Source organism: Pseudoxanthomonas sangjuensis (assembly GCF_010211755.1).
Classification (GTDB): domain Bacteria; phylum Pseudomonadota; class Gammaproteobacteria; order Xanthomonadales; family Xanthomonadaceae; genus Pseudoxanthomonas_A; species Pseudoxanthomonas_A sangjuensis.
The window spans coordinates 55739-113409 of sequence record NZ_PDWR01000005.1; the positions used below are offsets into that span (position 1 = coordinate 55739).

A 57671-nucleotide genomic window follows, 5' to 3' on the forward strand; every position below is an offset into this window, starting at 1 on the left:
CATGGCGCTCGGACTGGCCGGGCTGTTCCTCGAAGCGCATCCCGACCCCGACCACGCCCGCTGCGACGGCCCCAGCGCGTTGCCGCTGGACAGGCTGGAACCGTTCCTGGCGCAGATCAAGGCGATCGACGAACTGGTGAAGGGTTTCGCGCCGCTGGACATCCGCTGAGGCGGGCATGCCGTGAATTCGGCTAGAATGCGCGTCCACGTTCCGTGCGCCCGTAGCTCAGCCGGATAGAGTAGTGGCTTCCGAAGCCATTGGTCGGGGGTTCGAATCCCTCCGGGCGCGCCATGTTCCGCACGCGGATCGCCGCGATCCGCGTCTCCGTCCCCGGCGACGTTCCCGGGGGACCGATGGCTCCGCGCGCCGGCGATGCCGCGGCGTTTGCGCCGGCCCGGCGCCGGTCCGGAAGGCTCCTCAACCCGGCCGCAGCGACACCACCGCCAGGGTCAGGCGCGACAGGCACACCGGCTTGCCGGCTTCGTTCTCGATGCGGATTTCCCACACCTGGGTGCTGCGGCCGACGTGCACCGCCTTCGCGGTGCCGGTGACCGTGCCCTCGCGCACCGCGCGCAGGTGGTTGGCGTTGATCTCCAGCCCGACCACCATCGCCTTCGCCGGATCCACGCACAAGCCGCCGGCCATGCTGCCGAGGGTTTCGGCCAGCAGCACCGAAGCGCCGCCATGCAGCAGGCCGTAGGGTTGTCTGGTGCGCGCGTCGACCGGCATCGTCGCGCGCAACCAGTCGGCGCCGGCGTCGGTGACGACGATGCCCAGGTTCTCCACCGCGGTGCCGCGGGCGAGGGCGTTGAGTGCGGCGATGTCGGCGGGTTGCAGGAAGGCCATCCGGAGACTCCATCATTCGAGGAATGCGATACCCGACCCGCGGACGCGCGGGCGCGGGCCCTGCACGCGCCTACAGGATCGGCACCAGTCCCGCGCCGAACGCCATCAGGATGCGCGCGAACAGCGATTTCGGACCGACGCTGACCTCGGGGAAATCGCCGACCGACTTGTAGCAGTGGAGGAATTTCGGGTCGTTGCTCGGCAGCGGTCGCGGGCAGTCGGGGCCGGGCACGAATTCGTAGCTGGTCGCGTAGCGCCACGGCCACAGGTCGAACACCGGCAGCGCCGAGGAGATCTTGTCGAGGCTGTAGTTCAGCCCCGACACCAGCGGCAACCGCTGCCGCGGCGCGATGGTCCACGAGTTCGCCGGCGCGATGTCGCGCTCGATGCTGCCCGCCAGGCGCGCGGCGAAGGCCGCGTCGTCGATGATGACCACGCTCTCGGTGTTGTAGCGGTCCGAGCGCGGGTCGAAGTTGTGCGTGCCGATCACCGCGATGCGGTCGTCGATGACCATCGACTTGGCGTGCAGGCCGATGCGCAGGCCGGCGCGCTTCAGCGGCAGCGGCCGGGTCGACGAGCCGGAACTGAGGAACGACGGGCGCGACTCGGCGCGGCGCAGCGGGCGGTCGACGCGGTTCGCCGCATCGACGCCGCTGCCGGAACCGGAGCCGAGGATCAGGCCGGGGTCCGCGTGCGGGACGTGCTCGTCTTCGATCGCCGCCATCAGCCCGGCATAGTCGATCGGCGCGTCTTCCGGGAACGGTTTGAGTTCGTGGATATGGAAGCCGAGCTCGCGCAGGTACCTGCGCTTGTACTTGTGCGAAACCGCGTAGACGATCGGGTTGTCGGTCGAGGCGAGGCTGTTGGTCGACACCGTCACCCGCGGCGGCGACGCGCGCCGGTGCAGTTCGCCGAACACCTCGCGGGCGCGGTCGGACATGATCAGGTACGGGGTCTGCAGCAGCACCTCGTGCTGCGCGCCGGCGATCAGCGTCTCCAGTTCCGACGCCGACCGCGCTTCCTCGTCGCGATCCCGGCGGCGGTGCTTCTGCGGCAGGTCGGCGATGTAGTCGACCGCGCCCACCGGCAGCGCGGGGGCGACCAGGCGCTCTTCGACGATGCCGGCATCGGCGGCGGCGGCGCGCATTTCCTCGACCCGCTCGGGGTGCAGGAAATCCGCCGCCGGCAGCGCCGGCACGCCGTCGCGCAGCAGCGTGCGGCCGACGTCGTTGAGCCGCTCGGCCGGGATGCTGCGGTCGGCGTTCCAGAACGCCTCGAAGCTGTCGGCCATCGCCAGCGCCACCGGCCCGGCGACCAGCACGTCGCGGTCGCGGAAGTCGAACTCCGCGTCCCAGTCGTAGTAGTCGTCCTGATAGTTGCGCCCGCCGGTGATGCCGACCGCGTCGTCGACCACCAGCAGCTTGGTGTGCATGCGCTGGTTGAAGCGGCGGAAGCAGCAGAGCACGCTGGCGGCGTAGTCGAGGTAATTGAGCTTGACCTTGCCGAAGGTCGGGTTGTAGATGCGCAGCGCGAAGTTTTCGTGGGCGCCGGCCAGCGCGGCCACCAGTTGCGGGTCGCCGATCGCCGACAGCTGGTCGATCAGCACCCGCACCCGTACCCCGCGCCGCGCCGCGGCGAGCAGTTCGTCGAGCACCAGCCGGCCGCTGTCGTCGTGGTCGAAGATGTAGGTCTGCAGGTCGATGGCGCGGCGCGCGCTGCGGATCAGGTTGATCCGCGCCAGCAGCGCGTCGCCGCCCTGGTCCAGGATCAGCGCATAGTGGTGCGGCGCCTGCGGCGTCGATTCGGCGGCGGCGCGCGCGCCGAGGTCGCGCAACGGCGACGGCTCGGCGCAGGCATCGGCGGCGCTGCAGTCGACCACCTGCGAACGCGCCTGCGCGGCGATCGCGGCGGCGTGGTCGCGCTGCGCGTCGGACAGGGTGGCGCAGCCGCTGCCGAGCAGGGCGAACGCGAGCAACCCGAACATGGGCAGCGTGAAACGGAACAATCCGGTCATGGCGCGGTATTTTCGCGCAGCCGCGCGCGCAGCACGAACACCACGCGGTCGTTGACCGCCAGTTGCCAGTTGTCCATGTCGTAGTCGGCGCGGCTGACCGCGCCGGTGGCGACCACGTCGCAGTCCAGCGCCGGGCGCGCGCACGCCGCCGCCTCGACGTCCAGCGACTTCGGCCGCTGGATGCCGCGGATCGCGAGCTTGCCGGCCAGCTTGCCGCCTTGTGCGAGCAGGGCCGGATCGTAGGGTTCGGAGACGAAGCTCACCGTCGGGTATTTCTCCGCGTCGAAGAAGCGCGGCCCGCGCGTCCATTCGGTATAGCGCGGGTGGCCGGCGATCTCGACGTCGGCGGTGAAGAAGCGCAGGCGCACCTGGTGGCGGCCGTCGGGCAGTTCGACTACATGGCCGTCGTAGTGCGGAAAGCGGCCTTCCAGCTTCTGCCCCCAGCGCGTGCGCAACTCGAAGCCGAAGCGCGAATGCGCCGGGTCGAATTCGAGGTTGCCGGCGCCGGCCCTGGCCGCGCCGCACGCCAGCATGGCGCAGGCCAGCGCCAGCCAACCCCGGCGGCGCGCACGCGTCCTGCGCGGAATCGCGCCGGTCACGGCCACCAGAAGGCGGACAGCAGGGCCACCCCCGGTTCGATCGCCGCGTCGGCCGGCAGCGACAGCACCGCGATGCCGCCCGGCGGCATGCCGCGGTAGTCGCCGGACTGTCCGCTGTACATCAGCGCGGCGAGCTGCTCGAAACCGGGGTTGTGCCCGACCATCAGCAGGCGCACGGCGTCGCGGTTGGCGTCGGCGAGGCCGGCCAGCGTGCCGGGCGTGGCTTCGTAGATGTCGTCGGTCATGCGCTGCTCGACGTAGCCGATCTTCTCCAGCACCGCCTCCAGCGTTTCGCGCGTGCGCCGCGACGGCGAGCACAGCACGCGGTCGGGGCGCAGGCCGTTCTCGGCCAGCCAGCGCCCGGCGGCCTCGGCCTCGGCCAGGCCGGTCGGCGACAACGGGCGGTCGGCGTCGGCCTGTCCCGGCCGGGCGGGTTCGGCGTGCGCGTGGCGCAGCAGGATCAGTTGACGCATGGCAGCACCACCCCCTGTTCGATTTGTGTCGCGGCTCAGGCCTTCCTGATCCACTTCAGCAGCGGATCCCAGTCGGCCTGATGGTCGCGCACCTGCGCTGACTTGTAGTCGAACAGGCTGCGCCCGAGCCCGGCCAGCACCACGTAGGCCTGGGTGTCGCGCAACTGCGCCAGCAGCGGATACGGCCAGCCCTGCAGCATTTCCACGGCCTGCTGCGACGCATTGGTCCACGGCTTGCTGCGGTTGATCACCAGCCCGACCGGCAGCTTGCGCTTGTGCACCCGCGGCACCTTGGCCAGCGTGTTCAGGAAGGCCACGGTGGCCTCGATGTCGATGCCGGAGGGAATGACCGGCACGACGATCGCGTCGGCATGTTCGATGAACGTGTCCAGGTCGTCGGCCATCGCACCGGCCGGGGCGTCGATCACGATGCGTTCGGCGTCCTTCGGCACCGCGTCGTGCCAGCCGCGCTTCTTGCTGCCGTCGATCGGCAGCACCGCGCTTTCCAGCTCGGCGCGGCGCTGCGCCCAGTGCATCGAGGAACCCTGCGGGTCCGCATCGACCAGCACCGTGCGCTTGCCGTCCAGCGCGAAATGCGCGGCCAGGTTGGTGGCCAGCGTCGTCTTGCCCGCACCGCCCTTGGAGCTGGCGACCAGAATCGTCTTCATGCGCTCACCTCTTCACCGGGGAAGGCGCAGGGTACACCGGGGTGGGGGGGCGTGGAACCTTGTTCCTCTCCCTTCGCGGGGGAGGGCGCCCGAGGGGCGGGAGGAAGGGCGCGAAGCGGGCCGGCCTTTCGCCTTTGCGGCTGTTCCACGGCCATGGAAAGGCCGAACCCGCCCCCTTCGCGCTGCGCGCGCCCTCCCTTTCCCGCAAAGGAAGAGGGGGAAATCCTGCACGCGCGACACGCCGTGGCCCGACCGCGCCGGATATAGTTGCCGCCCTGCGACCCCGGGGAAACCATGAGCGAACTGCTGGACCTGTCCGCGCTGATCCGCGCCAACACGCCACTGATCGTGGTCGAGACCCAGGATGAAGGCCGCGTGGTCGAGCTGTTCCGGCAGGCGCTGGCGCAGGTCTGGCGCGCGCTGTACCGCTGGTCGATCACCGAGGGCCTGCGCCGCATCGACATCGACCGCGAGGACGAGGCCGAGGGCCCGCCCGACGCCAGTTTCGCCCTGCAGGCGATCAAGCAGGCCGAGCAGCGCGGCATCTACCTGCTGCTCGATTTCCACCCCTACCTGGGCTACGCCAGCCACCAGCGCCTGCTGCGCGACATCGTCCAGCGCCGCCACAGCCAGCCGCACGTGCTGGTGCTGGTCGGCGCCAAGGTCGAGCTGCCGGCCGAGCTCGAGGCGCTGGCGGTGCGCTTCAACCCGCGCCTGCCCGACGCCAACGCGCTGAAGAAGATGCTGCAGGAGGAAGTGGTCGAGTACGCGCGCGAGCACGGCGGCCGCCGGGTCGAAATCGACGACGCCGCGGTGCGGCAGATCCTGCGCAACCTGCAGGGCCTGAGCCTGGTCGACGCGCGGCGCATCGCCCGCCAGCTGATCCATGCCGACGGCGCGCTGGGCCCGAACGACCTGCCGCAGCTGGCGAAGCTGAAGTTCGAACTGCTCAACCGCAGCGGCCACCTGCATTACGAGTACGACACGGCGCGGTTCGCCGACGTCGCCGGCGCCGCGCGGCTGAAGCGCTGGATCGAGCAGCGCCGCATCGTGTTCGTTTCCGGCAGCGCCCCGCCCGGCCTCGACCCGCCCAAGGGCGTGCTGCTGCTCGGCGTGCAGGGCTGCGGCAAGTCGATGCTGGCCAAGGCCACCGCGGCGGGCTTCGGCGTGCCGCTGCTGCGCCTGGATTTCGGTTCGCTGTACGACAAGTACCACGGCGAGACCGAGAAGAACCTGCGCGAGGCGCTGGCCTCGACCGAACAGCTGGCGCCGTGCGTGCTGTGGATCGACGAGATCGAGAAGGGCCTGGCCAGCGGCGGCGAGGACGGCGGCGTATCGCGGCGCGTGCTCGGCTACCTGCTGACCTGGATGGCCGAGCGCAAGAGCAGCGTCTTCATCGTCGCCACCGCCAACCAGGTGCACGAGTTGCCGGCGGAACTGCTGCGCAAGGGCCGCTTCGACGAGATCTTCTTCGTCGACCTGCCGACGCCGGACGCGCGCGTCGAACTGTTGCGCCTGCACCTGACGCGCCGGCAGATCGATCCGCGGGGCTTCAACCTGCCCGCGTTGGCCGCGGCCAGCAACGGCTTCTCGGGCGCGGAAATCGAGCAGGCCGTCGTCTCGAGCCTGTACGCCGCCTACGCCGAGAGCCGCGCGCTCGATACCGAACTGCTGATGCAGGAAATCCGCAATACGCGGCCGCTGTCGGTGCTGATGGCCGAACAGGTCGAAGCGCTGCGCGAATGGGCGCGCGAGCGCACGGTGCCGGCGGATTGATCGCGCCGTCCCTTCGGCACGGCCACGCCGCGCCCTGCCTTACTCCGGGTTGGACTTGCGGAACTCGGCCACGACTTCTTCCGGCGTCGGGTTCGCCTTGGCCCTGCCGTTGACGTAGACCACCGGGATCGGGCCGTTCATCACCGACATCACTTTCGTCGCTTCTTCCTGCGACGAGAGATTGCTGTAGTTGGCCGAATCGGCGTTGGCGTAGCCGATGCGGTGGTCGGAAAGATAGCCGGCCAGGCTGCGGGCGCGTTGCGCGGCATCGGAGGGGCAATTCTTCGGCGCGAAGATCACGATTCCGCTCGGCGACATTCCGTCCGGCATGGGGATGGCGACGAATCCGTTCGGGCTGGCCCTGTCCGGGCCGGTCCCGTTTCCGACCGCCCCGCCCAGCCGATCCATTGCCTTGCCGATCCCGATGCCGGATCCGCAGGACTTCCAGAAAGCGGTCAGCGCCATGACCAGAAACAGGACAGCGCCAATCTTGATCGCATTCATGCCGGCATCGTCTCCATGGGTTCCCCGGACGCGCAACCGCATCCCTTTTCCGTGCGTCGAACCGTGCGGCCACCAATGCCGGCGCTTCGTTCGCCTATCGTCGCTTCCCGATGCCGGGATTCGCAAGTTCGCGTCATCCCGCCCGCAGGCGCGATTCCATCCGGCGTGGATGCGATCCGATTGACCGCCCCTCCGGCGGCATTGCGTTAACCTAGGCGTACAGCGAAAGGTTGGCCGCGCGTTCGCGGCCGCTCGGGGGCTTTCCGCACGGCGACGGACTGGCCCTGCCTGCCCGCGCGCGGCGGCGACTCCTGGATTTCCCCTTCCCCCGGCAAGCCGCCGGCATGAAGCAGGAGTGCTCGCATGGGAACCGCCAGCGACCGCAATCCCGACCAGCGACCGCCGGACCCCGTCGCGGCGGCGCTGGCCGACGAATTCGAGAACGTGGTCAAGCCGCGCCGCGCCGCCGCCGGCATCGACGCGGACGATCGCGGCAGCTGGGCGCTGGCCTTGTCCGGCGGCGGCATCCGCAGCGCGACGTTCTGCCTGGGCCTGATCCGCGGGCTGGCCAAGAACAACATGCTGCGCGAATTCGACTACCTTTCGACGGTTTCCGGCGGCGGGTACATCGGCGCCAGCCTCGGCCGCCTGTACGGCGCGGCCAACGGCAGCGGCGAACGCGCCGGCGCGGCGGAAGTGGAAGGCGGCGTCGCCAGCGACCGCTCGATGTGGCTGTGGTGGCTGCGCAACAACGGCCGCTACCTCACCCCCGCCGGCGCCAAGGACCTGAGTTTCGCCACCGCGTCGATCGTGCGCGGGGTCATCGCCACCAACCTGGAGATCGGCATCCTGCTGCTGTTGCTGGCCGGGGTCGTGCTGCTGCCGCACGTGCTGGTCTACGCGGCGCCGCCGCAGCCGTCGCTGGCTTCGTGGTGGAGCCAGGATTTCGCGCAGCTGACCGACTCGGCCTGGTGGTGGCTGTTGCCGCTGCCGCTGTTCGCGTTCGTGCACCAGGTGATCGCCTACTGGTACACCCGCGAGTCGCACAGCGTGCGCAGCGTGCTGCTGATCGTGGCGGCGGCGTTCCTGTCGATGGCCGCGGCGCTGCAACTGTTCGAGAACGGCAGCGCCGCGCTCGACACGGGCATGCAGGCGGCGGAGCAGTTCCATCCGGCCCGGACCGTGGCCTCGTTCCTGGCCGGTTTCCTGCTGCTGGCGCCGGCCACCGCATGGGTGGCGTCGTGGATCGACTGGCTGCGCAAGACGCCGGTCGGCGAAGTGCGGCTGAAGCGGACCAAGCGCCAGGCCTACGCGATGTGGACGATGGCGGTGGTCGTCGCCATCGCGCTGCTCGACGCCACCAGCTGGTGGCTGACCCGGCTCCTGCTGTGGCAGGGCCCGGGGCCGCTGCCGCTGGGCCGGACCGCGCTGATCGGCCTGCTGCTGGTCGCCGGGCGTTTCGTCGTGCCCGAGATCCAGAAGCGGCTGGCGGCGACCAAGAAGCCGAACCTCAACGTCGAGAAGCTGCTGAACGTGTTCGGCCTGCTGATCGCCATCGCCACCCTGGTGTTCTGGACCACCGCCTTCAACATGTTCCTGTTCGCATGGACGCGCTGGGACACGCCGCTGCCGCCGGGGCCGGTCTGGACGTTCTCCCCGGCCGTGAACTGGGCGACCGTGGTCGGCACCTGCCTGCTGTACACGTTTTTCACCTGCCGCAGCTTCGAGTTGCTGAACCTGGCGTCGCTGCACAACTTCTACCGCGCCCGCATCGAACGCGCCTACGTCTCGTCCGGCAACGCCGGGACGGATGCCGCGCGCTTCCCGGATTCGGCGCTGGCCGAAGCCAGCGAGGCGCGGACGATGCGGGTGGCGCCGTTGATGGAGACGATCGCCGGCGACGACGTCGACCTGACGGCGTACCAGCCGCACCGCCACGGCGGGCCGATCCATCTGGTCAACTGCTGCATCAACCAGTCGGTGGACGACCGCACCGGCATCTACAACGCCGACCGCAAGGGCGTGGCGCTGACGGTCAGCGCGCTGGGCGCGGAGATCGGCGCGCACTTCGCCGCGCCCGGCGGGTTCGCGCAATCGCCGGGCAAGCTGTCGCGCTGGATCGCGATCTCCGGCGCCGCGACCAGCACCGGCATGGGTTCGCGCACCTCGCCGGGCTTCGCCACCCTGCTGTTCATGACCGGCGTGCGCCTGGGCTACTGGATCCGCTCGCTGGCGCCGCCGCGTTGCCCGCAGCGCAACCCGCCGGGATGGCTGCGCGCGTGGCTCGTCGCGCAGATGCCGAAGCCGCTGGCCATCGTCGCCGAATCCATCGCCCGCTTCCCGGGCCCGTTCGGCCCGGTCTGGTACGTTTCCGACGGCGGCCATTACGACAACACCGGCATCTACGCGCTGCTCAAGCGCAAGCCGCGGCTGATCGTCGCCGCCGATTGCGGCGCCGACCCGAAGTACCTGTTCGCCGACCTCGAGTCGCTGGTGCGCAAGGCCAAGATCGACTACGACGCGAGCATCGAGTTCGTCGAACCGCAGCGGGTGCAGGAGGAAGCGCCGAACGCGTTCAAGTGCCAGCTGGGGACGCCGGAGAGCATCACCCCGGAGGCGGGTACGCGCTGGCTGGTGCTCGGGCGCATCCGCTACGCCGACGGATCGCATGGCGCCCTGCTCCTGGTCAAGCCGCGGCGGCTGGACCGGATGCCGTTCGACATCGTCGCCTACGCCGACCGCAACCCGGATTTCCCGCAGCAGACCACCGGCGACCAGTTCTTCGACGAAGCGCAATGGGAGGCCTACCACCAGCTCGGGCTGACGCTCGGCCGCCGCATCGACCGGCACGCACTGGAGTCCGCGCTGTCGATCGTCGACGAAAAGCCGTTCACTTCGTCCAGTCTCGCCGCGGCGCAGGCCGGCAGCGAAGCGCCGGAACCCAAGGAGAGCCGCCGCAGCCGGGTCGGGCTGACGGTGCAGGCCTCGCTCGGCGCCGGCATCTCGCTGAGCCTGATCCTGGCGCTGTGGCAGGGCTTCGAGCAGTTCCGCGAAACGCGCCTGCTCGAACAGAAGGAATACGATGCACGCTACGGCGAACTCGCCGCGCAGATCGGCGAACGCGACAAGCTGCGCAAGCTGCGCGTGGAGGATTTCCGGCCGTTCGCCAAACTCTCGGAAAGCCGCGACGACGGCCGCTTCGAATACCTGCGCAAGCTGGTCAACGACGCCTGCGCCGCGCTGCCGGTCGACGCCGACCCCGCCGAAAGCCGGCATTGCTTCGACCTGCACGAGGAAATGGCGCTGGCACCACCGGTCCGCTACGACTACTGGTTCCTCGACCGGCCCCTCGACACGGCCGTCGACACGGCCGTGGCCGCGGCCACGCCGGCAGCCGATGCAGCGGCGCCAACCGGTGCGCCGGCATCGGAACCGGCAACGGCGCCACCGCCAGCCCCATCGGCGGCCATGCCGACGGCCGCGCCCGCGCCCGCAGCGCCGGCCCCGCAGGAACCGGCAGCCGCGCCGCAGGTTTCCCTGCCGCCAGTGGAAGCGATGGCCTGCGACGCCGTCGACGGCATCCGGCCGCGCGTCTACATCCACATCTACGACGAAGCCAGCCGCAAGCCCGCCGACGTGCTCGCCTACCGCTTGCAGGCGCGACTGGGCATCGAGCCGCAACCGGTCGAGAACGTGGTGCGTGCGGCCAACCGCACCAGCAAGGCGGCGCCCTTCGTGTGGACGACGCCGGCCCTGGTCAACCACGGCGGCGTCTCCGAGCCCTGCATCAAGGCGATCCGCGCCGCGACCGGCGGCGTGATGCGCAGCTCCAGGGTCGTGGTCAGGCCGCTGCCGTCGTCGTACAAGCCCAATCCGGGCATGGTCGAGGTGTGGCTGCCGCCGGCGAAGGAATAGAACCCCGGCCAAATCCCGTTCGCCCCGGGGCGTGGCACCGGAGGCGCGGAGTCGAACGACGGCATGGCCTGGAATCCAGGCGTTCCGACTTCGCGGAACCACGCTCGGCGCGAACGGTTCCCGGTTCCGGGATCGGTGCTAGACAAGCCCGCGCAGCAGCCACATCCACGCCGGCAGGGTGGCCAGCGACAGCAGGATGCCGTAGCCGACCAGCGCGGCGGCCAGGCGCGAGGCGAGGTGGTGGGCGATCGCCAGTGCGGCGGCGCTGATCATCGGCGGCATCGCCGATTCCAGCACGTTCGCCTGCAGCATCTGCCCGCGCATGCCGAACGCCAGCGACAGGCCCAGCGCCAGCGCCGGCAGCGCCACCAGTTTCAGCAGCAGGCCGGCCGCCAGCGGCTTCACTTCGTCGCGCGGCAGGCGCAGCCTGATCGACAGACCCACCGCCAGCATCACCAGCGGCAGCAGCGCGTCGGACAGCTTCTGCAGCATCGACGCGACCCACGCCGGCGGTTGCGCCGGCATCAGCGTCAGCCCGAACAGCAGCGCCCACAGCGGCGGGAACTTCAGCATCCGCAACCCGATCTGTTGCGCGGTCGGCGGCGCGTCGCCGCCGTACTTCGCCACCACGTACAGGCCGAAGCTCGACAGCAGCACGAAGGTGCCCAGCTGGTCGTACACCACCGCGTACGGCAGCGCGCGTTCGCCGAGCAGCGCGTGCACCATCGGGTAGCCGATGAAGCCGGTGTTGCCCAGGCCCACGCACAGCAGCAGCGCCGCGCGCTCGTCGCGGCGGAAGCCGGACCACCGGGCGCACGCCACGACCAGCGCCACCGTCGCCGCCACCAGCAGCCACGGCGTGGCGACCAGCCCGAGCAGCGAAGGGTCGATGCGCAGGCGCGGCACGTAGATCAGCACCGCCGCCGGCAGGCAGACGTACAGCACGACCAGGTTCAATGCCTCGGCCGACGTCGGCGGCAGCAGGCGCAGTCGCGCGAACAACATGCCCAGCGCGAGCATGGCGAGGATCAGGGCGAAAGCATCGAAAGCCATCGACGGGCGGCGTGGGGGGCGCGAATCCGGCCAGTCTAAGGCAACGCCGAACGAGGACGGCGCGCCCGCGGATCGAGCGCGTACGCGCCCGAGCGGCCGCGGGTCGAACGCCGGTCCCGGCGCCACTGGAAAGCCAAGGAGAGGGCTTCCCGGCGGCGTCCGATGGGTCGGTGTGCGACGCACGGTTACAATTACCGGCCGTTGCATCCCGCGCATACGCGCCAGCCATCCCCCGGGCCAGCCATGACCAGCACCGCCGAACTGACTTCGCCTTCGTCCGCCAACACGCCGCAGATCGGCGCGCTCGACCGCGATTACACGCTGGAGCACAAGTACACCCGCACCGACGGCCGCATCTACCTGAGCGGCGTGCAGGCGCTGGTGCGGCTACCGCTGATGCAGCAGTTGCGCGATGCGGCGGCGGGGCTCAACACCGCCGGCTTCATCAGCGGCTACCGCGGCTCGCCGCTGGGCGGCTTCGACCTGGAGCTGTGGCGCGCGAAGAAGCACCTGGAGGCGGCGAAGGTGCGCTTCCAGCCCGGCCTCAACGAGGACCTCGGCGCGACCATGGTCTGGGGCACGCAGCAGACCAACCTGTTCCCCGGCGCGAAGGTCGATGGCGTGTACGCGATGTGGTACGGCAAGGGCCCCGGCGTCGACCGCTGCGGCGACGTGTTCAAGCACGGCAACGCCGCCGGCACGTCCAGGCACGGCGGCGTGCTGGCGATGGCCGCCGACGACCACGCCTGCCGCAGCTCGACGCTGCCGCACGGCAGCGAAGACGAATTCGTCAGCGCGATGATGCCGGTGCTGAACCCGGCCGGCGTGCAGGACATCCTCGACCTGGGCCTGGTCGGCTGGGCGATGAGCCGCTACACCGGGCGCTGGATCGGCTTCAAGACCATCGCCGAGACGGTGGAATCGTCGGCCTCGGTCGACGTGAACCCGTTCGCGCGGCAGATCGTGCTGCCGCAGGACTTCGAGATGCCGGAAGGCGGCCTGAACATCCGCTGGCCGAACCCGCCGCTCGACCAGGAGATGCGCCTGCACCGCTACGCGGTCAAGGCCGCGCAGGCCTTCGCGCGGGCCAACGGCATCGACCGGGTGGTGCTGGACTCGCCGCGCGCGCGGCTGGGCATCGTCACCACCGGCAAGAGCTACCTAGACGTGCTGCAGGCGCTCGAATACCTCGGCCTCGACGCGCAGGCCTGCGCCGACATCGGCATCCGCGTGTACAAGGTCGGCATGACCTGGCCGCTGGAGCCGGTCGGCATCGCCGCGTTCGCGCGCGGCCTCGAGGACATCGTCGTCGTCGAGGAGAAGAAGGCCTTCATCGAGCAGCAGATGAAGGAACAGTTCTACAACTGGCCGGCGGACTGGGGCCCGCGCCCGAGCATCGTCGGCAAGTTCGACGAGGCCGGCGAGTGGATCCTGCCGTCGACCGGCGAGCTGACCCCGGCGACGATCGCCGGCGTGATCGGCAAGCGCATCCAGCGCTTCTTCAACACCGAATCCATCGAACAGCGGCTGCGCTGGATGGAAGAGAAGGAAGCGGAGATGGCGCTGCCGCGCGCCAGCTTCCCGCGCGTGCCGCACTACTGCTCGGGCTGCCCGCACAACACCTCGACCAAGGTCCCGGAAGGCAGCCGCGCGCTCGGCGGCATCGGCTGCCACTACATGGTCACCTGGATGGACCGGCGCACCGATACCTTCACCCACATGGGCGGCGAAGGCGTGACCTGGTCCGGGCAGGCGCCGTTCACCGCGACCGAGCACGTCTTCCAGAACCTCGGCGACGGCACCTATTTCCACAGCGGTTCGCTGGCGATCCGCCAGTCGATCGCCGCCGGCGTCAACATCACCTACAAGATCCTGTACAACGACGCGGTGGCGATGACCGGCGGCCAGCCGGTCGACGGCCAGCTCAACGTGCCCGACATCGCCCACCAGGTGCGCGCCGAGGGCGTCGAGACGATCGTCGTGGTCAGCGACGAGAGCGGCAAGTGGAGCGACAAGTCGATCTTCCCGGCCGGCGTGGAGTTCTTCGACCGCCGCCAGCTCGACGACGTGCAGAAGCGGCTGCGCGGGACCAAGGGCGTGTCGATCCTGATCTACGACCAGGTCTGCGCGACGGAAAAGCGCCGCCGGCGCAAGCGCGGCAAGATGGTCGACCCGAACAAGCGCGTGGTGATCAACTCGCTGGTCTGCGAAGGCTGCGGCGACTGCGGGGTGAAGAGCTTCTGCGTATCGGTGCTGCCGAAGGAAACCGAGTTCGGGCGCAAGCGCGAGATCGACCAGAGCAACTGCAACAAGGACTTCAGCTGCGTCGAGGGCTTCTGCCCCAGCTTCGTCACCGTGCACGGCGGCCAGTTGCGCAAGGGCAGGAAGTCGAACGCGGCGGCGAAGCTGGACAACCTGCCCGCGCCGCAGTTCCGCAGCGACCTGGCGCAGCCCTGGAACATCCTGATCACCGGCGTCGGCGGCACCGGCGTGGTCACCATCGGCGCGCTGCTGGGCATGGCCGGCCACCTGGAAGGCAAGGGTGCGACCGTGCTCGACCAGACCGGGCTGGCGCAGAAGGGCGGCGCGGTGACCACCCACATCCGCATCGCGCGCGCGCCGGAAGACATCCACGCGGTGCGCATCGCCGCCGGCGAGGCCGACCTGGTGCTGGGCTGCGACATGGTCGTGGTCAACGACTACTGGGCGCTGTCGAAGGTGCGCGGCGAACGCAGCAACGTGGTGCTGAACACCTACGAAGCGATGCCGGGCACCTTCACCACGCACCCGGACATGCAGTTCCCGGCCGCCGAAATCGTCGCCGGGGTGAAGCTGGCGCTGGGCGGGCGCGATCCGGTGCTGCTGGACGCCACGCAGTTGGCGACCGCACTGCTCGGCGACGCGATCGCGACCAACCTGTTCATGCTCGGCTACGCCTGGCAGCAGGGCTGGGTGCCGGTGTCGTTCGACGCGCTGATGCGCGCGATCGACCTCAACGGCGCCGCGGTGGACATGAACAAGACCGCGTTCGCCTGGGGCCGCCTGATGGCCATCGACCCGCAAGCGGTGCTCGAGGCCGCCGGCGTGGTCCACAACGCGCAAACCGAAAGCGAGCGCACGCCGCGCAACCTGCTGCCGCTGCCGCCCAGGCAGTGGGAAGGCACCGAGTGGGGCGCCAACTCCGCGCCGCGCGACCCGGCCGACGAATCGGAGCTGCGCGGCCTGCCCGACGGCGGCGCCGGCAACGTCGCCTTCCCGCCGCTGGACGACGCGCGCCTGTCGCGCTCGCTCGACGAGCTGATCGCGCGCCGCGTCGCGTTCCTGGCCGATTACCAGAACGCCGCCTACGCGAAGCGCTACGAAGACCTCGTCACGGCGGCGCGCGCCGCCGAGAACCTGAAGGCGCCGGGCTCGACCGCGCTGACCGAAGCGGTGGCGCGCAACTTCTTCAAGCTGATGGCGTACAAGGACGAATACGAAGTGGCGCGGCTGTATGCCGCCAGCGGCTTCCGCCAGCAACTGGCGCAGCAGTTCGAAGGCGACTACAGGCTGCGCTTCCACCTCGCCCCGCCGCTGCTGGCGAAGAAGGACGCGCACGGCCGGCTGCGGAAACGGGAATACGGGCCATGGGTGCTCACCGCGTTCGGCCTGCTGGCGAAGCTGAAGTTCCTGCGCGGCAGCGCGTTCGACCCGTTCGGCCACACCGCGGAACGCAAGGCCGAGCGCCAGCTGGTCGCCGACTACGAACGCACCGCACGTGAATTGCTGGCGAAGCTCGACGCCGGCAACCTCGGCCTCGCCGTCGAGATCGCCAGCATCCCCGAGCACATCCGCGGCTACGGTCACGTCAAGGAAGCGCACCTGGAGAAGGCCAGGGCGCGCGAAGCGGCGCTGCTGAAGCAGTGGAACGATCCGCTGCGGGTGGCACAGGCGGCGTAAGTCCGGCAGGCGCGTCGAGCGGGTACGGCTGCGTATCGCCGGCGACACCGGACGCCGCCTTCCGCGGGGAGAACCGCACCGATCGGCGACGCCTTGCGTCGCCTGGTCCGGCGCAGACGTCAAACCGCACGGCCCGGGCGCGACTCGGCTTCGGCACGGGATCCGGGCCGGGACAACCGTACCAGCGCCTGGAAGCACATACCCGTACCCGCGATCGAACAGGCGGGACGGGGGTGCCATGCGATTCGCTACCGACGGGAAGGTCTGGGATCGGCTGCTGCCGGCCTTCGTGTTGCCGTACGCCATCTGGACCCTCTACGTCCACCTGATCGTCTCCGCGCACGCCAGTTTCACGACCCTCCTGCAGGGGTTGCCGCTGGTCGCCGTGGTCGCTGTCGCGGCCACGGCCGGATGGTTCCGCCTGCACGATCCCGCCGCCGCGCGCGAACCCACCCCGGCCGTCCAGGGGAGCGCCGCACCGGCGACTCCGGGCCCGACCGGCATGGGCAACACCCGGGCCGTCCCGCTGGCTGTGCTCGCGGCGGCGATGCTCTGGGTCGGACTGCTTTCGGCGGGCATGCCGTACGCGGTGTTCTGGTGGGGTGGCCTGCTGGCGATGTGCGGGGCCTGGATCCGGCACCTGCGTGGCCGGCATTCCCGGCCGCAAGCCGGAAGCGCGGTGAAGTGCCCGGCGTGGCTGGTGCCGTGCGTCATCGCCGCCGCGGTTTGCGTGGTCCTGGTCGCGAATCGACCGGACGCGGACGATGCCTTGTACCTGAGCATCCCGGCGACGCTGCTGCGGCTTCCGCAGCAACCCGTGCTGTTGCACGACACCATGTACCGGTTGCCGGAAGGTTCGATCCTGCTGCCCTTCTACCGGCTCAGCAACTACAACGTGCTGATCGGCGCGGTCGCCCGGCTGACCGGCATCGACCATCTGCTGGTTGCCTATCTGGTGCTTCCCGCGCTGTTCGCCGCAATCGTCGTCTTCGCATGGATCTACCTCTTGCGGCGCATCGTGCCGGCGCGCTGGCCGGTGGTGCTGCCGATCCTGTTCCTTTGCGTCATGGCGTTCGGCGAAGCGCACCGCGCGTACGGCAATTTCGCGTTCGTGCGCCTGTTCCAGGGCAAGGCGATCCTGGCGGCCTGCATGGTGCCGGCCATCGCCGGCGCGGCGCTGGCCTATGCGCGCCACGGCGGCCTGCGCCATTGGCTGCTGCTGTGCGCGGCGCAAATCGCGGCGCTCGGGGTCGCGGCGAGCGCCTTGTTCGTGGCGCCGGCCACCGCGGCCCTGGGCCTGGCCGGCGGCTGGTCGCCGGATGCAAGGCGCAGCCTGCGCTTCGTGCTGGGATTGCTGCCGGCCGCATATCTTTTCGGCGCGGCCTGGCTGGTAGGCTCCGATACGCGCGAAGCGCAGGCCCTGGCGCTTCCCTCTGCCGTGGCGATGCCCAGCGTGCCCCATCTCCTCGAACGGACCTGGGGCGTCTGGAGCACGCGAGTCCTGCTGACGGCCCTACTTGCCGCGTGGGCCTTCGTGCGCGACCCGGTCCGGGCGCGCTACTTCTCCGCCGGCGCGTTCTTTTTCCTGCTCGTCGCGCTCAATCCCTACACGACGCCATTCGTGGCGGCGCACTCCGTCGGCGCCAAGACCTACTGGCGATTGACCTGGGCATTGCCCTTGCCGTTGTTCCTCGCGGTGATCATCGACGGCATGGGCGCCCGCGCGCTGGCGTTGAGGCCGAAGGCGCTGGCGGTGGGCGCATGCCTGGCCCTGTCGTTGCCGGCGATCGTGTTCGGCTCGCGGTTCGGCACGCTCCTGCGTGCGAATCACGTCACCCTGGGGTTCCCCGGCCCCAAGGTTCCGCCGATCGAATTCGGGGTGGCGCGGGAAGTGGCCGAACACGTCGACGAAAAGGGAACCGTGCTTGCCCCGCAAGATGTCGCCACGTGGTTGCCGGCCTTCGCCGTCCGCCCGAACGTCATCGGCGTTCGGCACATGTACCTGAGCCTGGCCTTCACGCCGCGGGAAACGGCGCAGCGCAGCAACATGATGCGATACGTCGAGGGCAAGTACCGGCCAGCCGATGCGGAGCGGTGGTTCGCGGAGTCGGTCCGGCGATATCGCCTCACCGCGGTCGTGTTCTCGCGCTCGGCTCCGTGGGCGAAAGAGATCGAAACGATCCTCGGCGAACAAGGGTGGCGGCCGCTTTCGTGCGGCGCCTACGAAATACAGGTGCGGGGCGAACCCGGCATCGCCGCGGCCGGGCCGGCCGGGTGCGGGACGCAAGCGATCCCTGCGCGGCCGTGAACGTCACCAAGCTCATCGCGCCGTCCGCTTGCGCGGATCGGCCGAGCGCGCGCCGGGCAACGCCGCGATGGCCGCAGCCGCATTCACCTGCCGGTTGCCGCCGGGGCCCATGCTGCTTCGCTCGAGGATCGCCCGGACCTCGCGGGCATCGAGCGCCGGCGCAAGCGACAGCAGCAGCGCGGCGATGCCGCTGACATGGGCGGCGGCCAGCGACGAACCGGAGGCGAAGCCGTAGCGGCCATCGGGCTGGGTCGTCAGGATGTCCGTCCCGGGCGCGTCCACCACGCCCGCCGGCGCTTTCCGCGCCTGCGCGGAGCGCACCACGATCACGCCCGGCGTCGCCGCCGGGAAGCCTGCGACCCGCCCATCCGGCGGCATCGCCGCCACGACGATGCGGTCCTGCCGCAGCAGGACCGCGAGCAGTTGTTCGAGCAGCAGGTCCGGCGGCCCGCCAAGGCTCATGTTGATGATGCGGGTGTCGGTATCGATGAGCGCGGCCAGGGCCTTGGCCAGGGTGAAGGTGTTGCAGCGCGCGCTGCCCGCGCCGGCCGGATGCCAGCACGCCTTGTAGGCGCTGAGCCTTGCCTGCGGCGCGATGCCGACAATGCCCACCTTGTTGCCGCCGGCGGCCGCGATCACCCCGGCGACTTCGGTGCCATGGAGATCGCGGCGGAAGGCCGCGGCATCGTCGTCGACCATGTTGTACGCGCCGCGGATGCGGTCCTTGAGGTCGGGGTGGGCGAGGTCGACGCCCGTGTCGACAAGCGCGACATCGACCCCCCTGCCCTGGCTGGATTGTTGCGCCAGCGGTGCATCGATTTCGGCGAAACCGCGCTGGAGCCGGACGTAGGGATCGTCGTAGCGCATTTCCCCGGGCTGCCCGGCATACACGTCGTATTCCTGCAGCCGTTCGGCGATCCGCACCCGCGCATCCGCGGACAACGCCTTGAGCAGGGCATCGCGGTCGGTGCCGGAAGCCGGCCTGAGCACGGCGCAATACAGGCCCAGCGGCTTGATCGGCCAACCGACGATCTCGCGAAGCCGGTATTGCCGCTTCAATTCGTCGAGCGTGGACATCGCACGCTGGCCATTCCGGTATTGGTCCGCGGTCCCGTAGCCCAGCACGTTCGACGCCGCATGCGGCGCCGGCGGCGACACCGGGTTGGCGACCGCGATCACGATGTCGCGCTGGCCGTCGATCGCCGCCATCCTGTCCGCCGGCTGCACGCCGCCGGCTCCGGCGCGACTGTCCGGGAATGCGTCCGCAGGCGCGTGCGCGCAGGCGCAGAGGGCCGCCGCGGCAGCGAGCAGGAACGGTATTACCGGTTTCATGGCGTGCCGGCCACGGGCTCGGCGAGGAGGATGCCGCGGGTCGAACGCAGCCGCTGGAGCAGTGCCTCGCGCCGGACGGCTTCCGTGGTCGGCACGACCAGGTAGCCGCCGACCTTGTTGGGGCCCTCCACCACCCGCAAGCCGCTGGCATCCAGCAGGGCGTTCCAGTCGGCCAGCTCCATCGCGGGGTCCGGCACCAGCCGGATGGAACCGGCGGGCGCCGGCGCCGCCTCGCGGCTCAGCGTGCGGTATGCGGGAGCCGACTCCAGCGACCACAGCTTCGCCCCCATCGCGCCCAGCCCGATCGCCTGCAGCACGATGGCGGCAACCAGCGCGCGTCCCGCCCAGCCGACCGGACGCGAAGGTTCCGGCGCCTTCGCAAGGTCGGGATTGTCGATCCGGGAAAGCAGGCGCTTCAGGCCGGCTTCCGCATCGATCGGCAAGTCGACCGGCAGCGACATCGCGCGTTGCAGGCGCTGTTGTTGCGCGAATTGCGCGCGGCACGCATCGCAGCGCGCGAGGTGGCCGTCCAGCCACTCGCTTTGCCGGGGCGTCAGGGCGCCCTGCAACGCGTCGGGCATCGCTTCCCAGGCGAGCATGCAATCCTGATTGGAATTCGGGGTAAAGCCCATGCTGTCTAACTCCCCTGCTCCCGCGTCTCGCCGCTCAGGGCGGGCACGACGTTGAGCAGCTTCATTCTTGCGTGGAACAGGCGCGCCTTCACCGTCCCGACCGGGCATTGGAGGATGGCGGCGACCTCGTTGAGGCTGTGGCCCACGCCGTAGACCAGTTCGACGACGACGCGCTGGTCCGCGCTGAGCAGTGCGAGCGCCTTGCCCAGCAGATCGCGCAATTCGCGGTCCTCGCCCGGATCCGTACCTTCACCCAATCCCGGAGGGAAGGCGTCGTCGGTCAAGTCGTCGGCCAATTCGACGCCCTGCCGGCGCAACGCCTTGAGTCCGCAGCGATAGGTGATTCCCATCAGCCAGGTGGAAACCCGGGCATCCCCGCGGAAGTCGCCCGCGTGCTGCCAGGCGATCCAGAAGCAGTCGTTGACGACCTCCTCGATGATGTCCGGGCGTCGCGTCAGCCGGGACAGGAACCGGCACAGCCTGCCGTGGTAGCTCCGGTACAGCGCGGCCAGCGCCGCATGGTCGCCCGCCGCCATGCGCTGGAGCAGCGCACGATCGATGGCATCGGCGGTGCGGGCATTCGCCTCGTTCATTGGCCCTGGTGGTCGATCCCGTTCGTGGTTCCCTGCATAGGTGCCCCGACGCCCCGGATTGGTTGCCTCAGAACGACCGGGTGAGGCTTGCGACCCAGTGCGGCGGAGCATGGGCGCCGTAGACCCGTCGCGCGCCGAGGCTGTTCATGTTGCGGTCGACCTGCAGCCGCCAGGGTCCGTCGCTCCACGCCAGCCCCAGGTTGCCGTAACCGTACGTCCGCAGCCGGCTGTATCCGTATCCATAACCGTAACCGTGTTCGTAGTAGGGGTGGTGCCCGGGACCATACGAGCCGACAGCCACCTCGGCGATCCCGGCGCCCGCGGAAAGGGAGACGTGCCGCGTCAAAGGCCAGCTGACGGCCACGTCGACGGCGCCGCGGAAATGCCGCTCCCCGTCGTCGCCGACGTGGATGGCCGAAAGGCCGAGGGTCACGCTGTCCCGGTAGGTGAAATAGAGGTTCGCCTCGGCGCGATCGGGCATCCGGTTGCGGCGATAGTCGTAGTACAGCAGGCCGGCCTGCGCCCGCCAGTCGTCCGAAAGCGCCCAGGAACGCGATACCCGCGCCAGGGCCATCACCGGCCGCCCCGGCGAGCGCGCTTCCACCCCGCCCGCAAGGCCGAGCGACCAGCCGCCGGGGGACGCCCAGGAGATCGCGCCCTGGAGGACCGGGGTGGCCGGCGTGATCGCCAGGCCACGGTCGACCAATTGCGAAGCCAGCGCGACCTCCCCGCCGATGCGCGAGGCCTGTGCCTGGAGCGGCGCAGGCCGGCAGGCCAGCGCGACCGCCGTGGCCAGCAGTACCGGACAGGAACGGAGCCGGGTTGGTGGGGACGCGCGCGAGTTCCGGATGAATCGGCGCCTAGGGGTTGTCATGTCCGCGCTCAAGCCATCCGCTTGGGCGCGAGCTTACCGGCCCCGCACGGGCCGTTCAAATACGCACGGCGCCGGCCCTTGCCGGGCGTTGGCTCAGTGCGCGTCGACGAAATCCGCCACCGCCTTGATGTCCGCCTCGCTCAGCGACTTGGCCACGCCTTGCATGATCTTCGCATTGCTGGTCTTGCCGCGGGCGCCGCTCTTGAAATCGTGGAGCGCCTTGGCGACATAGGTCCCGGACTGGCCCTGCAGGCGCGGAATCGTGGCCCAGGGCGGTCGCGGCTGCGTGGTGTTGACGTCGGCATCCGAACGCGGGCCCTTCCCGTTGGCGCCATGGCAACCCTGGCACGGGGGAATGCCGCGGGACGGATCGCCATCGCTGAAGAGCCGTCCACCCGGCGAGGCGGCAGCGGCGCCCGCGCCCGGCTTGGGAGGGAGCGACGCGTAATAGGCGGCGAGGTTGCGCATCTCGGCATCGCCCAGGGAAGCGACCAGCGGACCCATGACCGGATCGCTGCGCTCCCCGTCCTTGAACGTCTTCAGCTGCACGTAGAGATAGGTCGCCGATTGCCCGGCCAGATCCGGGAACGTCGGTGCGATGCCGAGTCCGTTGGCGCCATGACATGCGCTGCAGACATTCGACAGCGCCTTGCCGGCCTGGACGTCGCCGGAGATCGGCTGCTGCCGGCGCACATCGAGGAAGGCCCCGGGCGCTTTCGGCGCGTTGCCGTCGCCATCGGCCACGGCCGCCGCCGTGGCGGCAAGGGTGACCGCCAATCCCCCGGTGGCGAACGCGATCAGGTGCAGGGCTCGCTTCGAAAACCACATGATTCCACTCCTCACAGCCTCAGGGTGATGAATATACCCATCGCCATGGCGTCCCATTGCGATGCGGGCGCCAGCTCGGTGAACACGCGATTGCCGACGACCAGGTCGCCGGGCGTGTCGAAACCGGCAAGGTGCCAATCGGAGAACCGGCCGCGCTGGTACTTCCAGAAAAAGCGCAGGTCGGCGTTCGCGGACAGGGCCAGGTCGAGTTTCGCGGTCAGGTCGTGCACGCGATAGACGTTGGTGGGGAAACGGTCGCCGACGGCCGCTTCGTCCAGGATGCGGGCGTAGACGACGGAAAGCGCCGCCAGGCTCGCGTAGTCGTAACGATTGACGCCGCGCGAATAGGTGAAGTCGTAACCGAGGTCGAGGCGGACGCGCGGCGAGAACGCGCGATTGAAGTGGGCGCCCGCATTGACGTTGCGCTCGTCGTCGGTCTCGGACCAGAAATTGGCGAAGGGATAGAACCGCCCACCGAACTGCATGTCGGCCTGGTCCGGAGAGGAATAGGTCAGCGCCTCGTTGTCGTTGACGTTGCCATTCCTCAGCCGGCTGGCCTGGTAGCCGGCATACGCGCTCATGCTGGTGGCCGGCGACGGCGACCAGTCCCATGCGGCATCGGCGCCGAAGGTGTCGAACGACCGCCGTCCGATCGTCGCCCGGTAATCCTTGCGGTCGCCGTGCAGCGTCGCGCTGAACGTGGCCGTCTCCCCCACCGGCATGGTCAGGATCGCCTTGAGCCTGCCCGCCTGCAGGTCGCCGAGGTCGTACTTGCGCATCTGCGCGACGGTGAAGGCCGGGTTGCCCGTCGCGGGCGGCACGTAACCCGGCAACGACGGCGAACGGGCATCGGAATAGGGGTACGGATCGTAGGGGTCGCCGCTGCGCCTTTGCGCTTCGTAGCTTATCCGCAAGGTCGCGTCGTCGAAGACCGTGCCGTCCCAGTCCAGCTCGAGGCGCTGGTCGTCGACCCGGTCGCGTTCGCGCACGTGCGGCGTGCGGCGCTCGAACCGGTAGCGCAGGCCCAGCGCGCTTTCGCCGAGGTCGCGGTTTCCGCCGAGTTCGAACTCCAGGCGGTCGTAGCTGTAGGGGATGTTGGCGATCCGGGTGTAGACCGACTGGTAGGCGGGGTCCCCGGGCTTGAACAGGCCGGAGAAGGCCGGCGCCGGGATGATGAACGCCACCGCCCCGTTCTCCGCGACATAGCCGTACTGCCCGGTGAGCGGGTTGTACATCGTGTACCGGGTCTTGTTGTCTTCGTCGTACCGGCGCAGGTGCGCGTACAGCCCGAGCGCCTGGGTCGGGCGGAAATCCGCCCGCAGGTCGACGAGCAGGGTGTCGATCCGCGCCCTGGCCGTGCTGCGCGACAACGCCGCCGTGGTGTTCCAGTCCGCGCAGGCGATGCCGCTGCCGCCGATCATCGCGCCGTCGGGGCAGAACGCGGGGTCGAGCGGCGCCTGCAGCGCGTCGTCCTGGCGCATGCTGGCCCAGGACGCGACCAGCGACAGGTTGCCGTTCCAGAGCTTCAGCGGGTGCGACGCCTTCATCTGCGCGCTGTAGTAATCGTTGTCCGGCTCGAGCGCCCAGGTGCCGCCATCGATCATGGAGGCGGCGCCGGGCACCACGGCGAAAGGCACCCGGAAGTCCAGGCGATCCTTGTCGTTGCGGAAGAACGAGCCGTTCAGGCTGAAATCGAACAACCAGCCCATGGCGCCACTCTTGTTGCGCAGCCCCAGGCGGATGTCGGTGGTCGTGGAATCGACCGGGCGCACGGTTTCGTACTGGCCGCCGTAGCGGCCGGGCACGCTGGGCGTGCCCGCGCCGCCGGGTCCCGGCGCCACGAAGTAATAGCTCAGGTACATCGGCCCGCCCCACGCGCGCGTGCCCTCGCGGCGCTCGTTGGTCACGCCGGCATAGCCGATCCAGTGCCGGGCCGGCGCCGCGCCTTCCCAGCTGGCGCCGGTGCTGCGGCGGTTGATCGCCAGGGTCTGCCGCGGCCGTTCCTCCATCGCCTCGCGCACCGCTTGCGGCGTGCTGCCGGCGGCGATGCCCGGCGGCAGCGTCAGCTGCGTGGTTCCCACGCCGTCCCACAGGGGATACGCGGTGGTGCTCAGGGCGTGCGGCGTCGCGCGATGGAAGAACTCGAACCGGCCCGCGCCGTAGCGGCCCGCGCGCACGCGGAAATACTGGTCGTCCTGGCTGATCCGGCTGCCGCGCAGCTCCACGAAGCCGCCGGTCTTGCGGTTCGTGGCGGAAAAGGCCGCCAGGCCCAGCACCGGCCCGTTTCCCCAGTCCGCGTACCTGCGGAAGAAGGCGTTGTCGGCATCGCCGCCGGTGGACAGGTAGCCGAACTGGACCAGGCCGAAATGGCTCCAGTCCGCCTGGTCTTCCCCGTCGGCGCTCTCGTCGCCGGGATATTCGTAGGGGTACGGGTAGAGCGCGCCGCTGGGCGTGCGCAATTGGCCCGGATGCAGCCACGACATGCCCCGCGGATCCGGGACGATGAACGGCTCCCAGCCGGTCGGGTCCAGGCCGTTGCCGAACTGCAGGTTGCCGACGCGTTGCGAATCGCTGACGTCGGCCTGCGCCATGGCCTCCGCGCAGACGGCCATGCCGAGCGCGGCGGCGATCAGTGTTGCCAGCAGGTTTCGTTTCGGCATGACGGTGCCCCTGCGATAAGGACAGGTCACTTGACCAGGGTGGAACCCGCGGGATGGTTGGACCCGTGGATGTTGGCGTGGCAGTTGAGGCACCCGCGCGCCATCACGCGCTCGTCGGGGGCGATTCCGCTGCGCAGGCCCTGCCGCGTCAGCAGGTCGTTGGGATGCCCGCTGTTGGTGTGGCACTGCCGGCACAGCATCGGCACCGGGAGTACCGTCAGGTTCGCGTGGTTGGACCCGTGCGGGGTGTGGCAATTCAGGCAGCTTTCCCGCACCGGCGCGTGCTCGAACAGGAACGGCCCGCGCTTGTCGGCATGGCAGGTGAAGCAGGTTTCGTTGGCCGTGGCGGTCTTGAGCAGCGGCTTGGTGAAGCTGCCGTGCGGATTGTGGCAATCCACGCAGGAGATCTGCCCCTCCGGCAACGGCATGTGCGAACGGCGGTTGAACTGGACGCGGATGTCGCGATGGCAGGTCGAGCAGACCTCGTTGACCGAGGCCTTGGCCATCAGGCCTTCGGGCGACAGCCTCGCCATCGGATTGTGGCAATCCGTGCACGACAATCCGCGCCGCTCGTGCACCGAGCCGATCCAGTGCTGGCGGGCGCCGCCGGCGTGGCAGCCCAGGCAAGTGCGTACCTGGACCTCGACCGGGGTCGCGCTGCCGTGCGTATAGGCGATGATCAGGCCGCGGATGTCCGGGCGCTTCGCATGCTCCGACCCGGGGCCATGGCAGGCTTCGCACGCGCCTTCCGGCGCGACCCCGTGCGCTCCGGCGACGAATGCGCTCACGTGCATGCTGTGCGATGCGTGCACGTCCTCCAGCGCATGGCAGGACCCGCAGCTTTTCGCGCCGATCGCGGTCGCGTGGGCCGCCAACGGATTGCGCGCCATCGACGCCGCCGAGAACGGCAGCGCGGCAGCGTCGTCCCATGCCGGGCGACGATGTTCGTCGCTTCCCGCACCCATGTCGGTCGGAGGCAGGCTGCGCGCGATGTCGCTTGCGCTCAGCGGCTCGGGTAGCCCGCGGGGTTCGGCCTGGCCGGATTGGGCCGATTGGACCGACTGGGCCGAGTCGCTCCGCTGCGCGTGCAACGTGGACAAACCGGCCAGCAGCAGCATGGCCAGCACCGCCGTCATCGGCAGTGCCTTGCGCATCGTGCGTTTCCGCCGGGATGTTTCCGTCATCGAACCGTCCACCTGCGTTCCGCAGGGATGGACGAACGCCATCCCCGGGCAATGAAAGGACTTGTTGCGGGTAGGTGCCGGCCGCGCCGGGAAAAGGTTGCATCGCCAGCGCGAATGCAACTTTTCGCCCCCTCCCGCGGCACCTACCGGCATTCGAGGAGGCGCATGACATGACGGGAACCCGCATGCCCGAGACCGCGGGCGGCGTCGCGACGGATTCCGGCGAGCGCGGCGCCGGGGCCGCCGCCGCAGCGGACGCGGCGCAGTTGCACGACACCCAACTCGCCTTCGACAGCGTGGCCGCCGACTACGACGGCCCGCGCGGCAACAACGAGCTGATCCAGCGCATGCGGCACACGCTCCGGGAAGTCGTGTGCCGCGAGCTCCCGCCGGGATCGAGGCTGCTGGACCTGGGTTGCGGCACCGGCATCGATGCGCTCGGGTTCGCGCAACTCGGCTATCCGGTCGTCGCCACCGACTGGTCGCCGGGCATGGTCGCGCGCACCGAAGCGCGCATCGCCGGCGCTTCCCTGCCGGTGCCCGTGGCCGTCAGGCAGCTGGGCATCCACCAGCTTGCCGCCCTCGATGGCAGCTTCGACGGCATCTACTCCAACTTCGGACCGATGAACTGCGTCCCGGACCTGGCCGCGACCGCGGACGAATGCGCGCGCCTGCTGGCCCCGGGCGGGGTCCTCGTGTTTTCGGTGATGGGCCGGATCTGCCCATGGGAACTGGGTTACTACGCGCTGCGCGGCCGCTTCGGGCGGGCCGCCGTGCGCGCCGCGCGCGGTGCGACGCCGGTGGGCATGAACCGGCACACGATCTGGACGCGGTACTACCTGCCGCGCGAGTTCCACCGCCATTTCGCGGCGCGGTTCGAGTTGGCCGGCTACCGTGCGCTGAGCCTGTTCATGCCGCCACCCTACCTGGTGGACTTCTACCGGCGCCACCCGCAATTGTGCGATCGCCTGGGCCGGCTCGACGATTATCTTGGCGAATGGCCGCTGCTGCGCGACATGGGCGACCACTTCCTCATGGTGATGCGCCGGCGCTGAGGCATGGACGGCGCGCCCGCCACGACCGGGATCGTCCTGCACGGCGCCGCCGTGGTCACGCCGGCGGGCATCGCGCAGGCGCCGTTGCCGCTCCGTGCGGGCCGGATCGCCGCCGTCGCGGGCACGCGCGTTCCGCGCCTCGCGCTCGACGGACACCTCGTATTCCCGGCGCTGGTCAACGCGCACGACCACCTGCACGTCAACGCCGTCCCGCTGCTGCCCGCGCCTGGGCCGTTCCGCAACAGCTACGAATGGATCGAGGCCTTCAAGGCGCATTTCGCCGAGCCGGCGGTGGCGGCGGCGCTCGCCGTGCCGAAGGACGTGCGCCTGCGCCACGGCGCGCTGAAGAACCTGCTCGCGGGAACGACCTGCGTGGCGCACCACGATCCCTGGCATCCGGTCTTCGACGCGCCGGACTTCCCCGTCGCCGTGCTGCGCGAGCATGGCTGGGCCTACGCGCCGGGCTGGCCCGGCTACGGGCCGGACGTGCGGCGCAGCTTCCTCGACACGCCGCCCGACCGCCCGTGGATGATCCATCTGGCGGAAGGCACCGACGCCGTGGCCCGGGCGGAACTGGCCGGGCTCGAGGCGATGGGATGCCTGGCGCCGAACAGCGTGCTGGTGCATGGCGTGGGCCTGCGCCCGCAGGACGTGGAACGCGTGATCGCGCGCGGCGCCGCCGTGGTCTGGTGCCCGTCGAGCAACCACGCCCTGCTCGGCGCGACGCTCGATCCGCGACCGCTTTGCGCGGCGGGCCGCCTCGCCCTCGGCACCGATTCGCGACTGAGCGGCGCGCGCGACATGCTCGACGAGATGCGCGGCATCCTCCTGCGCGGCGAACTCGGCCCGGCGCAGCTCCTGGAGATCGCGACCACCGCGGCCGCGCGCATCCTGCGGCTGCCCGGACGCGGCGACCTGTCACCGGGCGACCATGCGGACCTGATCGTCGTGCGCGACGATCGCGGCGCCGGGCCCCATGCGCTGGCGGGCCTTCATCGCAGCGAAATCCGCGCGGTCGTGCGCGACGGCACGCCGTGCATCGCCGACCCCGACCTCGCCGACTGGTTCGCGCTCGCCGGCATCGACGCCGTGCCGGCAACGCTGGACGGCAAGCCGAAGCTGCTGGCGCGCTGGCTGGCCGATCCCGAAGTCGCGGCGCTCGAACCCGGACTGGCACTGCATGCCGACGCGGGCTTGCGACGCCACGCGCCGATGCCCATGGCGGGGAGTCGCTGATGGCCGGCGCGATCATGCTCGAACCCGCGGCGGCGTATTCGCTGTGGGCGCCCAGCTACCCGCCGCACGCCCACAACCCGGTGATGCAGGCCGAAGAGCGCGCCATGCTCGCGCTCATGCCGGAAGCACTGCACGGCCAGTCCGTCCTCGACGCCGGCTGCGGCAGCGGGCGCTATCTGCTGCATGCACTGCACCGAGGCGCGGCGCGCGTTACCGGCGTGGACCTGTCGCCGGAAATGCTGGCGCGCGCCGACACCGCCTTGCGCGATGAAAGTCGCGAAGTCCCCATCGCGCTGCTGGCCGGAAGCATCGACGCACTGCCTGTTGCCGATGCCTGCGCGGACCTGACCGTGTGCGGCCTGGTGGTCGGCCACCTGCAGGAACTGCGTCCGTGCCTGGCGGAACTGCAACGCGCGACCCGGCCGGGCGGCATCGTGCTGTGCAGCGACGTGCATCCGATCGGGCACGCGCTCGGCTGGGTGCGCGACTTCAAGTCCGGCGGGCAACGCTACGCCGTGCGGCACACGCAACACCTGTACGGCCACTGGCACGACGCCTGCGCCTCGCTCGGGCTGCGCATCGAGCGGGTGCGCGAGCCGATGCTGGATCCCGCCGACATTCCCGCGGATGCGCACTTCGACCGCACCGCGCTGGAAGTTCCCGTCGCCCTGGTGCTGCAACTGCGACGCGAGCGCTGACCAGGAGACCCGGAACCCATGCCGCCGATGCCACGCACCCTGCTGATCAACCCGACGATCGCCTCGCGGCGCAGCGCGCGGTTCCCGCTGGCCCTGCTGCACCTGTCCGCGGCACTGGAACGCAGCGGCGCCGGCAGCAGCCGGATCATCGACGGCAACGTCGACCGCGACTTCATCGACGCGACCTTGCATGCGCTCGAACAGGAGCGCTTCGACCTGGCCGGCATCAGCGTCATGGGCGGCCCGCAGCTGGCCCCGGCGATCGCCGTTTCCCGCGCCATCCGCGAACGCTTCCCGCAGGTGCCGATCGCCTGGGGCGGCTACTTTCCCACCCTCAATACCGCGGCGGCGATCGCCTCGCCCGATGTCGACTACGTCGTCCGCGGGCCGGGCGACGAAACCCTGCCGGAACTCGTCGCCGCGTTGCGCGGCGAAGGCGCGCCGGCGCTGGAGCGGATTGCCGGGCTGTCGTGGAAACGCGCCGGGGGCATCGTGCACAACCCGGCCCGCGGCATCCCGGTGCCCGCCGACGGGGCCCGGCTTCCCTACGAACTGCTGGGCGACCCGCGCCGCTACCTGGCGCGCACCTACCTGGGCGAGCGCACCGTGGCGCACCAGGCCGCGACCGGCTGCCGCTTCCGCTGCACTTTCTGCGGGGTGGCGGCGATGTACGGCGGCGCGACCCACCTGTCGAGCGCAGCGCGGCTGGAACGCGACCTCGGCTACTTCAAGCACGAACTCGGCGCCGATTCCGTCCAGTACTACGACCACAACTTCTTCGACCGCGAACAGGACATGGTGCCGCTGCTCGAAGTCATGGCCCGCTTCGAAATGCCCTGGTGGTGCTACGCCCGCGCGGATGCGCTGCTGGGCCTGTCGGCGCGTTCCTGGGAGCTGGTGCGCAGGAGCCGCCTGCGGATGGCGTACATCGGCGCCGAATCGCCCAACGGGCAGATGCTCAAGGACATCCGCAAGGGCACGCGGCCGGACCAGACCGTGGAAGTGGTGAAGTTGTGCAAGCGCCAGGGCGTGATCCCGGAACTGTCGTTCATGGTCGCGCCGCCGGAAAACACCGAGGAAGAGACCGAACGCACTTTCGCGTTCATCCGCGAACTGAAGCGCATCAATCCGGAGGCGGAGGTGATCGTCTACGTCTACACCCCGCTGCCGGACGAGAGCCGGCACGAATCCGACCGCCGCCGGCGCGCGCCCGTCGCGATGCGCGACCTCCACGGCCAGCCCGTGGCGTTCCCGAAGACGGTCGAGGAATGGGCCGAGCCGCGCTGGATCGACTATGCCTGCCACGCCGATGCGCCGTGGCTCGACGAGAAGCTGCGCCGGCGCATCCATGATTTCGTGACGGTGCTGCGTTGCCGCTATCCGACGGTGCAGGACCTGCATTCGCCCGCATGGGCCAAGCGCGGTTTGCGCGCCATGGCCGGCTGGCGTTACCGCTTCGGGAAGATCGACCGCCCGTGGGAACTGGAACTCGCCAGCCGGCTGGTGCGCCTGCGCATGCCGCAGGTATCGGGGCTCTGAGCGCGGACCGCCTGCGTGCATGTCGTCCAGGCCAACCTGTTGCCGGTGCCGGAAGGCTGGATGCATGCCGATGTCCTCCGGCAATGGCACTCGCTGGTGGACATCGCCGAGATCGCCGCGAGCGGCGGCGTCCGCGTCTCGGTGCTCCAGGCAGCGTCGCGCGAGGATCGCATCGTGCGCGACGGCATCGAATACCGCTTCGTCGACGTTTCCGAAGCGAAGGGAGCGCCGGAACGCAGCCACCGCCTCGCCGCCGCGTTGCAGGAGCTCGGGGCCGACGTCCTGCACGTGCAGGGCCTGGCGTTCGGCGGCGATGCGTTTGCGATCTCGCGCCGGCTCCCGCGGTTGCCGATCCTGTGCCAGGACCACGCCGACCATCCGCCAAGCCGGTGGCGGCCGTGGCGGCGGCTGCAGTGGCGTCGCTGGTTCGCCGCGGTCTCCGCGGTTTCGTTCACCGCGCCGGAGCAGGCGCAGCCGTTCATCGACGCCGGCGTGTTCGCGAAGCGGATGCAGGTGTTCGCCATCCCCGAATCCACCAGCCGCTTCACGCCCGGGGATCGCGGGCTGGCGCGCGCCGCGACCGGGCTGCATGGCGATCCGTGCGTGTTGTGGGTGGGGCACCTGGCCCGGGGCAAGGATCCGCTGGCCGTCATCGACGGCATCGCGCGGGCCGCGTTGCGGCTGCCGGGGCTGCAATTATGGTGCGCCTACGGGACGGCCCCGCTGCTGGACGCGGTCCACCAGCGCATGGCGGCGTACCCGCAACTCGCCGGGCGCGTGCATCTGCTCGGCAAGGTGCCGCACGCCAGGATCGAGTCGTTGATGCGCGCCGCCGACCTGTTCGTGTCCGGCAGCCACGCGGAAGGTTCCGGATACGCCCTGCTGGAAGCGCTTGCCTGCGACGCCACGCCGGTGGTCACCGACATCCCGCCATTCCGCGCACTGACCGGCGACGGCGCCATCGGGCGGCTGTGGCCGCCGGGCGATCCGGAACGCCTGTCCGGGGCGCTGGTGGACGCATGGTCGAACCGGGCGCCACCCGGCCGGGTGCGCGATCACTTCGATGCGACCCTGTCGTTCGCCGCGGTGGGGCGTCGATGGGCGGATGCCTATGCGCGGGTGGTCGACAGCCATGCGCGGGGTGCGCGGTGAAACTCGCGCTGATGGTCCCGGGCGGCGTGGATCGCAGCGGCGAGCAGCGCGTGATTCCGGCGTTGCTCGCCCTGATCGAGCGACTCGCGCGGCACCACGAGGTGCACGTGTTCGTCTTGCGGCAGGAGGCGACGGCGGGCGAATGGATGCTTGCCGGCGCGCGCATCCACAACATCGGCGAGGGCTGGACCCGCCTGCGCGCCATCCGCGAGGTCCGCCGCGAGCACCGGCGGGCGCCGTTCGACACGATCCACGCCATCTTTTCCGGTTCCTGCGGCCTGTTCGCGGTGGCGATGGCCAGGCTCCTGCGCGTGCGCAGCCTGGTCCATGTCGCGGGTGGCGAGCTCGCATCCCTGCCCGAGATCGCTTACGGGGGGCGCCGGCGTTGGACCGGCCGGCTGCGCGAAGCGCTGGTATTGCGCGCCGCCGATGCCGTCACCGCCGCCAGTGCGCCGATCCTCGCTTCGTTGCAAGACCTCGGGATCGCCGCGCAGCGGGTGCCATTGGGAGTCGATCTCGCGGCCTGGCCGCCTTTGCCGCCTCGCCGACGCAGCGCGGGGCCGGCGAAACTGATCCATGTCGCCAGCCTCAACCGGGTCAAGGACCAGGCGACCCTGTTGCGGGCGCTGGCGATCCTGGCGGCGCGCGGACAGGCGTTCACGCTGGACGTGGTCGGCGTGGACACCTTGCATGGCGAAGTGCAGGCGCTGGCCGGCGAACTCGGGCTGGAGCGCCGCGTCCGCTTCCATGGCTTCCGGACGCAGCGCGAACTGCGTCCGCTGCTGGCGTCGGCCGACCTGCTGGTGATGTCGTCGTTGCACGAGGCCGGGCCGCTGGCCCTGCTGGAAGCCGCGGTGGCGGGCGTGCCCGCGGTCGGCACGGCGGTCGGGCATTTCGCGGAGTGGTCGCCTTCGGCGGCCCTGGCCGTCCCCGTCAGGAATCCGGACGAAATGGCGAATGCCATCCAGCGGGCGCTTGCCGACGAGGAACTGCGGTTGCGGCTGGCGGAGGAAGCGCAGCGTCGCGCGATGCGGGAGGATGCCGATTCCACCGCCGAGGCGTTCCAGGCCTTGTATCGAACGACTCCACAAAACGGAAGGCATTATCGATCCGGCCCAAATTGAATACGAACTTCACCGTTCGTACTGAGCGCAGGCGCGTAGCGCCGGAGTCGAAGGACGTGGCGAGGCTGTCCTTCGACTCCGCGCCTTCGGCGCGACGCTCAGGGCGAACGGAGACTTTGGACTGTTCGAGGTTCGTATCAATGGAGACCACGTCGCCTCGGGAGCGCGGAAAGGAACCGCACCCGACGCGCCCTGATGCGATCGACCATCCAGCCGGCGCGTATCCACGCCTGCAACAGTCGCCGGCGCAACGCGGGCAGCGGCACCAGCGGATAGCCGAGCTTTCCGGCAGGGTCGGCCAATATCGCGCTCAATCGCTCGCGATCGCGTCGCGTCAGCGCATTCAACGCACCCTCCGCAGGCTGGCGGTTCAATTTCCCCGCCGCGTTGTTGCTGTCGAAAGAGCTGTTGCTCGGGGTGGGAATGCCGTTCGCGGTGGGCCGCATCATGACGGGCAGCGGCTCGATCCCGAGAAAAGACGCCATCCGGCGGACACTGCCCGCCGTGTCGTCGAGCAGGTCCTCGTAGCGGACGAGCAGGTACGCGTCCGACGCGGGCCGGTCGGAGCGACGGGCCGCTTCCCGGTACGACAGGTGCATCTGGCGAAGGATCCGGCGCGCGTCGCCCGACGGATGGCCGGCATTCCGTGCGGCCTGGCGGCTGGATGCGTAGACCGCGCAAGGATGGCGGACGACATGGAGCAGTTTCGCCTCGGGGAATTCGGCCGTCAGGCGCCCCAGGAAACGCTCGTTCGCGGGTGTTTTTTCCACCCATCGCTGCAGGGCGTGCGCGGTGCCGAACCCCGCCGTGCAATGCGCGTAGGCAAGCGCGATCGCGACCAGCGGCCAGGACGTCGTGCGCGGCCCGAGCCGCGTTTCGACCAGCGGCCACCATGCCAGCAGGGCGCGCATGAATCCGACATACGGCGAGTTTTCCGCCGACGAGCGCCCGAGCAGCCAGTAGGGGGACTGGTTGATCGGGTTGGCAAGCCTGCGCAGCCACTCGCAGCCGAGGAATGGCAGCCATGCCTCCGCGGGCAAGCGCTTCAGGTGCCAGGCGAAATTGGTGAGCATGGTGCCTTCGGCGGGAAGCACGGAGAGCGCCGGATGGTGGTCGAGCAGGTCGCGCACCAGGGTCGTGCCGCTGCGGTGGGCACCGAAGACGAACACGGGCCGGCGCGCGATGGCGAACGCGTGCTCGATCTCGCCGGCAGCGAGGAGCGCGGGACCCGCCGATTCGGCAGCGGACCACACGGCATCGGACCACGCCGCCGCGGCCTGGCGCACCGCGCCCAGGTCGGTGACGCGCGGCCTTTGCAGCTGCCGGTCGAATTGCGCCTCGAGATGGACGATGTCCAGGGGATCGCATCCCGGGTATGCGCGTCGTCGGGGATCTGGCCGGTCCATGCGTGGCTTCGTCCCGATCAGGCGTCTTTGCGGGCCACGTACAGGCGAAACCTCGAGGGTTCCCTGTGGCCGCGAAGTTTCGCCGCGAGAGGGCGCATCGCCCACGCCAGCCCGTACCAGGGGCGGTGGACTTCCCAGCGGATCGACAGCGCCCGCTGCATCTCCTGCAGCCACCCATCGGTCAGGAAACCGAGCATGGCGATCGAGTCGCCCGCCACGCCATGGCGCTGCAGGAAGGCGGCCTGTCGCTCGGCGAGCATCCTGCGTCCGTCCTCCTCGCGCGGGTACCAGGGCGTATCGCCGATGACCACCAGGCCGCCCGGCCTCACGCAGCGCAGCGCCTCGCGCAGGCTGGCCTCGGCGTCCTCGCTGTAATGGAAGGAAGCATTGAACACGGCGGCGTCGAACTGGTCGTCGGCGAACGGGAGCCGGTCGAAGCTGGCCTGGAAACGCGGGAACAACGCCGGCAACCGCGCCCGGTAATGGCGCGCGGCGCCCAACCCGTCGCTGTCGTTGGTGAGCAGGTCGACGGCGCAGGGACGATGGCCCGCGAGCGACAGGCGATAACTCATCCAGCCGTTGCCCGCGCCCAGGTCGAGGACCCTGCCCTTCGGCCGGTCGGGCAACAGGCGCCGCACGACGTAGTCGTGGCTGCGCGCCCTGATGCGCCATTGCGCGGGGTCCTTGCCGGAGACATCGCGATACGGAAGCTCCAGGTAGTAATCCCCGCAGTCGCTGCCACGACCTTCCGCCTTCCTGACCCGTTCGTAATCCCGGATGAAGCCGGCAAGGCGGAGCTGCGTTTCCGGCGGCAGCGCCCGCGCGATGCCGCGGCGGACCGTGATGGAAAACCCGCACGCCGCGCAGTCCGAAGCGGGGATGCCGGCGCCGCAACGGGGGCAGCGCAAGCGGATCCCCGCCGGCAATCGCTCCTCCTCCATTGCGTGCATGCTCAAGGCGCCAGGACCGGGGATTCCATGGCCGCGCGCACCGCATACAGCATGTCCATGCGCGGCACCGGCCGCGTCAACCAGCGCAGCGCGCGCCGGCCCAGGCTCATCGTGGGCCAGCGCTGGCCCTGCAGCCACAACTGCGTGCGCACCATGTCGTCGCGTTCCTGGATGGTTTCCTGCGACGGCCTGATGCGGTTCTTCAGGTAGCGGCCCGCGTCGCCGGCGGAGCGGGACCATTCCATGCCGGCCAACGGATGCAGCCACAGTTCGGAACAGGAGACCCGGGTCATCGTCTGGCGGCGCGAGAGCGTCCGCAGCAGGAGCGGGCACTGCCGCGAGAACCGCGCCAGCACGTCGCCGGGAACCGCGCCCGGGTAATAGCGGTCGACCATGCGCAACGGCGGCAGCGCCCACCAGAACGAACCGTCGTCGCGGCCGCCATCGACCTCGCGCCAGTCGTCCGCGGTCATCGCGGCGCACAGCAGGGCGATGTCGTGCAGGTGCATCAGGCGCAGGTTGCGGTTGCAGATGCTGCCGGCCGCATGCAGCAGCAGGTGGCTCATCAGGCCGCCGGTGGATGCGTAGCCGTTCAGGCCGGGCCGTGCGTCCGCCGGGTAGACGCGCCCGGTGACGTCGGCGACCGAGACCGGCAGCCGCTCCTGGATGCGGACGTGCAGCTCGATGTTGACCGGCATGTCCCAATGCTCGCCGAGGCCGGGCACGGGCTGGCTGTCGGCCGGCTTGAACACGCGGTGCTTCCATTGCGCGTACGCCTCCTCGTAGCCGATCGCCCGCAGCATCGCGCCCGCCGCCCCGGCATCGCTTTCGCAAACCAGCAGGTCGATGTCGGCCATCGGGCGTTCGCCCTGCGCATACAGCCCCATGGCCTGCAGCGCCGATCCCTTCAGGGCCACCACCGCCAGGCCGGCCGCGCGCGCGTCCGCATCGATGCGCTTCAGCATCGCCTTGATGTGCCGCTGGCGGCATTCGACATGCGCGTGCTGGTCGCGCAGGAAGCGCTGCCATGGGGTGTGCTGCCAGCGGCAGCGCCCGCTCAGCACGGGGGAAACGCCGTGCGCCGCGGCCACGGCCGACGCCAGTCGCCACTGGATGCCGTCCCATGCCGGCGTCTCCGTCCCCGGCCGCGCCAACTCCAGCGCCAGCGCCTCCGTGGCCCGCGACAGGCCGGCCTTAACCGTCTTGAGTGGCGGCAACATAGATCCCTTCCCGTGCAGGGTGCTTCGTCGGGGCGGCGGTGGCGCCGGGATTGCGGTGATCGCGCTCGCTGGCGATCAATGCGTCCCAGCACGCATCGAGGCCGATGCGGGCCTCGTGGTATTCCCGGGTCGCAAGGCGCTGCCGCGACTGCAGCAGTTCGACCTGTCGGTGCAACAGGTCGCGAAAGCGGCGGTAGAACTCCGAGTCGTAGGCGCCGCGGAACATCATGGCCAGGTCGCCGCTGTCCTTCCAGTGCGTTTTCCTGCCCAGCTGGGCCCTGACTTGCTCGTAGAAGCGGGTGCCCGGGAGCGGATAGGAAACGCTGACCCCGATTTCGTCCGGCGCCGTGCGCGCCACCAGCGCGCGGGTCGCCAGCAGGTCCTCCAGCTGCTCGCCGAGGTATCCCAGCTGGATGAAGAAACCCACGCGGATGCCGTGCGCGCCGAGCCGCTCCCGCGCGGCGACCAGTTCCTCGATGGACGTGTCCTTGGACATCGCGTCCAGGATCCGCTGGCTCCCGCTCTCCGCCCCGATCCACGCCTCGACGCACCCCGCTTCCCGGAGCGCGGCGGCCATCCGTTCGCTGATCATGTTGGCGCGGATCTGGATGGTGAAAGGCACCGCGCCATCCAGTTCCGCGAGGCGCTCCGAGAACTCCCTGAGCCAGTCGACGCGGAAGCCGAAGATGTCGTCCGCCATCCAGATGTGGTCGGGCGCGTAGGCGCGCTTCAGGAAGCTCATCTCTGCGGCGACGTCGCGCGCGCTGCGTTGCGCGTAGTGGTTGCCCCAGATCGGCTTGGAACACCAGTTGCAGCGGAACGGGCAGCCCCGCGACGCCACCATGTTCAGGCTGAAATAGCCGTGCCGCTCCCGCCACAGGCGGCGATAGCGCTCGATGTCGACCAGGTCCCATGCGGCGTCGCCGGAGAGCTGGCGATCCGGCGGCAGCGCGCCCACCCGCGCCACTTCCGTGCGCCCATCCACCAGGGACGCCACGCCGGAAACGCCGGAAACCCAATCCGCCGCAGCGACGTCCGGGTCGCGTTCGAGGCGCCCGACCAGCTCGCGCAGGGCGGCGATGCCCTCGCCGACCAGTACGGCATCGGCCCCGGCCTCGAGCAACCGCCCGGGCCGGTCCGAGGCATCCGAACCGGCGACCACGACCCGGGTCCCGGCCGCGCTTGCCATGGACACCATCCGGCAGGCGGCCTCGTGCATGCGATCGAGGCACATCTTGGTCAGGAAGTTGAAATTGTCCTCGTACAGGACGACCAGGTCCGGATCCGCGCCGCGCAGCGCCTCCGCGTACGCTTCGACGCCATCGGCCAGCATCGCATCGAACAGCGTCACCTCGTGCCCCATCTGGCGCAGCATGGCCGCGACCTGCAGGGTGGCGAGCGGCGGGTACGGCTTGCCGCGGTCCCACTGCTTCTGGTCGAAGCGGAGGAAATAGGAGTGGGCGAGCTGGATCCTGAGCATGTCCGGGGTAGGTTCCCGGCGGCCGGCCAATGGTTGCCTGCGGGGGCACGGCAACTTTTCCGCGCCGAAGCCGCACCCACCGGTGCAAGGACCGAATCCCCGAGCGATGCACAGCATGATGACCGCCAGACGGCCGTGCCTTGCCAGGCACAAGCAGCTCATGGGTGGACGGTTCCGCTTCCGCAGCGAAAGCGAGGCGCTGCTGGACGTGGTCGAAGCGGCCTACGCCGGGCACGCCCCGCACCGCTTCCCGCAGGCAGGCCCGGAGCTCGATGTCGAGTTGCGCCTGCTGCCGCGACGGATGCCGGCGGCCGGCGAACCGCCGGCCGTCCGCACGCGACTGGACGGCGGCATCCTCTGCGGGATCATGGACGAGCACAATTACGTGCTGGTTTCGCCGCAACAGCGCCGTGCGCAGGTCGTCGCATCGGCGGACATGCTCGACCATCCCTACCACCTGCGCTACGAGCTGGTCGAATTCGCGGTCTTTCTCCTGGCCGCGCGCTGCCAGGGCCTGGTGCCCGTGCATGCCGCCTGCGTCGGCCGCGACGGGCGCGGCCTGCTCCTGCTCGGCGAAAGCGGCGCCGGCAAGTCGACCCTCGCCCTGCACAGTCTGCTGCGGGGCCTGGATTTCCTTTCCGAGGACGCGGTGTTCGTCCGGCCGGACGGCATGCTGGCGACCGGCGTCGCCAATTTCCTGCACGTGCACGCCGATGTCCTGCACGGCATCGGCGACGACGCGCGGCGCTGGATCGCCGGTTCGCCGGTGATCCGGCGCCGCAGCGGCGTGGAGAAGTTCGAGGCCGACCTGCAACGGGCGCCCGCGGGCACCCGCCTCGCGGCGACGCCCCTGCAACTGGTCGGCACGGTGATCCTTTCGCGGCACACAGCCGGCGGTTCCCGGGCGGAACTGGCGCCCGTGGCCCGCGAGGATGTCGCTGCCTGCCTCGTGGCCGACCAGGCCTACGCCATGGCCCAGCCGGGATGGCATCGCTTCGAACAATGGGCCCTGGGATCGCCGGCCCATCGCCTGCAACGCGGTCCGCACCCGGGGAGCTCGGTCGATGCCCTGCAGCGACTCCTCGGCTGACGAAGGCCGCATCGTGTTGCGCGCCTTCGCGGGCACGCTGACCGGCCGCGACTGGCTCCAGGTGGCGGCGTACGTCCTGGCATCGCTGCTGGCGGCGTTCGCCGGAAGCCTGGCGGCCCTGTTCCTCGTGCCGCTGATCCAGCCTGGGCCGGTGCTGCCGTTCGGCGGCGGCATCCTCGGTTCGCCCGGGAGCCTCGAGGCCGATGCGGCGCTGTTCGCGGCCGCCGCCGGCCTGTTCGCGCTGTCGCGATGGTCCGCGGCCTGCCTGGGCGCGCGGCTGGCGGCGCGCTACGGCATGTTCCTGCGCCGGAGGGTCCACGCGCGGCTGGTCCGCGCGAAGCTCGCTGCGCTGGCGGATTCGACCTCCGCCGAGATCGCCAACGTCCTCACCTATAACGTCGAAATCATCGTCAATGGCTTCAATGCGCTGCTCCAGCTGCTGGTTGCGGTCCTCACCACCGTCGTGACGCTCGCATTCGCGTTCTGGGTGTCGCCGCCCCTGGTGCTGGCGTTGCCCGCGTTCGCGGCCCTGGCGTGGATGGCGACCAGCCTGTTCGGCCGCGAACAGTCGCGCATCGGCCGCCGGTACGTCGCCGACATGACCCGCCTGTTCTGGCGCGGCGAGGACTTCCCGCGGCGCTTGCGCCATGTCCGTTCGTTCGGGCGGCAGCAGGCCGATCACGCCGCCTATGCGGACATGGCGGCGCAGCTCGGGCGCGGCTACAGGCGCCGGTTGGAACTCGCCGCCCATGGACGCCTGCTGCTCGAGTTGCTGGCAACGGCCATGATCGCCGCGGCCTTCGTGCTGGCCCATCGCTGGCATGGCATCGACCAGGCCGCGCTGGTCGCGGTGAGCCTGTTGCTGGGGCGCCTGTTGCCTTACCTGGCATTGACCCGGCAAGGCGTGCAGCAACTGCGTTCGGCCATGCCGGCATTCGAGCTGTGGCAGCGCTATGTGTCGCTGGAGGCGGACCGGACGCCACGCGCGCATGACGCGGACGGCGATCTGCCCGCCCTGCGCATCAGGCGGATGCGCCTGCCGCGATCGCTCGTCTCCCTCGAGGTTCGCGACCTGTCCCTGGCGCCCGGCGAACTGACGCTGGTCTGCGGCGGCTCCGGCATCGGCAAGAGCTGCCTGGTCGACATCCTCTCGGGCATGATGGCGCCGGCGGAATTCGAGGCGGACATCGCCGGGCAGGAAATCGGCTTCGACCGGTACCGGGCGCTCGTCGGCCGGAGCGCCTACGTCAGCCAGCAGGTCCGTCCCTGGCACGCGAGCGTGCGCGAAAGCCTGCTCTGGGCCGCGCCCGAAGCGAGCGAGGCGCTGATGTGGAGCGCGCTGGCCGATGTCGGCCTCGACAAGCGACTGCACAGGAGCGGGTACGGGCTCGACACCGCCCTGCAGGATTCCACCAGCCGGTTCTCCGGCGGCGAGCTGCAGAGGTTGCTGCTGGCCCAGGTGCTGTTGCGGAAGCCGACGCTCGCCATCCTGGACGAAGCGACGGGAGCGCTCGATACCGCCTCGGAACGCGAGGTCCTGTCCACGCTGCGGATCCGCCTGCCGCGAACCGCCCTGGTCGTCGTGTCGCACCGGACCGGACTGGCGACGATGGCCGACCAGTCGCTGGAAATCGACGGCAGCGGCGTGGCGGCCGCGGTTCGCCATCGACAGTCCGCGGAACCGGGGCACGGGCCGGCCGCCCTGGCCCTGGAACCCTAGCCGGCACCTGGCCGGGCCGACGCACGCGGGAAGGGTAGACTGGCGGTCGGCACCCCTCGCTTCCCGACGATGAACGAGCAACCCGCCAACTCGCCCAACCCGGCGCATTCGCTGCGGCGCTGGTTCGGCACCGCGATCGTGCTCGGCGGCGCGGCGGTGATGGCCGCGCAGTTCCTCGCCTTCGCCCGCAGCAGCGACGTCACCTGGAACGCGCTGGTCGGCGGCTGCGTCGCCGCGCTGGCCACCGCGTTGGGCACGTTGCCGGTGCTGTTCTCGCAGCGCCTGTCCGAACGCATGCAGGACACCCTGCTCGGCTTCGGCGCCGGGGTGATGCTGGCCGCGTCGGCGTTCTCGCTGATCATCCCCGGCCTCAACGCGACGCGGAACGCAGGGCTGTTCGGCGGCGGCGGCTGGGCCGCCGGCGCGGTGATCGGCACGGCGTTGCTGCTCGGCGCCGGCACGCTGATGCTGATCGACCAGCTGCTGCCGCACGAGCACTTCATCAAGGGCCGCGAAGGCCAGAGCCCGGGCAAGCTGCGCCGCACCTGGCTGTTCGTGTTCGCGATCATCCTGCACAACCTGCCCGAAGGCCTGGCGATCGGCGTCGGCTACGCCGGCAACGATCCGCTGCGCGCCTACGCGCTGGCCACCGGCATCTCGATCCAGGACATCCCCGAGGGACTGGTCATCGCGGTCGCGCTGCTGGCCGCCAACTACAGCCGCTGGCTCGCGGTCGGCATCGGCATGGCCTCGGGGCTGGTCGAACCGCTCGGCGCGGTGCTCGGCGCCGGCATCGTCAGCCATTCGGCGTTGCTGCTGCCCTGGGGCCTGGGCTTCGCCGCCGGCGCGATGCTGTTCGTGATCAGCCACGAGATCATCCCCGAATCGCACCGCAAGGGCCACGAGAAGTTCGCCACCGCGGGATTGCTGGTCGGCTTCGTGCTGATGATGCTGCTGGATACCGCGCTGGGCTGAGCCGGCCCGCGGAACCGGCGGCGTTGCTTTACTGCGGAGCGCCTTCAGGACCTTCTCCCGCGACGCCCGTTGCCAGGCGAGCCGCAGCTTAAGCCGGCCCTGCAGGAGACGCGGCCGGCCATCGGCTTGCTGTGGCACCGATGCCGGGCAACCGCGACCCGCACCGAATCAACGCTGGAAACCATGGCCGGCCCCGATTGCCCAGGTCGTTAGGAAAGTAACGAGCGCCCGGCAAGCCCGCGAAAGATGGGCGCTGCTTCTGTCGCAATCGCTGCGCGCCCGGCCGTGATCGGGCGCGGGCCCATCGGACGACCGGGAGGCCGATCGCCATGTCCACGAACCACGCACAAGCGCTTCATCTGTCCGCCAATCCGCTCGCGTTGGCGGTCGACCGCTGGATCTGGGTCTTCATGGCGGCCTTCTTCATCGCCATCACGCTGACCGGATTCATCCCGGATTCGATCGTGAAGATCGAAATGGTGCGGGCCGGCATGCGCCCGCCGTTCCCGCTGGTGCTGCACCTGCACGCCATCCTCATGGGCGCCTTCCTGCTGTTGCTGCTCGCCCAAGCCACGTTGATGGCGACCGGCCGGCGCGACCGGCACATGCTGCTGGGGCGCACGGCCTTCGTGCTCGTGCCGGCCATCGTGGTCGTCGGCTTCATCCTGGTTCCGACCATGTATCAGCAGGTCTGGCACGGGATGCAAACCGCACCACCGCCGGTACGCGAGCGGCTCCGGGAACTGTTGCTTTTCCTCGACAACATCAAGCTGTTCCAGATCCGCGCCGGCATCCTGTTTCCCGTCTGCATATGGCTGGCCTTGCGCGCGCGGCGGACCGACCCCGGCTTCCACAAGCGGATGATGTTCCTGGCCACGGCCATCCCGTTGCCGGCGGCGATCGACCGGATGACCTGGTTGCCGTCCACGCTTCCGGCCAGCCCGTTGGCCTCCGACCTCTACATGCTGCTGGCCGTGTCGCCGATGTTGCTGTGGGACGTGATCCGGCAGCGGACGGTACATCGGGCTTACTTGGTCTGGCTGGGCCTGTTCCTGCCCTTCGCCGTCGCCGTGCAGCTGTTGTGGGACACGGCAGGCTGGCATGCGTTCGTGGCGCGGATTTTTGTGCCCTGAGATTTCGCAAGTCGGGCTGGCTGCCGACGATTCAGCGCGGCAGCGCCACCGGCGGACCTTCGCGGACCAGTGCGTCGAGGATCCTGTGCCCGGCGCGGCCATCGGCCGGTTGCAGGCCGAGGCGTTGCTGCTCGACGACGATGGCGCGGCGGCTCAAGGGTCCGATCGCGCCGTCGACTTCGCCGATGTCGTGGCCGCGGGCGAGCAGCAGGATCTGCAGGTGCTTGCGTGCGGCGCGGTCGAGGCCGGGATCGTCGGTCGGCCACGCACCCAGCAGCGGGCCAGCGCCACGCAGGCGGTCGGACAGCAGCGCGATCGCCAGCGCGTAGCTCTCGGCGGCGTTGTACGAATAGATCGCATCGAAGTTGCGGAACACCAGGAAGGCCGGGCCGGCGACGCCCGCCGGCAGCAGCAGCCCGGCGGCTGCGTCGCTCGCCGGCAACGGCGTTCCGTCCGCGCGCGTCACGCCGCGGCTGCTCCAGTCGGCGACCGGGCGCTTGTTCTTCCGGCCCGCGTCCGCGGCGTCGAATCCCGCCGGCAGCTTCACTTCGTAGCCCCAGCCTTCGCTGGGGCGCCAGCCGTTGCGGGCCAGGTAGTTCGCGGTCGAAGCCAGCGCATCGGGCACGCTGCCGACCAGGTCGCGGCGGCCGTCGCCGTCGAAATCGACCGCGATGTCCCGGTAGGTACTGGGCATGAACTGGGTGTGGCCGAACGCGCCGGCCCACGAGCCGAGCAACCCGTCCGCCTGCAGGTCGCCGGACTGCAGCAGCGCCAGCGTCGCGAACAGTTCGCCGCGGAAGTACGCCTGGCGCCGGCCACGGCACGACAGCGTCGCCAGCGACTGCAGCAGCGGGCGCTTGCCGAAGGTCGTGCCGTAGTCGCTTTCCACGCCCCACACCGCGACCACGGTTTCGGCGTCGACGCCGTATTGCGCCGCGACCCGCGCCAGCGTGTCGGCGTGTTCCCGCAACTTCGCCTGGCCGTCGGCGATGCGTTGCGCATCGACCAGCACCGCCAGGTAGTCCCAGATCGGCGTGCGGAACTCGGGTTGCGCGTCGAGCAGTTGCAGCACTTCCATTTGCGGCTGCAAGCCGGCGGTGAAGCGGTCGAAGGCCGCCGCGGACACACCGCTGGCCGCCGCCTGCCCGCGCAGACCGGACAGGCAGTCGGCGAAAGCCGCGTCGCCGGCCCATGCCGCGGCGGAAGAAAGCCACAAGGCGGCGCCCGCCAACCGCGCCGGCATGCCGGCCCCTGTCGTATCCGTCCGTTCCATCGCGTCTCCATCTCCATGCGGAAAACCCGGGGCGACATCCATCGCCCAGACCTTCCTACGTCCGTGCGCCGCATCATGCAGCATGCGGGGCGCTTGTGGTTTACTCTGCGGCAACGGCGCGTGCAGGGATGTTCGGCCAACCTTCATCCATCATCCCGGAGCGTCCCGATGATCCGACTGCTGTCGCCTGCCGTTGCCCTTCTCGCATTCAGCCTTGCCGCCTGCACTTCGCCGGAACCGGACGAACAGGAACAGGCGTTGGCGCAATCCGAACAGCGCGCCGCCGAGGCCGCGCAGCCGGCGGCGAGCGAGCCCGCTCCCGCCGACGCGGGCAGTTGCGATGCGCTGCAGGCGCAGTGGACGGTCGGCAAGGCGGTCGGCGAAACCGAACTCGAACAGGCGCGCAAGGACGCCGGTGCGGCCAGCGCGCGCGTGCTCAAGCCCGGCCAGCCGGTGACGATGGAGTTCAACGCGGCGCGGCTGAACATCGAAGTCGACGACAAGGGCATCGGCGTTTCGGTGCGCTGCGGCTGATTTTCCGGCGCCCCGGAATTCCAATGTGAAACCACCTTCTCCCCGCTTGCGGCGGGGGAAATGCGGTTACTCCTGCAACAATTGCGGCACCGCACCAACTGTGTTTTAGTGCGGTTTTCCCGACGTTTCCGCGCGATCCCTCCCGGTGCGCGCGGCGTTGTCGTCCCTGCCGCTCGAGGTTGCACGCACCATGGTTCCCAGCCCTCACCGCCCGCTTGCACGCCAGCCGGGGCTCTACGACCCGAACGACGAACGCGATGCCTGCGGCTTCGGCATGATCGCGCAGCTCGACGACCAGCCGTCGCGCGCGCTCGTCGACACCGCCATCGCCGCGCTGTCGCGCATGACCCATCGCGGCGGCGTCGCCGCCGACGGCCTGACCGGCGACGGCTGCGGCCTGCTGATCCGCAAGCCCGATGCCTTGCTGCGCGCGCTGGCGCGCGAGGCCGGCATCGCCGTCGGCGACCGCTACGCCGCCGGCCTGGTGTTCCTGCCGCGCGACGAGGCGCAGGCCGCGCAGTGCCGCGCGACGCTCGAGGATGAACTGCGCAAGGCCGGCGCGGCGTTCCGCGGCTGGCGCGTGCCGCCGACCGACGATTCGGTGTGCGGGCAGCTGGCGCGGGAAACCCTGCCGCGGATCGAGCAGGCGTTCGTCGACGCCGGCAGCGGGCAGGACGACGACGCGTTCGCGCTGGCGCTGTTCCTGGCCCGCCGCCGCGCCGAACAGCGGTTGCGCGGGTTCGCCGACTTCTACGTGGTCACGCTGTCGCCGCACGCGATCGGCTACAAGGGCATGGTGCTGCCGGACAAGCTGGCGCTGTTCTACCCGGACCTGCAGCGCAGCGAACTGGCCAGCAGCGTGATCGTGTTCCACCAGCGCTTCTCGACCAACACCCTGCCGCGCTGGCCGCTGGCGCACCCGTTCCGCCTGCTCGCGCACAACGGCGAGATCAACACCATCGAAGGCAACCGCCGCTGGGCGCAGGCGCGCAGCAAGGTGTGGAAGACGCCGCGCTTCGACATGACCGAGTTCGACCCGATCATCCCGATGAAGGGCTCGGACTCGCAGAGCCTCGACGCGATGCTGGAACTGCTGGTCGCCGGCGGCATGGAGCTGATCCAGGCGCTGCGCATCCTCGTTCCGCCGGCGACGCAGTCGCTGGAATTCAAGGACGCCGACCTGGCCGCATTCTACGAGTTCTACGGCCTCAACACCGAACCGTGGGACGGCCCGGCCGGCATCGTCTCGATGGACGCGCGCTACACCGCGTGCATGCTCGACCGCAACGGCCTGCGCCCGTCGCGCTGGCTGCTGACCTCCGACCGCCACTTCCTCGTCGCCAGCGAAGCCGGCGTCTGGGAACTGCCGGCCGAACGCATCGTGCGCAAGGGCAAGCTCGGCCCCGGCGAGATGATGGCGATCGACCTGAAGCGCGGCGACCTGCTCGACACCGAGGCCGTCGACCGCATCAACCGCGGCCGCGCGCCGTACAAGCAGTGGCTGCAGAAGGGCGTGACCTACCTGCAGACCGAGCTGATCGACCCATCGCTGGCCGAGGAGCCGTTCGACGAGAAGACCCTGCGCAGCTACCACAAGCTGTTCCAGCTCACCGACGAGGAAATCGAGCATGTGCTGCGCCCGCTGGCCGAGGCCGAGCAGGAAGCGACCGGCTCGATGGGCGACGACACGCCGATGGCGGTGCTCAGCCGCAAGAGCCGTCCGTTGTACGACTACTTCCGCCAGGCGTTCGCCCAGGTCACCAACCCGCCGATCGACCCGCTGCGCGAAGACTGCGTGATGTCGCTGACCACGCAGCTGGGCAGGGAAACCAACATCTTCCACGCCGGCCCGGAGACGGTGAACCACGTCATCCTCAATTCGCCGGTGCTGAGCCAGCGCAAGCTGCGCCAGCTGCTGAAGATGCCGCAGTACGCGGACAAGAACCGGCTGGTCGACCTCTCGTACGCGCCGGAGGAGGGGCTGAAGGCGGGCATCGAGCGCATCTGCCGCGAAGCCGAGCAGGCCGCGCGCGACGGCATCGTGATGCTGCTGCTGTCCGACCGCTACCCGGTGCCGGGCCGGCCGATGGCGCACGCGCTGCTCGCCACCGGCGCGGTGCACCACCACCTGTGCAGGGTCGGCCTGCGTTGCGACGTCAACCTGATCCTGGAAACCGGTACCGCGCGCGACCCGCACCACCTCGCCTGCCTGCTCGGCTTCGGCGCCACCGCGGTGTATCCGTACCTGTCGTACCAGACCCTGTTCGACATGGGCCGGCGCGGCATCCTCAGCCTGAAGAAGGCCGGCGAACAGCGCCAGATCGGCCGCAGCTACCGCAAGGGCATCTACAAGGGCCTGAGCAAGATCATCTCGAAGATGGGCATCGCCACGATCGCTTCCTACCGCGGCGCGCAGCTGTTCGAAATCGTCGGCCTCGATCCCGAAGTGGTGGAGCTGTGCTTCCCCGGCACGCCCTCGCGGATCGGCGGCGCGGGCTTCGACCTGCTCGACGCCAAGCAGCGCGAACTCGACCGGCAGGCCTGGAACGACCGGCACCAGCCCGACGTCGGCGGCCTGATCAAGTACGTGCACGGCGGCGAGTACCACATGTACAACCCGGACGTGGTGATGGCGCTGCAGCGCGCCAGCCGCAGCGGCGAGATGCGCGACTGGCAGGCCTACGCGGACACGGTGAACAACCGCCCGCCGTCGGCGCTGCGCGATTTCCTCGGGCTGAAGCCGGCCGCCGTGCCGACGCCGCTGGACCGGGTCGCCGACGCGTCCGACCTGCTGCGCCGCTTCGACACCGCGGCGATCTCGCTCGGCGCGCTGTCGCCGGAAGCGCACGAGGCGCTGGCCATCGCGATGAACCGCCTCGGCGGCCGCAGCAACTCCGGCGAAGGCGGCGAGGACCCGGCGCGCTACGGCACCGAGAAGCGCAGCAAGATCAAGCAGGTCGCCTCGGGCCGCTTCGGCGTCACCCCCGAATACCTGGTCAACGCCGAAGTGCTGCAGATCAAGGTCGCGCAGGGCGCCAAGCCCGGCGAGGGCGGCCAGCTGCCGGGGCACAAGGTCAACGACCTGATCGCGCGGCTGCGCTACGCGCGGCCCGGCATCGGCCTGATCTCGCCGCCGCCGCACCACGACATCTATTCGATCGAGGACCTGGCGCAGCTGATCTTCGACCTCAAGCAGGTCAACCCGCAGGCGCTGGTCTCGGTGAAGCTGGTCTCGCACGCCGGCGTCGGCACGATCGCCGCCGGCGTGGTCAAGGCCGGCGCCGACCTGATCACGATCTCCGGCCACGACGGCGGTACCGGCGCTTCGCCGATCAGCTCGATCCGCTACGCCGGCGTGCCGTGGGAACTCGGCGTCGCCGAGGCGCACCACGCGCTGGTCGTCAACCAGCTGCGCGAGCGCACCATCCTGCAGACCGACGGCGGCCTGAAGACCGGCCTCGACGTGGTCAAGGCCGCGCTGCTGGGCGCCGACAGCTTCGGCTTCGGCACCGCGCCGATGATCGTGCTCGGCTGCAAGTACTTGCGCATCTGCCACCTCAACAACTGCGCGACCGGCGTGGCGACGCAGGACGAGCGCCTGCGTTCGCAGTACTTCACCGGCCTGCCCGAGCGCGTCGAGAACTTCTTCCGCCTGCTGGCGGAGGAAGTGCGGCAGTGGCTGTCGTACCTGGGCGCGCGTTCGCTCGACGAGATCGTCGGCCGCACCGACCTGCTCGAACAGATCGACGCGTCGCCGCGCGCGGGCGTGCGCCTTGACCTGTCGCGGCTGCTCGCCGGCGCGCATTTCGACGGACTGTCGTGCGCCGCGCAGCGCCTGTACGAATCGCCGGATTCGCTGGCCACGCAGATGGACGGGCTGCTCGCCGAACCGATCCGGAAGAAGAGCGGCGGCGACCACCGCTTCCTGATCCACAACACCGACCGCAGCATCGGCGCGCGCCTGTCCGGCGAGATCGCGCGCCGCCACGGCAACCACGGCATGGACGACGCGCCGCTGAACCTGCACTTCCGCGGCACCGCCGGGCAGAGCTTCGGCGCGTTCAATGCCGGCGGCCTGCACCTGGAACTGGAAGGCGAGGCCAACGACTACGTCGGCAAGGGCATGGCCGGCGGCCGCCTCGTGCTCCGCCCGCCGCGCGGCGCGCGCTTCGAGGCGCGCAACACCCCGATCCTCGGCAACACCTGCCTGTACGGCGCCACCGGCGGCGAGCTGTTCGCCGCGGGCCGCGCCGGCGAGCGCTTCGCGGTGCGCAATTCCGGCGCGCTGGCCGTGGTCGAGGGCGCCGGCGACCACTGCTGCGAGTACATGACCGACGGCGTGGTGCTGGTGCTGGGCAAGGTCGGCCTGAACTTCGGCGCCGGCTTCACCGGCGGCCTGGCCTACGTGCTCGACCTCGACCGCGACTTCGTCGACCGCTACAACCACGAGCTGATCGACATCCACCGCATCTCGCCGGAAGGCTTCGAGAACTACCGCCAGCACATCCACAAGCTGATCCAGCGCCACCGCGAGCTGACCGGCAGCATCTGGGCGCAGCAGGTCCTCGACGAGTTCCGCGACTACATCGGCAAGTTCTGGCTGGTGAAGCCGAAGGCGGCGAGCATCGAGTCGCTGGCCGATGCCTTGAGGCGCGCCGCGTGATGGCCCCCGTAGGAGCGGCGTAAGCCGCGATGAGGCTTTCATGGGGAAGCCCGGTCGCGGCTTACGCCGCTCCTACAGACAACCGTATTGATGAGATTGAAAGCATGAGCCGCAAGCAAGCCTTCCAGTTCCTCGACCTGCCGCGCAAGATGCCGCAGCGCATCCCGCTGGAGCTGCGCACTGCCGGCGACTGGGGCGAGCTGTACGGCAAGTTCGGCCTGGCCGACGCGCAGTACCAGGCCGGGCGCTGCCTCGACTGCGGCAACCCGTACTGCAGCTGGAAGTGCCCGGTGCACAACGCGATCCCGCAATGGCTGCAACTGGTGCAGGAGAACCGCATCGACGAAGCCGCGGTGCTGTGCCATTCGACCAATCCGCTGCCGGAAGTCTGCGGCCGCGTGTGCCCGCAGGACCGCCTGTGCGAGGGCGCGTGCACGCTGGAGGAGTTCGGCGCGGTGACGATCGGCGCGGTCGAGAAGTACATCGTCGACACCGCGCTCGACAGCGGCTGGCGCCCCGACCTGCGCAGCGTCGGGAAGACCGGCAAGCGCGTCGCGGTGATCGGCGCCGGCCCGGCCGGGCTGGCCTGCGCCGACCGCCTCGCCTACGCCGGCATCGACGCGGTGGTCTACGACCGCTACGAACAGATCGGCGGCCTGCTGCAGTTCGGCATCCCCAGCTTCAAGCTCGACAAGTCGGTGATCGCGCGCCGCCGCGAGGTGCTCGAGGGCATGGGCATCGAGTTCCGCCTCGGCGTCGAGGTCGGCAGGGACGTTCCGCTCGACGAACTGCTCGCCGAATACGACGCGGTGTTCCTCGGCACCGGCGCCTATCGCTACACCGATGGCGGCCTGCCCGGGCAGGATTCGCCGAACGTGCTGCCGGCGCTGCCTTTCCTGGTGCAGAACGGCCGCATCGTCGGCGGCAACGACCCGTGGGGCCGGCCGATCGCCGGCTGGGAAGACAAGCTGGTCCTGCCCGACCTGCACGGCAAGCGCGTGGTCGTGCTCGGCGGCGGCGACACCGGCATGGACTGCGTGCGCAGCGCGATCCGCCTCGGCGCGGCGAAGGTCACCTGCGCCTACCGCCGCGACGAAGCCAACATGCCCGGCAGCGCGCGCGAGGTCGCCAACGCGCGCGAGGAAGGCGTGCGCTTCCTGTTCAACCGCCAGCCGCTGGCGATCCAGAGCGACGAGGCCGGCAACGTCATCGGCGTCGAAGTCGTCGAGACCCGGCTGGGCGAGCCCGACGCGCGCGGCCGCCGCAGCGCGGTGCCGATCGCCGGCAGCGAATCGCTGCTGGACGCCGACGTGGTGATCATCGCCTTCGGCTTCTCGCCCGGCGTGCCGGACTGGCTGGCCGCGGCCGGCGTCGAAGGCACGCCGAACGGCCGCATCGTCGCCACCGCGGAAGACGGCGACGGCCGCCTGCCCTACCAGACGACCCACCCGAAGCTGTTCGCCGGCGGCGATTGCGTGCGCGGCGCCGACCTGGTCGTCACCGCCGTCGCCGAAGGCCGCGACGCGGCGCAGAGCATCGCGCGGATGCTGCTTGCCTGAGGCGCCATCCGCCGCGCCCGGCATGCCCGTCCGTCCGCAAGAAATGCCCATCGGTTCGAAACCGGCTTTTTGCCTGACTTTGCGCTGAAAACGCCGCGCACGGCTGCTGCAATCGCCGCGCGAAAGGCGGACGATGCGCCTACGGGCGAAACACGCGCTGCAATCCGGAGGGCGCTTCGATGTTCAAGACACCACGATTCCTGTTGCCGGCCGCGCTGGCCGCGCTCGCCGCCTGCGCCGCGAGCGATGCCTCGCCGCCGGCCGCGGCGGCAAAGGCCGGCGATCCCGACGCGAAAACCGAAAGCATCGTGCTCGGCATGGGCTGCTTCTGGGGCGCGGAGAAGCGCATGTCGGCCCTGCCCGGCGTGGTCGACGTCGAAGCCGGCTACGCCGGCGGCGACGACCCGAAGGTGCGCTACGACGACCTGCACAAGCAGGAACTGCGCCTGCGCGCCGGCAGGAGCGATGCGCGCAACCACGCCGAAGTGGTCAAGGTCCGCTTCGATCCGGCGAAGACCACGCTGGAGAACGTGCTGATCGGCTTCTGGCAGAACCACGACCCCACCCAGGGCGACCGCCAGGGCAACGACGTCGGCAGCAACTACCGCAGCGCGATCTACTACGCCGACGAAACCCAGCACCAGCTGGCGCTGGCCACGCGCGACGCCTACCAGCAGGCGCTGCGCAAGGCCGGTTACGGCGCCATCACCACCGAGATCGCGCCGCTGCGCAACTACAACCGCGCCGAGGACTACCACCAGGACTACCTGGTCAAGCATCCCGACGGCTACTGCGGCCTCGGCGGCACCGGCGTGGCCTACGCGCCGACGCAAGCCGCCGCCGACGCGGGCGCTGGCCCCGCTGTCGCGAAAGCTGCCGCGCCGCTCGATCCGGCGAAACTGTCGCTGCAGCGGCAGCTGGTTTCGTTCGAGGCCGAAGACTGCCCGTACTGCGCGAAATTCCACGCCGAGGTGATGGACCACTGGAGCAGCCCGGTGCCGATCGTCGCGACGCTGAGCCCGCGGCCGCCGCAGGGCTGGACGCTGGCCAAGGCGCTGTTCGCCACGCCGACGATCGTGCTGTTCGAGAACGGCAAGGAAGTCTCGCGCTACACCGGCTACAACGGCGACAAGGCGCGCTTCTGGGGCTGGCTCGGCCAGCGCCTGCTGACCCCGGAGCAGCGCCGCATCGCCTTCGAGCAGGGCACCGAGACCGCGTACACCGGCTCGTACCTCGACGAGGAGCGTCCCGGCACCTTCGTCGATCCGATCACCGGCGCGCCGCTGTTCCGTTCCGACAGCAAGTTCCACAGCGGCACCGGCTGGCCGAGCTTCTTCAGCCCGATCCCCGGCTCGATCACGCTGCACAAGGACCGTTCGCACGGCATGGTCCGCACCGAGGTGCGCAGCGCCAGTTCCGGCATCCACCTCGGCCACGTGTTCGACGACGGCCCGCCGCCGACCGGCAAGCGCTACTGCATCAATGGCAACGTATTGGTATTCGTGCCGGACAAGCCGGGCGAAGACTGGCGGGTGGCGGTGAAGGCGGCGAATTGATCGTCGCCCGGGCGACGTACACTGTCGGCATCCCGACCGATGCCGACACCCCATGCGCCTGGGCCTCGCCGCCAACAAGCTTCACCACGCCAACGACAACGCCGCGCTGTTCCGCTGGCTGCGCGCCTGCGAACCGGGCATCCGCGAACTCGGCCTGGGCCTGCACGCGGTCGGCCGCACCTACGACGCGATCGCCGCCGCCGGCATGCTGCGCGGCCACGACGGCCTGAAGCGCTATCCCTATGGCCGCGACGGCGGGCTGATGAAGCTGGTCGCCGAGGTCGTCGGCATCGAAGGCGCCGAGCGCACGCTGGACGGCGCGATCTACCTGATCGACCCGGTCGATCCCTCGTCGATCTTCCCCGAGGCGGTGGCGCTGAAGCGGCAGTGCGTGATCCACGGCAAGCCGTTCGTCTCCACCGTGGCCTCGGCGCGCGACTGGATCGAGATGGAACGCATCCACGCCGGCCTCGCGCCCGACCGCAACGCCGACGTTTTCCACGCGCTGGAATCGCAGACGCTGGCGCTGATCGCGCACGACGCGATGAAGGCGACGATGCTGGCGTTCGCCGCCGACAGCTTCGACGTGCTGTCGCGCTACGCGCAGCGCGTCGCCACCGGCACCACCGGCCAGCAGCTCAACGAACTGGCGTGGAGCCGCGGCTGGCCGCGGGACACGCCGTGGGTGGTGCGCTACAACAGCGGCCCGCTCGGCGGCGACGCGCAGATCGCCGACCGCGTGCTGGAGCGGCGCTGCCAGCGCGTGGTGTTCTTCGAGGACCCGCACGTCGCACGCCAGCACGAGGCCGACATCCAGCTGCTGGAGCGCGCGGTGACCACGGTCACCGACGAAGCGGTGTGCATCACGTCGCCGGCGGTGGCGAAGCGCTGGATCGAAACAGCGAGGTTGCGCGCCGCGCGATGACGCCGCATCACGCGGCGTTCAACACCATGAAATCCGGGTCAGCAACGTGCAAGGCGCGTTAGTTCATCGTCGAGTCCGGAAGCGCTTGGCAACATCGCCACACCCTTCCACTGCAGGAGAAATTCCATGCAGAAGCACCATGCGTTGTTTGCAATGACCGCACTGGCCGTCGTCGCGTTCGCCGTCCGCGCGCAGGACGCGGCGCGGGACGCGCTGACCGAACCGCAGGTGCGCGCCCTGCTCACCGACAACGGCTACAGGCGCATCGACGACCTCGATTTCGAGGACGGCATGTGGGAGACCGAGGCCACCAGCGCCGACGGCAACCGCGTCTACCTGCGGGTTCCGGCCAACGGCTCGGGCATCCGCGCCGAAGCCCTGGTGTCGACGCTGAGCAAGGCCGACGTCAAGGCCAAGCTCACCGCCGCCGGCTACTCCAAGGTGCACGACGTCGAATTCGACGACGGCGTCTGGGAGGCCCAGGCCGAACGCGAGGACGGCAACGACGTCATCCTCCGCGTCGATCCGAACAGCGGCGAGGTCCTCGCCGTCGAGAACGACTGACCCTGCGGGCAACGGCGCCGCCGTAGAAGCGGTGCCGTTGCCTGTTTCGTGTCCGTGTCCCAGTCGTGGTTGCTGTTTTCAATCCATGCAGCGTGTAAGCCAGACACTATCGCTATGTGCCGAAAGCGAATGAATCACGGTCCCAAGGACGCGATGGAACAGTGGTCCGGATCCAGAGCCGCGAATACGGACGAAAGGCACACCTTCATCGTGTTCAAGCCGAACCGATACCTCTTCTTCCTCAGATCGCATTTCGACGTCGTATTCATTTCCTGACACGAATTCCGGCCAAGAACCCAATTCCTCAGCCAAATCCGTTGGAAGGGAAAAATAGGAATCGATTCGTACGTCTCTGTTCGACATAGAGCGGAACCTCATGCCTCAAGCGTGCACGGATGCTGCTTTTGCAAACCGCCAGCCGATCAGCAAGCCGGCGAACAGGAACGCCGCCGCCAGCAGCCACGGCGCGCCGGGCAGGTGCAGCGGCGCATGGTCGCTGATGAACAGGCCGAAGGTGCCGGCGAACATCAACGGCGCGAAGATGCCGGCCAGCGAGACCAGCGACATCAACGCGCCCTGCACGCGGCCCTGCGCGTCGGCGCTGACCTGCCGGGTGATCAACGCCTGCGTCGCCGGACCGGCGAGGCCCCACAGCGCGCTGATCGGCAGGCCGACCAGGAACATCCAACCGGTGCCAGCGAAACCGTAGACCACGAAGCCGACCACGCCGCACGCCAGCCCGAACAGCAGCGTGCGCCGTTCGCCCAGCGCGGGCACGATGCGCCCGACCAGCCCGGCCTGCACGATCACGCTGCACACGCCGACGATGCCCAGCACCCAGCTCACCTGCCGCGCGTCCCACTGGTACAGGTATTCGGCGAACAACACGAACACGCTGGGATACACGTAGTGCGCCAGGTTGGAGACCAGCACCACCGCGGCCAGGCCGAACACCTGCGGGAACCGGCGCAACATGCCGAGCGAGCCGACCGGATTGGCGTGCGACCAGTCGAAGCGTGGCGTGCGCTTTTCCTTCGGCAGCGATTCCGGCAGCACGAACCAGCCGTACAGGAAGTTCGCCAGCGCCAGGCAGGCCGAGAACCAGAACGGCGCGCGCAGGCTGATTTCGGACAACTGCCCGCCGATCACCGGGCCGATGATGAAGCCGAGGCCGAACGCGGCGCCGATCTTGCCGAAGGCCGCGGCGCGCTTCTCCGGGGCGGTGACGTCGGCGATGTAGGCGTTCGCGGTGGTGAAGCTGGCCGAGAACATGCCGGAGAACACTCGTGCGATCAGCAGCCACGGCAGCGACTGCGCCAGCGCCATCAGGATGAAGTCCATGCCCAGGCCGAAGCACGACAGCAGGATCACCGGGCGCCGGCCATGGCGGTCCGACAGCGCGCCCTGGATCGGCGTGCAGAAGAACTGGATCCCCGCGAACAGCGTGCCGAACACGCCGACCCACCAGCTGGCCTTGGCGAAGTCGCCGCCGGTGAATTCGCGCACCAGCCCCGGCAGCACCGGGATGATCACGCCGAACGACAGGATGTCGATCAGCACGGTGACGAAGATGAAGGCCAGCGCGGCCTGACGGGCTGGGTTTGCTGCGGATTCGGGAGCGGGGGAATTCATCCAGGCCTTCCTGCCGGGCGGAAGCGCGCATTATGCGTTCCCTTCTCCCTCCGGGAGAAGGTGGCGCGAAGCGCCGGATGAGGGTTCGGCGAAGCTGACTGCGCCAGGGTTAGCCAAAGATCCAACCAGCGGCCTGCACACTTCTTGTCGCGACATCGCGAGTGCATGCATTTCCGCTCCACCGAACCCTCACCCCAACCCCTCTCCCAATGGGAGAGGGCCTTCACGGCTCAGCCGACGTCGCCGTCGACGTAATACCAGCGGCCGCCTTCGCGGCGGAACCGGCTCGTCTCGCGCATCCGCTGCGCCGAACCGCCGCCGACGCGGAAACGCGCGGTGAACTCGACCTCGGCGGCATCGTCGCCGGCCGGCCGGTGCGCATGCACGGTCAGGCCGAGCCAGGTCGGCCGCCGGTGACCCGCTTCGCCGGATTCGAGCGATGCCGGCCGCGTCTCCGGCGCCCAGGTCGCGAGCAGGTAGTCGTCCAGTTCGAGGACGTAGGCGCTGTAGCGCGAACGCATCAGCGCCTCTGCGTCGGGCGCTGCCTCGCCGGCGTGGAAGCGGCCGCAGCAGCCGGCGTACGGCCTGCCGCTGCCGCAGGGACAGGCCGGCGGCGCCTTCATCGGCTCAGCGCTTGCCGTTGCCGGTCTCGATGAAGCGCAGGAACTCGGTGCGGGTGCGCGCGTCCTCGCGGAAGATGCCGAGCATCTTCGAGGTGACCATGCTGACCCCGCGCTTGTGGATGCCGCGCGTGGTCATGCACTCGTGCGCGCCCTCGACCACCACCGCGACGCCGCGCGGCTGCAGCACGTCCTGGATGCAGGTGGCGATCTCCGCGGTCATCTTCTCCTGCACCTGGAAGCGGCGCGCGTAGGTCTCGACCACGCGCGCCAGCTTGCTGATGCCGACGACCTTGCCGTCCGGCAGGTAGCCGACGTGGGCGCGGCCGATGATCGGCGCCATGTGGTGCTCGCAATGGCTTTCGTATTCGATGTCGCGCAACACGATCATCTCGTCGTAGCCGGCGACTTCCTCGAAGGTGCGCTCCAGGTAGGCGCGCGGATCGTCCGTGTAGCCGCTGAACCAGTCGCCGTAGGCCTCGACCACGCGCCGCGGCGTGTCGAGCAGGCCCTCGCGCGACGGATCCTCGCCGGCCCAGCGCAGCAGCGTGCGCACGGCGTCCTCGGCCTGTTGCTGGCTGGGTCTGTTCGCGTAGGCGTCGCTCATGGCGCGAAGGCTCCTCGACTCGGGACGCGCATGGTACCCGGTTTGCCGTGACGGCGCCCTCGCCGCGGCGGTTTCCCCGCGCGGGAGCGGCGCGCGCCGCCCCTACCGGGACGCGATCTCGGAAAGTCGGGGAGACAGGCCCGATACGCGCACCACGTGGCGGCCGAGCGCGGCGCGCAACACGGCTTCGGAAGCGGCGATGTGAAGCTCGCCGCGGGCGCGGGTGATCGCGGTGTAGACCAGTTCGCGCGAGAGCACGCGGTTGTCGTTGCGCGGGAGTTGCAGCCAGACGCTGTCGAACTCGGAGCCCTGGGCCTTGTGCACGGTGGTGGCGAAGGCGCTGTCGTGGGCGGGGAGCGCCGCCGGGTGGAAGGCGCGCGGATTGCCTTCGGTTTCGCCGGGAAACCAGGCCAGCAACGCGCCGTCCGCGCCGCGCAGGCAGACGCCGACGTCGCCGTTGAACAGGCGGTTGCGGTAATCGTTCTCGGTGACCAGCAGCAACTGGCCGTGGAAATGCTCCGTCGCGGCGCGGCGGCGGACGCCCGACAACAGCTCGCCGATGCGCACGTTGAGCGCGTGCACGCCCTGTGCGCCTTCGCGCACGGCGGCAAGCAGGCGCAGGCGCGCGGACAGGGCGAGCGCAGCGACCGGATCGTCGGTCGCCGCGAGTTCGCGCCAGCGCGCGAGCAGGATGTCGCGATGCGCTTCGAGCGGATCGGCCAGGTTCTCGTGGAAATGCACCCCGCCCAAACCGCCGCGCA

General features: G+C 70.0%; 44 protein-coding genes and 1 tRNA gene (2 of these 45 running past the window's edge). 22 read left to right on the forward strand and 23 right to left on the reverse strand.

Annotated features, from left to right (window positions below; all coding sequences use genetic code 11):
* Together kdsA and CSC71_RS03870 are read left to right on the forward strand one after the other, a co-directional pair.
* Positions 1–169, forward strand: partial view of a 3-deoxy-8-phosphooctulonate synthase gene (kdsA, locus tag CSC71_RS03865; RefSeq protein ID WP_162373032.1) — the 3' portion only. The gene continues 683 nt to the left of window position 1, outside the view; the window shows 169 of its 852 coding nt (coding positions 684–852); its start codon lies beyond the left edge, outside the window; it ends in the stop codon at positions 167–169.
* A 46-nt stretch (positions 170–215) separates the two neighbouring features.
* Positions 216–292 (forward strand) — tRNA-Arg (locus CSC71_RS03870).
* Between the two features lie 126 nt (positions 293–418).
* On the opposite strand, the gene CSC71_RS03875 is transcribed toward CSC71_RS03870, so the two are convergent.
* The 5 genes from CSC71_RS03875 to CSC71_RS03895 form a co-directional block, all read right to left on the reverse strand.
* Positions 419–847: a hotdog fold thioesterase gene (locus CSC71_RS03875; protein ID WP_162373033.1), complete on the reverse strand. Its 429-nt coding sequence runs from the start codon at positions 845–847 to the stop codon at positions 419–421.
* 70 nt (positions 848–917) lie between these two features.
* Positions 918–2861 carry a phospholipase D family protein gene (locus CSC71_RS03880; protein ID WP_246191950.1) on the reverse strand — a complete coding sequence of 648 codons (1944 nt, stop codon included), beginning with the start codon at positions 2859–2861 and terminating at the stop codon, positions 918–920.
* A complete protein-coding gene (locus tag CSC71_RS03885; RefSeq protein WP_246191952.1) occupies positions 2858–3460 on the reverse strand; it encodes a YceI family protein in 603 nt (200 codons plus the stop codon). The genes CSC71_RS03880 and CSC71_RS03885 overlap by 4 nt, the downstream gene beginning before the upstream one ends.
* Positions 3457–3933: a SixA phosphatase family protein gene (locus tag CSC71_RS03890; protein ID WP_162373034.1), complete on the reverse strand. Its 477-nt coding sequence runs from the start codon at positions 3931–3933 to the stop codon at positions 3457–3459. Before CSC71_RS03890 ends, CSC71_RS03885 begins: the two co-directional genes overlap by 4 nt.
* Before the next feature lie 35 nt (positions 3934–3968).
* Positions 3969–4601 carry a ParA family protein gene (locus CSC71_RS03895; protein ID WP_162373035.1) on the reverse strand — a complete coding sequence of 211 codons (633 nt, stop codon included), beginning with the start codon at positions 4599–4601 and terminating at the stop codon, positions 3969–3971.
* Positions 4602–4895: 294 nt separating this feature from the next.
* Here CSC71_RS03895 and CSC71_RS03900 point away from each other — a divergent pair, with 294 nt between their 5' ends.
* The gene (locus CSC71_RS03900; RefSeq protein WP_162373036.1) at positions 4896–6377 is read left to right on the forward strand and encodes an AAA family ATPase; all 1482 of its coding nucleotides are present in this window, start codon (positions 4896–4898) and stop codon (positions 6375–6377) included.
* Between the two features lie 39 nt (positions 6378–6416).
* Here the strand turns inward: CSC71_RS03900 and CSC71_RS03905 are convergent, their stop codons facing one another.
* Positions 6417–6881, reverse strand: coding sequence for a hypothetical protein (locus tag CSC71_RS03905; RefSeq protein ID WP_162373037.1), 465 nt, complete (start codon positions 6879–6881; stop codon positions 6417–6419).
* A gap of 363 nt (positions 6882–7244) precedes the next feature.
* Here CSC71_RS03905 and CSC71_RS15445 point away from each other — a divergent pair, with 363 nt between their 5' ends.
* Positions 7245–10796, forward strand: a complete 3552-nt coding sequence (locus tag CSC71_RS15445) for a patatin-like phospholipase domain-containing protein (RefSeq protein ID WP_162373038.1) — start codon at positions 7245–7247, stop codon at positions 10794–10796.
* A gap of 138 nt (positions 10797–10934) precedes the next feature.
* Here the strand turns inward: CSC71_RS15445 and CSC71_RS03915 are convergent, their stop codons facing one another.
* Positions 10935–11849: an AEC family transporter gene (locus CSC71_RS03915; protein ID WP_162373039.1), complete on the reverse strand. Its 915-nt coding sequence runs from the start codon at positions 11847–11849 to the stop codon at positions 10935–10937.
* 243 nt (positions 11850–12092) lie between these two features.
* On the opposite strand from CSC71_RS03915, the gene CSC71_RS03920 reads away from it, so the two are divergent.
* Both CSC71_RS03920 and CSC71_RS03925 read left to right on the forward strand, forming a co-directional pair.
* On the forward strand, positions 12093–15788 hold the full coding sequence (locus CSC71_RS03920; protein ID WP_162373040.1) for an indolepyruvate ferredoxin oxidoreductase family protein: 3696 nt from the start codon (positions 12093–12095) through the stop codon (positions 15786–15788).
* A gap of 238 nt (positions 15789–16026) precedes the next feature.
* Positions 16027–18096, forward strand: coding sequence for a DUF6077 domain-containing protein (locus tag CSC71_RS03925; protein WP_162373041.1), 2070 nt, complete (start codon positions 16027–16029; stop codon positions 18094–18096).
* A gap of 12 nt (positions 18097–18108) precedes the next feature.
* On the opposite strand, the gene CSC71_RS03930 is transcribed toward CSC71_RS03925, so the two are convergent.
* From CSC71_RS03930 to CSC71_RS03960, 7 genes are all read right to left on the reverse strand, one after another.
* Positions 18109–19428: a S8 family peptidase gene (locus tag CSC71_RS03930; RefSeq protein WP_162373042.1), complete on the reverse strand. Its 1320-nt coding sequence runs from the start codon at positions 19426–19428 to the stop codon at positions 18109–18111.
* Entirely contained in the window at positions 19425–20027 is a 603-nt protein-coding gene (locus tag CSC71_RS03935) for a zf-HC2 domain-containing protein (RefSeq protein ID WP_246191954.1), read from the reverse strand. Before CSC71_RS03935 ends, CSC71_RS03930 begins: the two co-directional genes overlap by 4 nt.
* A 38-nt stretch (positions 20028–20065) precedes the next feature.
* Positions 20066–20653, reverse strand: a complete 588-nt coding sequence (locus CSC71_RS03940) for an RNA polymerase sigma factor (RefSeq protein WP_162373044.1) — start codon at positions 20651–20653, stop codon at positions 20066–20068.
* A gap of 67 nt (positions 20654–20720) precedes the next feature.
* Positions 20721–21539 (reverse strand): TorF family putative porin, encoded by an 819-nt coding sequence (locus tag CSC71_RS03945; RefSeq protein ID WP_246191956.1) that lies wholly within the window; start codon positions 21537–21539, stop codon positions 20721–20723.
* Positions 21540–21620: 81 nt separating this feature from the next.
* The gene (locus CSC71_RS03950; protein WP_246191958.1) at positions 21621–22412 is read right to left on the reverse strand and encodes a c-type cytochrome; all 792 of its coding nucleotides are present in this window, start codon (positions 22410–22412) and stop codon (positions 21621–21623) included.
* On the reverse strand, positions 22367–25015 hold the full coding sequence (locus tag CSC71_RS03955) for an MtrB/PioB family outer membrane beta-barrel protein (RefSeq protein ID WP_162373045.1): 2649 nt from the start codon (positions 25013–25015) through the stop codon (positions 22367–22369). Before CSC71_RS03955 ends, CSC71_RS03950 begins: the two co-directional genes overlap by 46 nt.
* 26 nt (positions 25016–25041) lie before the next feature.
* Positions 25042–26169, reverse strand: coding sequence for a DmsE family decaheme c-type cytochrome (locus tag CSC71_RS03960; RefSeq protein ID WP_162373046.1), 1128 nt, complete (start codon positions 26167–26169; stop codon positions 25042–25044).
* A 215-nt stretch (positions 26170–26384) separates the two neighbouring features.
* Here CSC71_RS03960 and CSC71_RS03965 point away from each other — a divergent pair, with 215 nt between their 5' ends.
* Genes CSC71_RS03965 through CSC71_RS03990 form a run of 6 tightly spaced genes read left to right on the forward strand, consistent with a single transcriptional unit; the run spans position 26385 to position 33003 of the window.
* Positions 26385–27254, forward strand: coding sequence for a class I SAM-dependent methyltransferase (locus CSC71_RS03965; protein WP_162373047.1), 870 nt, complete (start codon positions 26385–26387; stop codon positions 27252–27254).
* 3 nt (positions 27255–27257) lie between these two features.
* Positions 27258–28490: an amidohydrolase family protein gene (locus tag CSC71_RS03970; protein WP_162373048.1), complete on the forward strand. Its 1233-nt coding sequence runs from the start codon at positions 27258–27260 to the stop codon at positions 28488–28490.
* Positions 28490–29188: a class I SAM-dependent methyltransferase gene (locus CSC71_RS03975; protein WP_162373049.1), complete on the forward strand. Its 699-nt coding sequence runs from the start codon at positions 28490–28492 to the stop codon at positions 29186–29188. The genes CSC71_RS03970 and CSC71_RS03975 overlap by 1 nt, the downstream gene beginning before the upstream one ends.
* A gap of 18 nt (positions 29189–29206) precedes the next feature.
* Positions 29207–30727 (forward strand): B12-binding domain-containing radical SAM protein, encoded by a 1521-nt coding sequence (locus CSC71_RS03980; RefSeq protein ID WP_162373050.1) that lies wholly within the window; start codon positions 29207–29209, stop codon positions 30725–30727.
* 60 nt (positions 30728–30787) lie between these two features.
* Positions 30788–31879: a glycosyltransferase family 4 protein gene (locus CSC71_RS03985; protein ID WP_162373115.1), complete on the forward strand. Its 1092-nt coding sequence runs from the start codon at positions 30788–30790 to the stop codon at positions 31877–31879.
* Positions 31876–33003 carry a glycosyltransferase family 4 protein gene (locus tag CSC71_RS03990; protein WP_162373114.1) on the forward strand — a complete coding sequence of 376 codons (1128 nt, stop codon included), beginning with the start codon at positions 31876–31878 and terminating at the stop codon, positions 33001–33003. The genes CSC71_RS03985 and CSC71_RS03990 overlap by 4 nt, the downstream gene beginning before the upstream one ends.
* A 137-nt stretch (positions 33004–33140) precedes the next feature.
* Here the strand turns inward: CSC71_RS03990 and CSC71_RS03995 are convergent, their stop codons facing one another.
* The 4 genes from CSC71_RS03995 to CSC71_RS04010 are packed head-to-tail and all read right to left on the reverse strand — an operon-like array spanning position 33141 to position 38059.
* Positions 33141–34409 carry a sulfotransferase family protein gene (locus CSC71_RS03995; protein WP_162373051.1) on the reverse strand — a complete coding sequence of 423 codons (1269 nt, stop codon included), beginning with the start codon at positions 34407–34409 and terminating at the stop codon, positions 33141–33143.
* 17 nt (positions 34410–34426) lie between these two features.
* Positions 34427–35317 carry a class I SAM-dependent methyltransferase gene (locus tag CSC71_RS04000; RefSeq protein ID WP_246191960.1) on the reverse strand — a complete coding sequence of 297 codons (891 nt, stop codon included), beginning with the start codon at positions 35315–35317 and terminating at the stop codon, positions 34427–34429.
* Between the two features lie 44 nt (positions 35318–35361).
* Positions 35362–36579, reverse strand: coding sequence for a nucleotidyltransferase family protein (locus tag CSC71_RS04005; RefSeq protein ID WP_162373053.1), 1218 nt, complete (start codon positions 36577–36579; stop codon positions 35362–35364).
* Positions 36554–38059, reverse strand: a complete 1506-nt coding sequence (locus CSC71_RS04010; protein WP_162373054.1) for a B12-binding domain-containing radical SAM protein — start codon at positions 38057–38059, stop codon at positions 36554–36556. Before CSC71_RS04010 ends, CSC71_RS04005 begins: the two co-directional genes overlap by 26 nt.
* Before the next feature lie 115 nt (positions 38060–38174).
* On the opposite strand from CSC71_RS04010, the gene CSC71_RS04015 reads away from it, so the two are divergent.
* From CSC71_RS04015 to CSC71_RS04030, 4 genes are all read left to right on the forward strand, one after another.
* A complete protein-coding gene (locus CSC71_RS04015; protein WP_162373055.1) occupies positions 38175–39149 on the forward strand; it encodes a phosphoenolpyruvate carboxykinase (ATP) in 975 nt (324 codons plus the stop codon).
* Positions 39124–40869, forward strand: a complete 1746-nt coding sequence (locus tag CSC71_RS04020) for an ATP-binding cassette domain-containing protein (protein WP_162373056.1) — start codon at positions 39124–39126, stop codon at positions 40867–40869. Before CSC71_RS04015 ends, CSC71_RS04020 begins: the two co-directional genes overlap by 26 nt.
* Before the next feature lie 69 nt (positions 40870–40938).
* Entirely contained in the window at positions 40939–41844 is a 906-nt protein-coding gene (locus CSC71_RS04025; protein ID WP_162373057.1) for a ZIP family metal transporter, read from the forward strand.
* Positions 41845–42173: 329 nt separating this feature from the next.
* Positions 42174–42977, forward strand: a complete 804-nt coding sequence (locus CSC71_RS04030; RefSeq protein WP_162373058.1) for a hypothetical protein — start codon at positions 42174–42176, stop codon at positions 42975–42977.
* A gap of 31 nt (positions 42978–43008) precedes the next feature.
* Here the strand turns inward: CSC71_RS04030 and CSC71_RS04035 are convergent, their stop codons facing one another.
* Positions 43009–44250 (reverse strand): lytic murein transglycosylase, encoded by a 1242-nt coding sequence (locus CSC71_RS04035; RefSeq protein WP_425501916.1) that lies wholly within the window; start codon positions 44248–44250, stop codon positions 43009–43011.
* Between the two features lie 168 nt (positions 44251–44418).
* On the opposite strand from CSC71_RS04035, the gene CSC71_RS04040 reads away from it, so the two are divergent.
* The 6 genes from CSC71_RS04040 to CSC71_RS04065 all read left to right on the forward strand — a co-directional run bounded on the left by CSC71_RS04040 (position 44419) and on the right by CSC71_RS04065 (position 54051).
* On the forward strand, positions 44419–44784 hold the full coding sequence (locus CSC71_RS04040; RefSeq protein ID WP_162373059.1) for an I78 family peptidase inhibitor: 366 nt from the start codon (positions 44419–44421) through the stop codon (positions 44782–44784).
* 190 nt (positions 44785–44974) lie between these two features.
* A complete protein-coding gene (gltB, locus tag CSC71_RS04045; protein ID WP_162373060.1) occupies positions 44975–49447 on the forward strand; it encodes a glutamate synthase large subunit in 4473 nt (1490 codons plus the stop codon).
* Between the two features lie 104 nt (positions 49448–49551).
* Positions 49552–51006 carry an FAD-dependent oxidoreductase gene (locus tag CSC71_RS04050; protein WP_162373061.1) on the forward strand — a complete coding sequence of 485 codons (1455 nt, stop codon included), beginning with the start codon at positions 49552–49554 and terminating at the stop codon, positions 51004–51006.
* Between the two features lie 179 nt (positions 51007–51185).
* On the forward strand, positions 51186–52562 hold the full coding sequence (gene msrA / locus CSC71_RS04055; RefSeq protein WP_162373062.1) for a peptide-methionine (S)-S-oxide reductase MsrA: 1377 nt from the start codon (positions 51186–51188) through the stop codon (positions 52560–52562).
* A 52-nt stretch (positions 52563–52614) separates the two neighbouring features.
* Complete coding sequence (locus CSC71_RS04060) at positions 52615–53487, forward strand: methylglyoxal synthase (protein WP_162373063.1); 873 nt, start codon at positions 52615–52617, stop codon at positions 53485–53487.
* 126 nt (positions 53488–53613) lie between these two features.
* Positions 53614–54051 carry a PepSY domain-containing protein gene (locus CSC71_RS04065; protein ID WP_162373064.1) on the forward strand — a complete coding sequence of 146 codons (438 nt, stop codon included), beginning with the start codon at positions 53614–53616 and terminating at the stop codon, positions 54049–54051.
* A 381-nt stretch (positions 54052–54432) separates the two neighbouring features.
* On the opposite strand, the gene CSC71_RS04070 is transcribed toward CSC71_RS04065, so the two are convergent.
* The 4 genes from CSC71_RS04070 to recD all read right to left on the reverse strand — a co-directional run.
* Positions 54433–55683: a TCR/Tet family MFS transporter gene (locus CSC71_RS04070; RefSeq protein ID WP_162373065.1), complete on the reverse strand. Its 1251-nt coding sequence runs from the start codon at positions 55681–55683 to the stop codon at positions 54433–54435.
* Between the two features lie 230 nt (positions 55684–55913).
* Positions 55914–56306, reverse strand: a complete 393-nt coding sequence (locus CSC71_RS04075; RefSeq protein WP_162373066.1) for a YchJ family protein — start codon at positions 56304–56306, stop codon at positions 55914–55916.
* A 4-nt stretch (positions 56307–56310) separates the two neighbouring features.
* Positions 56311–56910 (reverse strand): GTP cyclohydrolase I FolE, encoded by a 600-nt coding sequence (gene folE / locus CSC71_RS04080; protein WP_162373067.1) that lies wholly within the window; start codon positions 56908–56910, stop codon positions 56311–56313.
* 102 nt (positions 56911–57012) lie between these two features.
* Positions 57013–57671 carry the end of an exodeoxyribonuclease V subunit alpha gene (gene recD / locus CSC71_RS04085; RefSeq protein WP_162373068.1) on the reverse strand. It continues 1180 nt past the right edge of the window, so 659 of the gene's 1839 nt are visible here — the last part of the coding sequence; its start codon lies beyond the right edge, outside the window; its stop codon occupies positions 57013–57015.

Excerpts from the sequence above, each read along its gene's own strand:
- CSC71_RS03875 (WP_162373033.1), bottom strand. The coding sequence starts at position 847 with ATGGCCTTCCTGCAACCCGCCGACATCGCCGCACTCAACGCCCTCGCC.
- CSC71_RS03880 (WP_246191950.1), bottom strand. The coding sequence starts at position 2,861 with ATGACCGGATTGTTCCGTTTCACGCTGCCCATGTTCGGGTTGCTCGCG.
- CSC71_RS03890 (WP_162373034.1), bottom strand. The coding sequence starts at position 3,933 with ATGCGTCAACTGATCCTGCTGCGCCACGCGCACGCCGAACCCGCCCGG.
- CSC71_RS03895 (WP_162373035.1), bottom strand. The coding sequence starts at position 4,601 with ATGAAGACGATTCTGGTCGCCAGCTCCAAGGGCGGTGCGGGCAAGACG.
- CSC71_RS03900 (WP_162373036.1), top strand. The coding sequence starts at position 4,896 with ATGAGCGAACTGCTGGACCTGTCCGCGCTGATCCGCGCCAACACGCCA.
- CSC71_RS03905 (WP_162373037.1), bottom strand. The coding sequence starts at position 6,881 with ATGAATGCGATCAAGATTGGCGCTGTCCTGTTTCTGGTCATGGCGCTG.
- CSC71_RS15445 (WP_162373038.1), top strand. The coding sequence starts at position 7,245 with ATGGGAACCGCCAGCGACCGCAATCCCGACCAGCGACCGCCGGACCCC.
- CSC71_RS03915 (WP_162373039.1), bottom strand. The coding sequence starts at position 11,849 with ATGGCTTTCGATGCTTTCGCCCTGATCCTCGCCATGCTCGCGCTGGGC.
- CSC71_RS03920 (WP_162373040.1), top strand. The coding sequence starts at position 12,093 with ATGACCAGCACCGCCGAACTGACTTCGCCTTCGTCCGCCAACACGCCG.
- CSC71_RS03925 (WP_162373041.1), top strand. The coding sequence starts at position 16,027 with ATGCGATTCGCTACCGACGGGAAGGTCTGGGATCGGCTGCTGCCGGCC.
- CSC71_RS03930 (WP_162373042.1), bottom strand. The coding sequence starts at position 19,428 with ATGAAACCGGTAATACCGTTCCTGCTCGCTGCCGCGGCGGCCCTCTGC.
- CSC71_RS03935 (WP_246191954.1), bottom strand. The coding sequence starts at position 20,027 with ATGCTCGCCTGGGAAGCGATGCCCGACGCGTTGCAGGGCGCCCTGACG.
- CSC71_RS03940 (WP_162373044.1), bottom strand. The coding sequence starts at position 20,653 with ATGAACGAGGCGAATGCCCGCACCGCCGATGCCATCGATCGTGCGCTG.
- CSC71_RS03950 (WP_246191958.1), bottom strand. The coding sequence starts at position 22,412 with ATGGGACGCCATGGCGATGGGTATATTCATCACCCTGAGGCTGTGAGG.
- CSC71_RS03955 (WP_162373045.1), bottom strand. The coding sequence starts at position 25,015 with ATGCCGAAACGAAACCTGCTGGCAACACTGATCGCCGCCGCGCTCGGC.
- CSC71_RS03960 (WP_162373046.1), bottom strand. The coding sequence starts at position 26,169 with ATGCGCAAGGCACTGCCGATGACGGCGGTGCTGGCCATGCTGCTGCTG.
- CSC71_RS03965 (WP_162373047.1), top strand. The coding sequence starts at position 26,385 with ATGCCCGAGACCGCGGGCGGCGTCGCGACGGATTCCGGCGAGCGCGGC.
- CSC71_RS03970 (WP_162373048.1), top strand. The coding sequence starts at position 27,258 with ATGGACGGCGCGCCCGCCACGACCGGGATCGTCCTGCACGGCGCCGCC.
- CSC71_RS03975 (WP_162373049.1), top strand. The coding sequence starts at position 28,490 with ATGGCCGGCGCGATCATGCTCGAACCCGCGGCGGCGTATTCGCTGTGG.
- CSC71_RS03980 (WP_162373050.1), top strand. The coding sequence starts at position 29,207 with ATGCCGCCGATGCCACGCACCCTGCTGATCAACCCGACGATCGCCTCG.
- CSC71_RS03985 (WP_162373115.1), top strand. The coding sequence starts at position 30,788 with ATGCATGCCGATGTCCTCCGGCAATGGCACTCGCTGGTGGACATCGCC.
- CSC71_RS03995 (WP_162373051.1), bottom strand. The coding sequence starts at position 34,409 with ATGGACCGGCCAGATCCCCGACGACGCGCATACCCGGGATGCGATCCC.
- CSC71_RS04005 (WP_162373053.1), bottom strand. The coding sequence starts at position 36,579 with ATGTTGCCGCCACTCAAGACGGTTAAGGCCGGCCTGTCGCGGGCCACG.
- CSC71_RS04010 (WP_162373054.1), bottom strand. The coding sequence starts at position 38,059 with ATGCTCAGGATCCAGCTCGCCCACTCCTATTTCCTCCGCTTCGACCAG.
- CSC71_RS04015 (WP_162373055.1), top strand. The coding sequence starts at position 38,175 with ATGATGACCGCCAGACGGCCGTGCCTTGCCAGGCACAAGCAGCTCATG.
- CSC71_RS04020 (WP_162373056.1), top strand. The coding sequence starts at position 39,124 with ATGCCCTGCAGCGACTCCTCGGCTGACGAAGGCCGCATCGTGTTGCGC.
- CSC71_RS04025 (WP_162373057.1), top strand. The coding sequence starts at position 40,939 with ATGAACGAGCAACCCGCCAACTCGCCCAACCCGGCGCATTCGCTGCGG.
- CSC71_RS04030 (WP_162373058.1), top strand. The coding sequence starts at position 42,174 with ATGTCCACGAACCACGCACAAGCGCTTCATCTGTCCGCCAATCCGCTC.
- CSC71_RS04035 (WP_425501916.1), bottom strand. The coding sequence starts at position 44,250 with ATGGAACGGACGGATACGACAGGGGCCGGCATGCCGGCGCGGTTGGCG.
- CSC71_RS04040 (WP_162373059.1), top strand. The coding sequence starts at position 44,419 with ATGATCCGACTGCTGTCGCCTGCCGTTGCCCTTCTCGCATTCAGCCTT.
- gltB (WP_162373060.1), top strand. The coding sequence starts at position 44,975 with ATGGTTCCCAGCCCTCACCGCCCGCTTGCACGCCAGCCGGGGCTCTAC.
- CSC71_RS04050 (WP_162373061.1), top strand. The coding sequence starts at position 49,552 with ATGAGCCGCAAGCAAGCCTTCCAGTTCCTCGACCTGCCGCGCAAGATG.
- msrA (WP_162373062.1), top strand. The coding sequence starts at position 51,186 with ATGTTCAAGACACCACGATTCCTGTTGCCGGCCGCGCTGGCCGCGCTC.
- CSC71_RS04060 (WP_162373063.1), top strand. The coding sequence starts at position 52,615 with ATGCGCCTGGGCCTCGCCGCCAACAAGCTTCACCACGCCAACGACAAC.
- CSC71_RS04065 (WP_162373064.1), top strand. The coding sequence starts at position 53,614 with ATGCAGAAGCACCATGCGTTGTTTGCAATGACCGCACTGGCCGTCGTC.
- CSC71_RS04070 (WP_162373065.1), bottom strand. The coding sequence starts at position 55,683 with ATGAATTCCCCCGCTCCCGAATCCGCAGCAAACCCAGCCCGTCAGGCC.
- CSC71_RS04075 (WP_162373066.1), bottom strand. The coding sequence starts at position 56,306 with ATGAAGGCGCCGCCGGCCTGTCCCTGCGGCAGCGGCAGGCCGTACGCC.
- folE (WP_162373067.1), bottom strand. The coding sequence starts at position 56,910 with ATGAGCGACGCCTACGCGAACAGACCCAGCCAGCAACAGGCCGAGGAC.